At 51.2% G+C, this 55613-nt stretch carries 53 protein-coding genes, 3 tRNA genes and 5 pseudogenes (2 of these 61 running past the window's edge); 27 read left to right on the top strand and 34 right to left on the bottom strand.

Annotated features, from left to right (window positions below; genetic code table 11):
* The 3 genes in view from E3E29_RS10250 to pheT are tightly spaced (at most 5 nt apart) and all read left to right on the top strand, a layout consistent with a single transcriptional unit that may run on beyond the window.
* Window positions 1–212 carry the 3' portion of a DUF4258 domain-containing protein gene (locus E3E29_RS10250; protein ID WP_167910888.1) on the top strand. The gene continues 61 nt to the left of window position 1, outside the view, so 212 of the gene's 273 nt are visible here — the last part of the coding sequence; the start codon falls outside the window, past its left edge; it ends in the stop codon at window positions 210–212.
* Complete coding sequence (locus tag E3E29_RS10245; RefSeq protein WP_167910887.1) at window positions 209–445, top strand: DUF2283 domain-containing protein; 237 nt, start codon at window positions 209–211, stop codon at window positions 443–445. Before E3E29_RS10250 ends, E3E29_RS10245 begins: the two co-directional genes overlap by 4 nt.
* Before the next feature lie 5 nt (window positions 446–450).
* On the top strand, window positions 451–2175 hold the full coding sequence (pheT, locus tag E3E29_RS10240) for a phenylalanine--tRNA ligase subunit beta (protein WP_167910919.1): 1725 nt from the start codon (window positions 451–453) through the stop codon (window positions 2173–2175).
* A gap of 312 nt (window positions 2176–2487) precedes the next feature.
* Here the strand turns inward: pheT and E3E29_RS10235 are convergent, their stop codons facing one another.
* The 4 genes and pseudogenes from E3E29_RS10235 to E3E29_RS11895 all read right to left on the bottom strand — a co-directional run.
* Window positions 2488–3141: a DUF257 family protein gene (locus E3E29_RS10235; RefSeq protein ID WP_167910886.1), complete on the bottom strand. Its 654-nt coding sequence runs from the start codon at window positions 3139–3141 to the stop codon at window positions 2488–2490.
* Between the two features lie 104 nt (window positions 3142–3245).
* Window positions 3246–3680: pseudogene (thyX, locus tag E3E29_RS11905) on the bottom strand (FAD-dependent thymidylate synthase); the annotation flags it as partial.
* A gap of 198 nt (window positions 3681–3878) precedes the next feature.
* Window positions 3879–4295, bottom strand: a pseudogene (locus E3E29_RS11900) (LAGLIDADG family homing endonuclease); the annotation flags it as partial.
* 279 nt (window positions 4296–4574) lie between these two features.
* A pseudogene (locus E3E29_RS11895) lies at window positions 4575–4892 on the bottom strand (FAD-dependent thymidylate synthase); the annotation flags it as partial.
* Between the two features lie 255 nt (window positions 4893–5147).
* Here E3E29_RS11895 and argF point away from each other — a divergent pair.
* The 3 genes from argF to E3E29_RS10215 all read left to right on the top strand — a co-directional run bounded on the left by argF (window position 5148) and on the right by E3E29_RS10215 (window position 8115).
* On the top strand, window positions 5148–6095 hold the full coding sequence (gene argF / locus E3E29_RS10225; protein WP_167910918.1) for an ornithine carbamoyltransferase: 948 nt from the start codon (window positions 5148–5150) through the stop codon (window positions 6093–6095).
* 386 nt (window positions 6096–6481) lie between these two features.
* Window positions 6482–7102, top strand: coding sequence for a hypothetical protein (locus E3E29_RS10220; protein ID WP_167910884.1), 621 nt, complete (start codon window positions 6482–6484; stop codon window positions 7100–7102).
* 83 nt (window positions 7103–7185) lie between these two features.
* Window positions 7186–8115, top strand: coding sequence for an RsmB/NOP family class I SAM-dependent RNA methyltransferase (locus E3E29_RS10215; protein ID WP_167910883.1), 930 nt, complete (start codon window positions 7186–7188; stop codon window positions 8113–8115).
* Here E3E29_RS10215 and E3E29_RS10210 read toward each other — a convergent pair.
* Together E3E29_RS10210 and E3E29_RS10205 are read right to left on the bottom strand one after the other, a co-directional pair.
* A complete protein-coding gene (locus E3E29_RS10210) occupies window positions 8102–9094 on the bottom strand; it encodes a hypothetical protein (protein ID WP_167910882.1) in 993 nt (330 codons plus the stop codon). The two genes, E3E29_RS10215 and E3E29_RS10210, sit on opposite strands and share 14 nt — an antisense overlap.
* Window positions 9094–9657 (bottom strand): metallophosphoesterase, encoded by a 564-nt coding sequence (locus E3E29_RS10205; RefSeq protein WP_167910917.1) that lies wholly within the window; start codon window positions 9655–9657, stop codon window positions 9094–9096. The genes E3E29_RS10210 and E3E29_RS10205 overlap by 1 nt, the downstream gene beginning before the upstream one ends.
* Before the next feature lie 109 nt (window positions 9658–9766).
* Here E3E29_RS10205 and E3E29_RS10200 point away from each other — a divergent pair, with 109 nt between their 5' ends.
* Genes E3E29_RS10200 through E3E29_RS10190 form a run of 3 tightly spaced genes read left to right on the top strand, consistent with a single transcriptional unit; the run spans window position 9767 to window position 11981 of the window.
* Window positions 9767–10921 carry a tRNA (guanine(10)-N(2))-dimethyltransferase gene (locus tag E3E29_RS10200; protein ID WP_167910916.1) on the top strand — a complete coding sequence of 385 codons (1155 nt, stop codon included), beginning with the start codon at window positions 9767–9769 and terminating at the stop codon, window positions 10919–10921.
* A gap of 13 nt (window positions 10922–10934) precedes the next feature.
* Window positions 10935–11306, top strand: coding sequence for a hypothetical protein (locus E3E29_RS10195; protein ID WP_167910881.1), 372 nt, complete (start codon window positions 10935–10937; stop codon window positions 11304–11306).
* Between the two features lie 42 nt (window positions 11307–11348).
* The gene (locus E3E29_RS10190) at window positions 11349–11981 is read left to right on the top strand and encodes a hypothetical protein (protein WP_167910880.1); all 633 of its coding nucleotides are present in this window, start codon (window positions 11349–11351) and stop codon (window positions 11979–11981) included.
* 106 nt (window positions 11982–12087) lie between these two features.
* Here the strand turns inward: E3E29_RS10190 and E3E29_RS10185 are convergent, their stop codons facing one another.
* Both E3E29_RS10185 and E3E29_RS11980 read right to left on the bottom strand, forming a co-directional pair.
* Entirely contained in the window at window positions 12088–15081 is a 2994-nt protein-coding gene (locus E3E29_RS10185; RefSeq protein WP_167910879.1) for a PEGA domain-containing protein, read from the bottom strand.
* Window positions 15082–15118: 37 nt separating this feature from the next.
* Window positions 15119–15244 (bottom strand): hypothetical protein, encoded by a 126-nt coding sequence (locus E3E29_RS11980; protein WP_277346703.1) that lies wholly within the window; start codon window positions 15242–15244, stop codon window positions 15119–15121.
* Window positions 15245–15291: 47 nt separating this feature from the next.
* Between E3E29_RS11980 and E3E29_RS10180 the strand changes: the two genes are divergently transcribed.
* Window positions 15292–16485, top strand: coding sequence for a redox-regulated ATPase YchF (locus E3E29_RS10180; protein WP_167910878.1), 1194 nt, complete (start codon window positions 15292–15294; stop codon window positions 16483–16485).
* 65 nt (window positions 16486–16550) lie between these two features.
* Here E3E29_RS10180 and cyaB read toward each other — a convergent pair whose 3' ends face one another.
* From cyaB to E3E29_RS10165, 3 genes are read right to left on the bottom strand one after another with little or no spacing between them, the layout of a single operon-like run.
* A complete protein-coding gene (gene cyaB, locus E3E29_RS10175; protein ID WP_167910877.1) occupies window positions 16551–17066 on the bottom strand; it encodes a class IV adenylate cyclase in 516 nt (171 codons plus the stop codon).
* 11 nt (window positions 17067–17077) lie between these two features.
* On the bottom strand, window positions 17078–17560 hold the full coding sequence (locus E3E29_RS10170; RefSeq protein WP_167910876.1) for an Lrp/AsnC family transcriptional regulator: 483 nt from the start codon (window positions 17558–17560) through the stop codon (window positions 17078–17080).
* On the bottom strand, window positions 17544–18095 hold the full coding sequence (locus E3E29_RS10165; RefSeq protein ID WP_167910915.1) for a UbiX family flavin prenyltransferase: 552 nt from the start codon (window positions 18093–18095) through the stop codon (window positions 17544–17546). Before E3E29_RS10165 ends, E3E29_RS10170 begins: the two co-directional genes overlap by 17 nt.
* Before the next feature lie 130 nt (window positions 18096–18225).
* Here E3E29_RS10165 and E3E29_RS10160 point away from each other — a divergent pair, with 130 nt between their 5' ends.
* Window positions 18226–19029: a diadenylate cyclase gene (locus tag E3E29_RS10160; RefSeq protein ID WP_167910875.1), complete on the top strand. Its 804-nt coding sequence runs from the start codon at window positions 18226–18228 to the stop codon at window positions 19027–19029.
* A gap of 12 nt (window positions 19030–19041) precedes the next feature.
* Here E3E29_RS10160 and E3E29_RS10155 read toward each other — a convergent pair whose 3' ends face one another.
* From E3E29_RS10155 to E3E29_RS10115, 9 genes are all read right to left on the bottom strand, one after another.
* Window positions 19042–19704, bottom strand: a complete 663-nt coding sequence (locus E3E29_RS10155; RefSeq protein ID WP_167910874.1) for an ATP-binding cassette domain-containing protein — start codon at window positions 19702–19704, stop codon at window positions 19042–19044.
* A 4-nt stretch (window positions 19705–19708) separates the two neighbouring features.
* Entirely contained in the window at window positions 19709–21307 is a 1599-nt protein-coding gene (locus E3E29_RS10150) for a hypothetical protein (RefSeq protein WP_167910873.1), read from the bottom strand.
* A gap of 26 nt (window positions 21308–21333) precedes the next feature.
* Window positions 21334–21786 carry a hypothetical protein gene (locus tag E3E29_RS10145; protein ID WP_167910872.1) on the bottom strand — a complete coding sequence of 151 codons (453 nt, stop codon included), beginning with the start codon at window positions 21784–21786 and terminating at the stop codon, window positions 21334–21336.
* A gap of 1 nt (window position 21787) precedes the next feature.
* A complete protein-coding gene (locus tag E3E29_RS10140; RefSeq protein ID WP_167910871.1) occupies window positions 21788–22171 on the bottom strand; it encodes a hypothetical protein in 384 nt (127 codons plus the stop codon).
* Window positions 22171–23127, bottom strand: coding sequence for a hypothetical protein (locus E3E29_RS10135; RefSeq protein ID WP_167910870.1), 957 nt, complete (start codon window positions 23125–23127; stop codon window positions 22171–22173). The genes E3E29_RS10140 and E3E29_RS10135 overlap by 1 nt, the downstream gene beginning before the upstream one ends.
* 122 nt (window positions 23128–23249) lie before the next feature.
* Window positions 23250–24491: a sugar phosphate nucleotidyltransferase gene (locus E3E29_RS10130; RefSeq protein ID WP_167910914.1), complete on the bottom strand. Its 1242-nt coding sequence runs from the start codon at window positions 24489–24491 to the stop codon at window positions 23250–23252.
* An 82-nt stretch (window positions 24492–24573) separates the two neighbouring features.
* Window positions 24574–24849 (bottom strand): DNA-binding protein, encoded by a 276-nt coding sequence (locus tag E3E29_RS10125; protein ID WP_342764713.1) that lies wholly within the window; start codon window positions 24847–24849, stop codon window positions 24574–24576.
* Window positions 24846–26822 (bottom strand): ferrous iron transport protein B, encoded by a 1977-nt coding sequence (gene feoB, locus E3E29_RS10120; RefSeq protein WP_167910869.1) that lies wholly within the window; start codon window positions 26820–26822, stop codon window positions 24846–24848. Before feoB ends, E3E29_RS10125 begins: the two co-directional genes overlap by 4 nt.
* An 11-nt stretch (window positions 26823–26833) precedes the next feature.
* Window positions 26834–27067 carry a FeoA family protein gene (locus E3E29_RS10115; protein ID WP_342764712.1) on the bottom strand — a complete coding sequence of 78 codons (234 nt, stop codon included), beginning with the start codon at window positions 27065–27067 and terminating at the stop codon, window positions 26834–26836.
* A 173-nt stretch (window positions 27068–27240) separates the two neighbouring features.
* Between E3E29_RS10115 and E3E29_RS10110 the strand changes: the two genes are divergently transcribed.
* The 5 genes from E3E29_RS10110 (at window position 27241) to E3E29_RS10090 (ending at window position 30815) form a co-directional block, all read left to right on the top strand.
* Complete coding sequence (locus tag E3E29_RS10110; RefSeq protein ID WP_167910868.1) at window positions 27241–27603, top strand: DUF4870 domain-containing protein; 363 nt, start codon at window positions 27241–27243, stop codon at window positions 27601–27603.
* Between the two features lie 32 nt (window positions 27604–27635).
* Window positions 27636–28460, top strand: a complete 825-nt coding sequence (locus E3E29_RS10105; RefSeq protein WP_167910867.1) for a 7-cyano-7-deazaguanine synthase — start codon at window positions 27636–27638, stop codon at window positions 28458–28460.
* Window positions 28432–29421 (top strand): AIR synthase family protein, encoded by a 990-nt coding sequence (locus tag E3E29_RS10100; protein ID WP_167910911.1) that lies wholly within the window; start codon window positions 28432–28434, stop codon window positions 29419–29421. Before E3E29_RS10105 ends, E3E29_RS10100 begins: the two co-directional genes overlap by 29 nt.
* A 45-nt stretch (window positions 29422–29466) precedes the next feature.
* A tRNA-Lys gene (locus tag E3E29_RS10095) sits at window positions 29467–29544 on the top strand.
* Between the two features lie 71 nt (window positions 29545–29615).
* A complete protein-coding gene (locus tag E3E29_RS10090) occupies window positions 29616–30815 on the top strand; it encodes a DEAD/DEAH box helicase (protein WP_167910866.1) in 1200 nt (399 codons plus the stop codon).
* A gap of 176 nt (window positions 30816–30991) precedes the next feature.
* Here E3E29_RS10090 and E3E29_RS10085 read toward each other — a convergent pair.
* The 3 genes and pseudogenes from E3E29_RS10085 to E3E29_RS10075 all read right to left on the bottom strand — a co-directional run bounded on the left by E3E29_RS10085 (window position 30992) and on the right by E3E29_RS10075 (window position 31597).
* Window positions 30992–31066 (bottom strand) — tRNA-Cys (locus E3E29_RS10085).
* A 20-nt stretch (window positions 31067–31086) separates the two neighbouring features.
* Window positions 31087–31172: transfer RNA gene (locus tag E3E29_RS10080), tRNA-Ser, on the bottom strand.
* 54 nt (window positions 31173–31226) lie between these two features.
* Window positions 31227–31597: pseudogene (locus E3E29_RS10075) on the bottom strand (DOMON domain-containing protein).
* A gap of 549 nt (window positions 31598–32146) precedes the next feature.
* Here E3E29_RS10075 and gcvPA point away from each other — a divergent pair.
* Window positions 32147–33502 (top strand): aminomethyl-transferring glycine dehydrogenase subunit GcvPA, encoded by a 1356-nt coding sequence (gene gcvPA / locus E3E29_RS10070; RefSeq protein WP_167910864.1) that lies wholly within the window; start codon window positions 32147–32149, stop codon window positions 33500–33502.
* Window positions 33503–33512: 10 nt separating this feature from the next.
* The gene (gcvPB, locus tag E3E29_RS10065; protein ID WP_167910910.1) at window positions 33513–35021 is read left to right on the top strand and encodes an aminomethyl-transferring glycine dehydrogenase subunit GcvPB; all 1509 of its coding nucleotides are present in this window, start codon (window positions 33513–33515) and stop codon (window positions 35019–35021) included.
* Between the two features lie 227 nt (window positions 35022–35248).
* On the opposite strand, the gene E3E29_RS10060 is transcribed toward gcvPB, so the two are convergent.
* The 3 genes from E3E29_RS10060 to E3E29_RS10050 all read right to left on the bottom strand — a co-directional run bounded on the left by E3E29_RS10060 (window position 35249) and on the right by E3E29_RS10050 (window position 37912).
* Window positions 35249–35578, bottom strand: coding sequence for a hypothetical protein (locus tag E3E29_RS10060; RefSeq protein ID WP_167910863.1), 330 nt, complete (start codon window positions 35576–35578; stop codon window positions 35249–35251).
* A 118-nt stretch (window positions 35579–35696) separates the two neighbouring features.
* The gene (locus tag E3E29_RS10055; protein ID WP_167910862.1) at window positions 35697–36572 is read right to left on the bottom strand and encodes an alpha/beta hydrolase; all 876 of its coding nucleotides are present in this window, start codon (window positions 36570–36572) and stop codon (window positions 35697–35699) included.
* 2 nt (window positions 36573–36574) lie between these two features.
* Window positions 36575–37912 (bottom strand): MFS transporter, encoded by a 1338-nt coding sequence (locus E3E29_RS10050; protein ID WP_167910861.1) that lies wholly within the window; start codon window positions 37910–37912, stop codon window positions 36575–36577.
* Window positions 37913–38155: 243 nt separating this feature from the next.
* Here E3E29_RS10050 and E3E29_RS10045 point away from each other — a divergent pair, with 243 nt between their 5' ends.
* The 6 genes and pseudogenes from E3E29_RS10045 to E3E29_RS10020 all read left to right on the top strand — a co-directional run bounded on the left by E3E29_RS10045 (window position 38156) and on the right by E3E29_RS10020 (window position 44375).
* On the top strand, window positions 38156–38863 hold the full coding sequence (locus E3E29_RS10045; protein ID WP_167910860.1) for a glycerophosphodiester phosphodiesterase family protein: 708 nt from the start codon (window positions 38156–38158) through the stop codon (window positions 38861–38863).
* A complete protein-coding gene (locus E3E29_RS10040; protein ID WP_167910859.1) occupies window positions 38847–39590 on the top strand; it encodes a glycerophosphodiester phosphodiesterase family protein in 744 nt (247 codons plus the stop codon). The genes E3E29_RS10045 and E3E29_RS10040 overlap by 17 nt, the downstream gene beginning before the upstream one ends.
* Before the next feature lie 45 nt (window positions 39591–39635).
* A pseudogene (gene glpK, locus E3E29_RS10035) lies at window positions 39636–41124 on the top strand (glycerol kinase GlpK).
* A 151-nt stretch (window positions 41125–41275) separates the two neighbouring features.
* Window positions 41276–42766, top strand: a complete 1491-nt coding sequence (locus E3E29_RS10030; RefSeq protein WP_167910858.1) for an NAD(P)/FAD-dependent oxidoreductase — start codon at window positions 41276–41278, stop codon at window positions 42764–42766.
* Window positions 42766–44031 carry an NAD(P)/FAD-dependent oxidoreductase gene (locus tag E3E29_RS10025; RefSeq protein WP_240922852.1) on the top strand — a complete coding sequence of 422 codons (1266 nt, stop codon included), beginning with the start codon at window positions 42766–42768 and terminating at the stop codon, window positions 44029–44031. Before E3E29_RS10030 ends, E3E29_RS10025 begins: the two co-directional genes overlap by 1 nt.
* Entirely contained in the window at window positions 44028–44375 is a 348-nt protein-coding gene (locus E3E29_RS10020) for a DUF1667 domain-containing protein (RefSeq protein ID WP_167910857.1), read from the top strand. Before E3E29_RS10025 ends, E3E29_RS10020 begins: the two co-directional genes overlap by 4 nt.
* Before the next feature lie 105 nt (window positions 44376–44480).
* Here the strand turns inward: E3E29_RS10020 and E3E29_RS10015 are convergent, their stop codons facing one another.
* The 3 genes from E3E29_RS10015 to E3E29_RS10005 all read right to left on the bottom strand — a co-directional run bounded on the left by E3E29_RS10015 (window position 44481) and on the right by E3E29_RS10005 (window position 47809).
* On the bottom strand, window positions 44481–45332 hold the full coding sequence (locus E3E29_RS10015) for a hypothetical protein (protein ID WP_167910856.1): 852 nt from the start codon (window positions 45330–45332) through the stop codon (window positions 44481–44483).
* Window positions 45333–45588: 256 nt separating this feature from the next.
* Window positions 45589–47121 (bottom strand): hypothetical protein, encoded by a 1533-nt coding sequence (locus tag E3E29_RS10010; protein WP_167910855.1) that lies wholly within the window; start codon window positions 47119–47121, stop codon window positions 45589–45591.
* 124 nt (window positions 47122–47245) lie between these two features.
* Complete coding sequence (locus E3E29_RS10005; RefSeq protein WP_167910908.1) at window positions 47246–47809, bottom strand: hypothetical protein; 564 nt, start codon at window positions 47807–47809, stop codon at window positions 47246–47248.
* A gap of 99 nt (window positions 47810–47908) precedes the next feature.
* Here E3E29_RS10005 and E3E29_RS10000 point away from each other — a divergent pair, with 99 nt between their 5' ends.
* Entirely contained in the window at window positions 47909–50143 is a 2235-nt protein-coding gene (locus E3E29_RS10000; RefSeq protein ID WP_167910854.1) for a hypothetical protein, read from the top strand.
* Window positions 50133–52328, top strand: a complete 2196-nt coding sequence (locus E3E29_RS09995) for a glycosyltransferase family 39 protein (protein WP_206205878.1) — start codon at window positions 50133–50135, stop codon at window positions 52326–52328. Before E3E29_RS10000 ends, E3E29_RS09995 begins: the two co-directional genes overlap by 11 nt.
* Here E3E29_RS09995 and E3E29_RS12100 read toward each other — a convergent pair.
* Both E3E29_RS12100 and E3E29_RS09985 read right to left on the bottom strand, forming a co-directional pair.
* Entirely contained in the window at window positions 52318–52515 is a 198-nt protein-coding gene (locus E3E29_RS12100; RefSeq protein ID WP_167910852.1) for a class III signal peptide-containing protein, read from the bottom strand. The two genes, E3E29_RS09995 and E3E29_RS12100, sit on opposite strands and share 11 nt — an antisense overlap.
* 69 nt (window positions 52516–52584) lie before the next feature.
* On the bottom strand, window positions 52585–52782 hold the full coding sequence (locus E3E29_RS09985; RefSeq protein ID WP_167910851.1) for a class III signal peptide-containing protein: 198 nt from the start codon (window positions 52780–52782) through the stop codon (window positions 52585–52587).
* 273 nt (window positions 52783–53055) lie between these two features.
* On the opposite strand from E3E29_RS09985, the gene E3E29_RS09980 reads away from it, so the two are divergent.
* Window positions 53056–53634: an HTH domain-containing protein gene (locus E3E29_RS09980; protein WP_167910850.1), complete on the top strand. Its 579-nt coding sequence runs from the start codon at window positions 53056–53058 to the stop codon at window positions 53632–53634.
* Here E3E29_RS09980 and E3E29_RS09975 read toward each other — a convergent pair.
* The 3 genes in view from E3E29_RS09975 to E3E29_RS09965 are tightly spaced (at most 40 nt apart) and all read right to left on the bottom strand, a layout consistent with a single transcriptional unit that may run on beyond the window.
* The gene (locus tag E3E29_RS09975; protein WP_167910849.1) at window positions 53602–54870 is read right to left on the bottom strand and encodes a site-2 protease family protein; all 1269 of its coding nucleotides are present in this window, start codon (window positions 54868–54870) and stop codon (window positions 53602–53604) included. The genes E3E29_RS09980 and E3E29_RS09975 overlap by 33 nt on opposite strands.
* Before the next feature lie 40 nt (window positions 54871–54910).
* Window positions 54911–55309 carry a DUF126 domain-containing protein gene (locus E3E29_RS09970; protein WP_167910848.1) on the bottom strand — a complete coding sequence of 133 codons (399 nt, stop codon included), beginning with the start codon at window positions 55307–55309 and terminating at the stop codon, window positions 54911–54913.
* A 9-nt stretch (window positions 55310–55318) separates the two neighbouring features.
* A protein-coding gene (locus E3E29_RS09965; RefSeq protein ID WP_167910847.1) for an aconitase X catalytic domain-containing protein crosses the window boundary here: on the bottom strand, window positions 55319–55613 show its end. It continues 866 nt past the right edge of the window; 295 of the gene's 1161 nt are visible here — the last part of the coding sequence; its start codon lies off the right edge, out of view — the gene reads right to left on this strand; the stop codon is at window positions 55319–55321.

Below are 55613 nucleotides of genomic sequence, written 5' to 3'. Positions count from 1 at the left end.
AAGTGGAAAATACACTTCACAGCCCGTCCCATTTGTTTTTTGACCTGCAATCGGGTAGGTACGTGGCAGTAGGGAGTAAAAACGGCCATGATTTAGTAGTTGTCTACAAAAAAGTTGGTGATGGGAAGATAGTTGTGACCATTTATCACACGAGCAAATTTGATAAAATCCGAACTGCAAAACTAACTTCCGGAAGGTGGGTTGAGTTATGAGCGACGAGGTAATTGTGAAGTATGACCCAAACGTTGACATCCTATACATTCAGCTCTCGCCAAAGAAGCCCGTGGACGCGGACATGAAAGGGGACGTTGTTATAGACCTCAACGAGAACGGCGAGGTCGTTGGCATTGAGATATGGCGCGCGAGGGAGCTCGTTCTCCCGGAGTTCCTCAAGTTCATTGAAAGGGTCAAAGAAGAAGGAAAGGCTGTTGAAAGTCAGGGGTGATGCTCATGCCAAAGTTCGACGTTTCAAAGCGCGACCTTGAGAGGCTCGTCGGGAAAACCTTCAGCGTCGAGGAGTGGGAGGACCTCTTCCTCTACGCCAAATGTGAGCTTGATGATATGTGGGAAGAGGACGGTGAAATCTACTTCAAGGCCGACTCAAAGGACACCAACAGGCCCGACCTCTGGAGTGCTGAGGGAATAGCGAGGCAGGTACGCTTCGCCCTGGGCTTCCAGAAGGGTTTGCCAGAGTACAAGGTCGAGAAGAGCGACATTATCGTTTACGTTGACGAGAAGCTGAAGGACATCAGGCCCTACGGTGTTTATGCAATCGTTGAGGGCCTGAACATCGACGAAGAGGCCCTAAGGCAGATGATTAACCTGCAGGAGAAGGTAGCGCTCACCTTCGGAAGGAGGAGAAGGGAGGTAGCGATAGGCATCTTCGACTTCGACAGGGTTAGGCCGCCGATATATTACCGTGCCGCCGAGAAGACGGAAAAGTTCATCCCCCTCGGCTACGACGAGGAGATGACGCTGGAGGAAATCCTTGAGAAGCACGAGAAGGGCAGAGAATACGGGCACCTGATAAAGGACAAGCCGTTCTATCCTCTCCTCGTGGACAGCGAGGGCAAAGTTCTCTCTATGCCGCCGGTAATCAACTCCGAGATAACGGGGAGGGTGACCACCGGGACCAAGAACGTCTTCGTTGATATAACCGGCTGGGATCTAAACAAGATAATGCTCGCCCTCAACGTCGTTGTCACAGCTCTTGCGGAGCGCGGCGGAAGGATAAGGAGCGTCAAGGTGGTTTACCCAGATTTCGAGATAGAGACTCCCGACTTAACGCCGAAGGAGTTCGAGGTCGAGCTCGACTACATCAGAAAGTTAGCTGGCCTTGAGCTGAGTGACGAGAAAATCAAGGAGCTCCTTGAGAGGATGATGTACGAGGTCGAGCTTGAGGACGGAAGAGCAAAGCTCCGCTATCCAGCCTTCCGCGACGATATAATGCACGCGAGGGATGTTCTTGAAGATGTGCTCATCGCTTACGGCTACAACGAGATTGAACCCGAAGAGCCGAAGCTGGCAGTCCAGGGGAGAGGAGACAAGTTCGTCGAGTTCGAGGATGCCGTTAGGGAGCTTATGGTCGGCTTCGGTCTGCAGGAAGTCATGACCTTCAACCTGACGAACAGGGAGGCGCAGTACGAGAGGATGAACCTCCCCTGTGGGGAGCATCCTGAGGAGTGCGGGGACTACTTCAACCACCCGCCAGCTGAAATCGTCGAGATAGAAAACCCGATAAGCCCGAAGTGGTCGGCCCTTAGGAACTGGCTCATACCCAGCCTTCTCGACTTCCTGAGCCAGAACACCCATGAGGAGTACCCGCAGAGGCTCTTCGAGGTGGGGAAGGCGACCCTCATAGACGAGGGCAGGGAGACGAAGACCGTCAGCGAGAGCAAGCTGGCGGTGGCTCTGGCACACCCGCGCGTGACGTTTACAGAAGCAAAAGAAATCCTCGACTCAGTGAGGAGGCACCTCGGCTTCGAGTATGAGCTTGAAGAGGCGGAACACCCGAGCTTCATTCCGGGTAGGGTCGGTAGGATCATCGTCAACGGAGAAACAATTGGAGTCATAGGGGAGGTGCACCCGGCTGTCTTAGAGAACTGGGGCATCGAGATGCCCGTTGCAGCTTTCGAGCTCTTTCTGGCTCCGCTCTACACTGAGCCATACCTCTGATCTACTTCTTGTTTTTATCGTCTTCTCAACAATGGTCTTCATGATCTCGAAGTTTGTCAAGTTAATCGTGAGCTCAATGTCAAGTACCATCCCCATTCTGATCACCGTAACTATTAATTCCAGAGCTGGTTATCAAGTTTTTCGTTGAGAATTTGGATAAGTGTCAAATCATGCCAGTAAATCGAGAGAAATTTGAAAGACCGACAATTACCTATTCAGATTATTGAAGAAATGGACATCCTCTGGTCCTCTCGCACCTAATGGAATACATATCCATCAAGCTGAAAATTTTGAAAAAGGCAGTCGTGTGACTCACTCAACTTTATCTAGGTCATAGTTGAACGTCATTCCATCTATCTCTGGTGTTGTGGACTTAAGCACTTCGAAGGTGTACACCCTGCCCTTCTTCTTCACTTCAACGAGGGTTGTGCTCATGAATTCAATTATCGGAGTAGCTACGGGATTCACCTCGTTTAGGATGTCTTTGTTTATGAAGTATATCGCTATGCGCCGCTTATCTCCAAGTCTGAGGGATATCTGTGCCAGGGTTTCCATGAGCTCCACCTTGTCATCCGCAAAGATGAGAATCTTCTCCAGGCCCAACACAGGGTTTATAGTAACTTCCTCCTCAGTAATCACCTCGGAGTAAACCTTCTCGTACTCCTTGCGCAGTATCACCCCCCTTCTCGGACTCACTCTCCCCACGACGTTGCCGATATCGATTATGCCTCCGATTTTTATGACGGGTATCCGGTCGAAAATGGAAACGTCCAGTCCGGAGAGTTCGATGTGGGTCTTGTATACGTGAAGGGTGTCCAGAAAGTCATCTACGAGTATGTTGTTGCCCTTTTCGGTAGCATCTTTAAGTAGCCGATAGAGGGCGTAGGAGGGTACCGCCGCTGATTCATGCTCCAGAATAACAGTCTCACCTGGCCTGATTTTTGAAAAGAATTGGGTTATCTCCATCAGTCTCTCACCTGAATTTTAATACTACGCTGAGGCTATAAACGTTTTTGTTTTTAAATTAAATTTAAAGATGAACTTTACAAAAAGATACGTTTGTATAACAATCACTTCAAATAGCCCTCTAAAAGACTTTTCCACCTCTCCCTCGTCCTCTTCCAGCAGTTCGGGGGCATAAGCTCGCCCTCAGGACAGTAGCCGATCTGGATGCACCTCGGCCCAAGCTTCGCCCACTCTATTATCGGCCTCAGCTCGTCGTTCTTCGCTATCTCCTCGAGCATCTTCCAGGCCACTTCCCTTATCTCCCATTGGGCCCTCTCGCAGGCCCTCAATCCCAGGAAATGCTTCAGCTCGCGGAGGTTCATGGTGACAACTATCTTCGTCCTAACCGCCTGGGGGAGTATGAAGCGGGCATCCTCCTTTGGAATCCCGGCCTGGACGGATTTTATGTAAATCTCTCGCGCGTCTCTCATCAGGTCATACCACTGGTACGCTAAAAAGGGATCTTCCAGGACACTGTCTGGTATTGTGAACTCGTACTCTTCGAGCTTTTTCTTTATGGCGTTCCCAATATCCTTCCTTAACTCCGGGACAACGGCGAGGACTTTGAGTATGTTGGCCCTCCTGACGAGAAATGGGTCTGCCCCTTCATAGAGAAGCCTCAGCAACTCTTCGGATTTTTTGTTTTTGCCGTACTTGAGATATCCAATCCTCTGATCTTCGTAGCATTTCAGGGTCCCCTTGGGAAGCCCAAGCTCACTCAACATGAACATCGTGTCTTCCAGTGCCTTCTTGCTTGAGCTGACAAAAGTGACTTCCGCCCTCTGGAAGGCGCCGTCCTTGAAAACAACTTTAATGTATCCATCCCCATCAAGGTAGCCTCTGAGGAAATCGGGCCAGAGCTTTCTTGGAACTCCCTCGATAATCCTGTCAAAACTCAGGATTTTTGCCTTCCTCTCAGAGACACCCCATTTTTTAAGGTCTTCAATGAGTTTTTTGTTTCCAACCCATATTCTAAGCGTATCCCTTCCCTTCTGGGTTCTGACCCTTATTCCCTTTCCAATACGCTCCGCAATTTCTATGAGCAGGGTTTTTTCAAGGTTTTTCTGGTCTATGACGAGGGCATTTCTCTGATCGTTAATGCTGCCATCCGCCATTATACAACCTAAGATGTACGCCTTGTCGGGAGTGTCTATGGTTTCAAAGAATGTTTCATGGATAAACCTACCGTTGTACACCTCCCCGGCCTTCCGGGGGGTAACCCCATAGGCCTTGAGTATTGACAGCACAGAAGTCGGGTGAAGGCCCACTATTTTCCCTATTTGCCACGTGGATAGGCCATCCTCTAAGTACCATCTGACTATTTCTCTCTCCTGATTTATCGTGAGTTTACAGTGAGGATTCCTTTTCTCTCCCTCCGGTTCTGGAAGCCTGTGTTCTTTGATTTTCACTGAAGAAACAAACTGGTATCTCTGTGACTGTTGGGTATAGCTTGCCAATCTATGACGAACAAGCTGGTGCGAACAAACGCGAGAACAGCCCTCGATGGCAAAGGTGAGCGTCGCGTGCTCTAGGATGCTCTCGTGCCCGTAGCCGAGAACCCGTGGGAGATGCATTTCAACGTCGCTCCCATCCATACGCTCGAAGGCTTCGGTTTCCCATCCATCCCAGTAGCTTATGAGAGCCGCCCATGTGACAGTTTCGAGCGGTTTTTTTGTATAATTGACAAGCTTTACCCTTATTCCATTGTCCACTGTTCTCACCTGAGTTTCAATGGAGTTTCTCCTTATATTTTCTCCCCTGCCACACTTGGTAAGATCTTCGAAAGGAAGGGGATTTGATAAACATAAGCCCCAAGAATACCTGTCTATCCTGCCACACTGATAAACCAATGAACCTTGACATTAGTAAAGGCATTTGAGGTCCTTTCAAATTCCCTTCACTATATGGGGGGCTTTTCCGACGAAAGGGTTATTAAATTCGCTCCCCAGCTTTAGACGGTGATGCACATGGTGGTTAGCCTCGCAGGAAGGGATGTTCTCTGCCTCCAAGACTTCACGAGGGAGGAGATTGAGACTATTCTTAAGACGGCCGAGATGATGAAGATTTGGAACAAGATTGGAAATCCGCACCGCGTTCTCGAGGGAAAAACGCTTGGAATGATATTCCAGAAGCCCTCAACGAGGACCCGCGTCAGCTTTGAGGTTGGCATCTATCAGCTCGGCGGCTACGGCCTCTACCTCAATGCCAACGACCTCCAGCTCAGGAGGGGGGAGACCATATCAGATACCGCCCGCGTTCTCAGCAGGTACGTCGATGGGATAGTGGCGAGGGTTTACGGCCACAAGGACGTTGAGGATCTCGCCAAGTACGGCAGCGTCCCGGTGATAAACGCCCTCTCGGACTTCAGTCACCCGTGCCAGGCCCTCGCCGATTATCAGACCATCCTCGAGAAGAAGGGCAGGATTCAGGGCGTTAAGGTTGTATATGTCGGCGATGGAAACAACGTGGCTCATTCACTCATAATAGCCGGAACCAAGCTCGGTGCCAACGTGGTTGTGGCTACCCCCGAAGGCTACGAGCCTGATCCGAAGGTCGTTAAGTGGGCCGAGGAGAACGCCGCCGAGAGCGGTGGAAGCTTCGAGCTCCTCCACGACCCGGTCAAGGCCGTCAAGGACGCCGACGTCATCTACACCGACGTCTGGGCGAGCATGGGACAGGAGGCCGAGGCCGAGGAGAGGAGAAAGATATTCATGCCCTTCCAGGTCAACAAGGAGCTCGTCAAGCACGCCAAGAAGGACTACATCTTCATGCACTGCCTCCCGGCCCACAGGGGAGAAGAGGTCACCGACGACGTCGTTGATTCCCCGAACAGCGTCGTCTTCGACGAGGCCGAGAACAGGCTCCACGCCCAGAAGGCCGTTATGGCCCTCGTCATGGGCGGGATTAAGATCTGATTGTTTGATTATTTATTTTTTAGGTTAGACTTTTAGTCTTTAATACCCCTGCTATTATCTCAATAATGTTTTTAAGGAAATCTTTTAAAGTACTCTATGCACAAAGACAAGACTGATAACTTCCACGGAGGGATCATATGGCAAATAGTTTAGTAAAAAGAGGATTTTTACTTTTAGTTCTATCTTTAGTTGTAATAATATCTGGCTGTATAACCGGTTCAAGTAGTGGGGATACAGGTTATAGTAATACAAACATGTGGGGACAACAGCAGGGATACACTACAACAACCACTGAATCTCCGAGAGAGAAACTATTGTATACTTCAGTTATTTCTATTGAGCCATATTAGTATTTTGTAAGTTGCTGGGATTCATCAGATATCAAATTGAGGATAATAGCAGACAGCCTCAATGACAAACCTTTCTCTATATACACCTTGGGGTATAACGATCTCAGTGGGTTCAAACAACTAAACTTTTCCTATTACACTGCCCTAAGTGCAAAGGACGTGTTAACTGCTAATCTATCTAATGAGTACCCAATATTGGGTAGATTTTGTGTTGCAGTTGCTAATCACAACAGTGATAGTTCAATATCGGTTAAACTTTCTATTTACCATGTAATTGATAACACTTACAGTTACCATCCAGTTTCAAAGATCATAGAAACATCTGGATTCTTTACAATCCATATCTCTAAGACTGATCTGGTGATTCCTCCAGGATACTATAGAGCTATATGCCATTACTATCCATCAAAATGGCTTAACATTAAAATCACAAAACATTATGGGGATCAGTTAAAGATTTACATAGTCGATGAATACTATGAGTCATATTTTCATGATAACACCGGGGAACCTCCTAATTATGGGAGCTCCATTATATGGAAAAAGACTGACGAAATCTCTACCTCATTACCACATCCTGGAAACTACTGTGTTATCTTCCTCAACGATGGGGAGTCAGGTGTAAGTGTGGATGCAGACATAACTAACAGTGGCTAAAATCTTTTGACATTTTCCCACTTTTTGATTCAATATTATATCCTAAAGCTAAAACTCTTTAAACCCCTCCCCCAACTCCCAACATGCTCGAACGTCTCTTCAGCCTCGGCTACTCAAAGGCCTTCGCAGAACGCTATTACCAGCTCTGGGGGGAAAGGGCCTTAGCGATAGCCAATGCAATGGAAAAACCTCTGCCGAGGTGCTTCCGCATCAATACCCTCCGGATAGAGGTTCCAAGGCTCACAAAGCTCCTCAACAAGAAGGGCTTCCAGTTTAAGAGAGTCCCCTGGGCTAGGGAAGGTTTCTGCCTCATGAGGGAGCCCTTCTCGATAACCTCAACTCCTGAATACCTCTCCGGCCTCCTCTACATTCAGGAAGCGAGCTCGATGTATCCTCCAGTGGCCCTGGAACCGGAGCCCGGCGAGGTCGTTGCAGACATGGCCGCCGCCCCCGGAGGGAAAACCTCCTATATGGCCCAGCTGATGGAGAATGAAGGCATAATCTACGCCTTCGACGTCGGCGAGGAGAGGCTGAAGGAGACGAGGCTCAACCTGTCAAGGCTGGGCGTTACCAACACTATCCTCTTCCACAGCTCTTCCCTCCACATAGGCGAGCTCGGCGTTGAGTTCGACAAAATACTCCTCGATGCTCCCTGCACAGGCTCTGGGACGATACACAAGAACCCGGAGAGGAAGGCGAATAGGACGATGGATGATGTGAAGTTCTGCCAGGGTCTCCAGATGAAGCTCCTTGAGAAGGGGTTGGGGGCGCTGAAAAAGGGAGGAATTCTGGTTTACTCAACCTGCTCCCTTGAGCCGGAGGAGAATGAATTCGTTGTCCAGTGGGTTCTGGACAACTTTGAGGTTGAACTCCTACCGCTGAGATATGGTGAGCCGGCTTTAATAAAGCCCTTTGGAATTGAGCTTAGCCAGGAAATAAAGAAGGCAAGGCGCTTCTACCCGGACAAGCATGGGATGAGCGGCTTCTTTGTTGCAAAGCTCAGGAAGCTTTAGCTTTCTCCTCCTCGGTATCTTTCAAAAGCTTCTCCTCTATTTCGTGCAGTCTTTTCTTCACATCTTCACTTAGGTGCTTCTCCAGCTCTTCCCTCGCTGCCTTGGCCAGCTCGAACTTGGAATCAAACTTTCCCAGCTTGACCCAATCTATCTTCTTGCCCTCAACGAAGACGTCTATGTCGCAGAACCTGCTGTAGCCCCTGTACTCGAGTCCCTTCAGGAAGAACTTCACCCTAACCGGGTCTTCCCACGTCAGGAGCTTGAGCTTGTAGACGGGAACGCGCATGAACGGTCTTGGATAGTCCCAGTCCCAGCCTTCACCGACGACGAAACCAAGGTCAAGGTCCTCTAAGACGAGCATCAGCCTTTCGATGTTTTCATCGTATTGCTTTTCAGTGTCGTACATCTTAATCGTAATCTCCTTCCACTCAGGCATAAGCCTTAGGAGCAGAAGGGGAGCGTCTACGCTCAGCTCTCTGTAAACCCTGAGAAAGCGCTCCCTTACGAGGACTGTCCCTTCGACCTCCTCGGGCCCGATTGGGCTGGAGAGTCTCTTTTTTGTGATCGCTATTATTGTGTCGTGAACTTCTCCCTCGTCCAGCGCTTCCTCAAGGGAAGCTGCCTCCCCATTAAACTTCCCCGCCAATAGTTTCAGGGCGTCATCGACCTTCTCAGGAACCCTAAGGAAGATTATGGAGCTCTCGGCTTGGACCTTTTCAATCGGGAGTCCGCTATTTATCAGTGCCGCGAGAACCGCCCTTGCGGAGTCCGGTATCAGAAAACCCGAGTCCGGAGGTATCGTTTTCTCTTCTCCCATTGGAGTAACGAAAAGAACCGTCTCAAACTCGCGGCTCTCCTTTATCGCCTCGTCCGTTGGAATCGGTTGGGCTCCGAAAATCCCCTGTATCCAGTTTTTCACTTCCACCACTTGAGAAGTCCTCAGGAATAGTATCGAGGGACCAAAGCGCATGAACTTCATCACAAACTCCTCCACAGTTTGTATCCCCTATAGGTATCGGTCCCCGTTGGGTAACCTATTCTAACAACGCGGCCGCTTGGGAGAAACAGCACGTTTATGCTCTTCAGGCCGTTTAAGCCCCGCGGGATCGTCTTGAAGTTGTGGCCGTAGAGCCTGAAGTCCGCTTCCTTTTTGATGACGTCCTCCGGCTTATGCCCGAGGGCGAGTTTAATCCCTCCTATATCTACAATGCTCCCCGGCTGGAGGACGGATTCACCGAAAAACTCCTTCAGTAGCTCCCCGTCATCCTCGTTGCCCGGAATGATGTAAAGTTCCGCCCCGGAGCCCTTCAGGATTCTCGCGAGCTTTCTAAGGCCCCCCTCATAGAGGGGCTTTAGCTCCGGCCTCCTCTCAAGCTTCACGTTGTCAACGAGGTCACCGGTGTGGACTATGTACTCTGGCTTGAGCTCTTTTATCACCGTGACTATGAAGGGGTATGCGCTCTCTGGGGTATCACTGATATGTAGAAGGGCTTCCTCTTCCGCTTCTCTCCTGAGTTTCTTTCTCCTCATGAAACCTAACATCGGGGACACTGGTCTAATTTGGGTCTCCCCGTATATTAGGGTTTGGATGAATCGGGGAAGAGTCGAAACCCTTTAAACCTTGGAGTATACTCCTGCTTCGGTGAGAGTGGTGGAGATCGTGGAAGTAGCGGAGGGGCTTGCGAGGCTGAAGGTTCCCCTGGCGGGGAGGATATATGATTCACCCGTCTTTTACAATCCCCTTATGAGGTTAAACCGTGACATCAGCGTTTTCGCCGTAAAGACCCTCGCTCCCCGGAAAGTCCTGGATGCTTTTTCGGCCACGGGAGTTAGGGGAATAAGGTATGCCCTTGAAACCCCTGTCGAGGAGGTGTGGTTGAACGATCTCAGTGAGGAGGCCTTTGGTCTGATACTACAGAACATCGAGCTTAACTTTGGTGTGAGACCGGTTGTAGAGGGCGATTCTGCTGAGGTTAGTGTGGATAGAAGGAGAATCCTCGTGAGGAGGTCGGATGCCAACGCACTCATGTCAGCTATGTTCAGGTACTTTGACTTCGTTGACCTTGACCCGTTCGGCTCCCCCGCACCCTTTCTGGACTCCGCCCTCCGCACGGTCAGAAGGAAAGGGATCCTTGGGATAACCGCCACGGACACTGGCGTCCTCTGCGGTGCATACAGGAACGCCTGCAGGAGGAAGTACCTGGCTGAGCCTCTGAGGGGTGAGCTCTGCCACGAGGTGGGGCTTAGGATACTGATAGGAACCGTCGTCCGCTACGCTGCCAAATACGACATGGGGATTAAGGTTCTCTTGGCCTATTATCGTGATCACTACTTTAGGGTCTTTCTAAAAGTCGTGAACGGTGCCAGAAAAGCGGATGAAAGCCTTTCAACGCTGGGATACCTTTGGCAGGACGAATCTGGGAAGTTTGAGTACTCCATGGGTCTCCTTCCCACTACTCCTGGTGCGGCAGGACCACTCTGGCTGGGCCCGCTCGAGGACGATGCTTTTGTCCAATCTCTCCATGAGCTGAGTCTGGAACACCCCTTGGGGGATCTCAAGACAACCGAATTCCTGTCCCTTCTCAGCTCCGAGTTGGACGTTCCGTTCTATTATGACACCCATGCTCTGGCCAGACGTACCGGGGTTGGTATCCCAAAGCTCCAAGCTCTCATCGATGAACTCCTGAGCAGGGGGTATAGAACAACGAGGACCCACTTCTCGCCCACTTCCATCAAAACGGAGGCCCCCTTCGAAGAGGTTCTCTCGGCGTTAGAGAAAGTTAATAACCAGCGTCACCTAATATGAGTGGTGATGTAACATGCATGGTCTGGCTATTCCGGGTCTTGTTGGTCTCAGCATTAGTCTTGCTTTTGGAGTGCTCTTCATCTCGTTGCTTATTTCGGCTTACTTCCTATTCATCGGTGCAAAACTGGCGGGTATCAGGGATCCCACGCTGGGAAAAGCCTTCGTGGCGATGATCGGGGGAGGGGTGGTCTTTGTCGTTATTGCTGCGGTGTTCTTCTTCCTGCCGGGTATCAACGTGCTCCTCGCCCTGCTGGCAGCTCTCTGGGTTGTTAAGGTTGTGTTCAACACGGGATGGCTACGAGCACTTCTGGCGGGAATCCTTGCATGGGTAGTTTCGGCGGTGGTATTTTTCCTGCTTAAGGTACTCGTGGTTGCAGTCCTCTAAATCCGCAAGGTATAAATACCTTCACTGCTTCTTTATTCTTTGATGGGACTCATATTCCAGACCCCGGAGGAATCAGAGGTCGTTAAACCGTTTGAGGCTCTTCCCTTTGGAATCAACCTGGGGAGTAGTCTGGGTGTTCTTTTCTCCGACGAACACGCTGAGGCAGTCTTTCTCGCGTACACCGAGGCATCTCTCCTTGAGAGAGGAGCTGTTTATCACGTGAACGTTGGAGGTGGATTTTCCCCGTCTCTCCTCCGCAGGGTAAAGGACAATTTGGAGGGTTTTTACTTTGGGAAGGCATTCCGTCTTCAAACGGTGCTGGATGCCCTGAACTCTGTGGAGGGGGGGGCGTCGTTCGTTGTGGCAGGGTTTCCTCTTCTTAAGGGTATCTCCGCGGATGGAATTGTTGAGGCAGTCGAAACTGCTGGAGAAAAGGGCGTTACCCTGATTCTGACACATTCCCCACTGTCACTCAATGAACTCGACCTTCCATTGGAGTTCAGGAACTACTTCCTCTTACCTGAGCTCTTTGATTATCTCATAGTCGCTAGAACTGCTGCGTACAGGGGGCACTACCGCATGAACCTCTCTCTGTTGAGGGCTCCGGCGGATTTCCTGGGTTCTCTGGGTGAGCACACAATCCCTCTCGATGACGCAATAAAAGCTCTTCTTTGATGCGATGAATGCCACGAGCTTAGTTAGGCCTTGAGAACCGTTGTTCTTTGAAGCTATGCGAGATATCCAGAAAAATCGCAAAAGTAGAAGAAAAATGGAAAAGGTTTCACTTCCTCTTTCTGAGGAGGAGCGGCACGATGGCGAGGCCGACGATAGCCGCCGGACCGCAGATGCTCGTCCCCTTCTTACTGCTTGAGCTGCTGGTTGTCGTGGTAGTGGTTGTAGTTGTCGTGGTGCTTGAGGTTGTTGTCTGAATCTTCTCAAGGGTGACGCTCTGGTTGGTTTCTTTGCCGGGGTTGATGGTTACGGTCAGAGTCTTGTTCTGGTATCCCTCCTTTGTGAGGACAATTGTGTGGTCTCCTGGGGCGAGTTCGTACTTGTTGAGTGGGGTCGTTCCAACATTCTTTCCGTCGATAATGACTGTAGCACCGCTTGGATCGCTAGTGAGGGTGAGGTAACCGTTGAGTGGTGTGAGGGTGACGCTCTGGTTGGTTTCTTTGCCGGGGTTGATGGTTACGGTCAGAGTCTTGTTCTGGTATCCCTCCTTTGTGAGGACAATTGTGTGGTCTCCTGGGGCGAGTTCGTACTTGTTGAGTGGGGTCGTTCCAACATCCTTTCCATCAATTATGACGGTGGCGTTTGAGGGAGTGCTGGTGAGGGTCAGGTAGCCGTTCGGCTTCTCAAGGGTAACGCTCTTGGTGATCTCCTTCCCTGCGGTGATCTTGACTACGATAGTCTTGTTCTGGTACCCGCTCATCTTGAGGGTGATGAGGTGGGTTCCAGGTTCGAGCTCGTACTTGTTGAGCGGGGTTGTTCCAACCTGTTTTCCGTCGATGAAGACAGTAGCTCCACTTGGAGTGCTGGTGAGGGTCAGGTAACCAACGCTCTTCTCAAGAGTGGTGTTAACTACAGCCTCCTTCATCGGTTCAACAGTAATGGTAGTCTCGTAAGTGTTATAACCGCTCATTGAAAGCTTAACCGTGTGGTTCCCAGCAGGCACGAGGTAGTACTTGACCGGCGAGGTTCCAACGTTCTTACCGTCGATGCTGACGGTCGCTCCGGCAGGAGTTGAGTAAACGCTTATCATGCCGTAGTTCTCTGAAAGTGGAACCATGCGGACGGTGGCGAGCTTGCTGTTGTTGGCATCGTAGCTCTTGAGCTGTTCCTCCTGAGTCGGCTTGAACCAAGCGGGAGCGAGGAGATCCATGACGCGCGGGGCGACTCCAGCGATAACCGCGTTGGGATCAGCACCACCAATAACCCACTGTGACGCGTTAACACCAACAGCCCTCCACTGATCAACACCGTACCCATCCTGTGAACCAACAAGAACTGCGACGAAAGTGTCTGGGGTTATGTTGAGGTATTTCTTGGGGACTGTGACCAGTATTGTATTGGTTGAGAGGTCGCTTGACACGTTTATATCATTGAGGACTGTGCCGTTTGGGAGGACGAGGTACTTGCCCCAGCCGAAGACTCTGAAGGCAAGGTCCCACGGGTGGTTCGGGTCAAGCTGGACGTTGCTTCCTGGACCGTTAGCGGCGAGCTTGATGGCAGAAGTGTTCCCGCCCTTCTTGAAGTCGAGGTACACTTCTATGATCTGGAGGCTGAAACCGTTTGGAGCGTTCCACGGGTTACCACCAAGGTTCTTAAAGTGGAATCCAAAGACGTAGCTGTCGGGGGTTTCGTAAACGCTCATTCCCGTGAGGTCGAAGAGGCCGGTCTGATTAAATACCGGGTTGGTTGGGTAAGTGTAAGTTCCTGGCCCGTGATCGTCACCAACCGGGTCGCTAACTGAGAAGAGCTCCTTGATTGCCTTAAGCTGCTGGAACTGGGCTGAGGTCTCGACGAACTGGGCCGAGGTAGTTTTCTCAGTGGTGTTAACGTCCTCCGGAGTGAGGTCGGTCTTGACAACGGTGAGGTTGACGTCCTGTGGTGTTATGCTGACGTCCTTCACGAGTCCACAGACAGGTATCCTCAGGCTGTCGAGAGGAACTCCGAGGGCAAAGGCGTTGTCACCCATCCTTCCGCCGAGGAAGGCTTTGTTCCCACCGATGGAGAGTGCGCTGAAGCTTTCACTTCCCTCCTTGCCGTAAGTGACCGCGCCGAGGACATTACCATTGTAGTCGACCTTCATAACGAAGCCGTCGCCGTTCATCTCGCCGGCGGCTATAACATTGTCTCCAGTGTTGATGAGTCTGTTTATCTTAACTCCCGGATAGAACTTGGCCCAATTGAAGTAGCCATCGTAATGGAACTTGGCGAGGATGGTTCCATTGTCGGTGACTATCGAGACGAGTATTCCTCCAGGAATCATGGTGATGGAGGTTGCCTCTTCGTTGCCCGCGCTAGCGACCCTCTCCTGCCAGTAGAGTTTGCTTCCGTTCTCGTTGAACTTAAGGAGCCAGGCGTCTTTCTGGGAGATGCCAGCACCGTTGGCCCAACCAACGATGTAGTAGTACTTTCTTCCGTTGTATTCGTCAGTGTATATGCTGGTGAAGCCGTACTTGCCGTCGCCCTTGAGGACCTTCTCCCAGACTATGCTTCCGTTCTCGTTAAACGTAGCTATCCATGGCATTCCGTTGTAGTCTCCAACGAAGGCATTAACGGAGACCGCCTTGGCAACATCGGCACCGGCTCCTCCAACGGCCTTCTGCCAGAGCACGTTTCCATCGCCATCAAGTTTTACAATCCAGGCATCGCTTTGCGATATTCCAGCACCGTTGGCCCAGCCGACTGCTATGTATCCCCCGTCAGTAGCCTCGATGTCTGAAAGGCCGTAGTTCCCTTCAGCAGCCTTCTGCCAGGATATGCTGCCATCGTCGTTGAGTTTAACGAGCCACGCGTCCGAGTGGTTGACGCCGGCACCGTTGAGCCAGCCAGTGAATATGAGGCCCGAATCACCGTAAGCAGCTGAGACGAATCCGCTGAGCTCCGCACTGTATTTCCCTGCCCAGAAGAAGCCGTTTCCAGTAGAGCCACTGGCGGCGGCGTAACCGCCGAACCAGAGCAGACTTCCGAGCAACAGGAGTATCAGAGGAAGCGTTTGAAGCTTCCTGTTTTTCAACCTTTTAAATTCCCCTTTGGATTTCACAGTCATTCACCTCCCCATGGGGTTCATTAACTCTTAACAGCGTTCATGTTTTTAACTCTATTGCCTGTTGGCCGTTCCTGCAGCCGGTTATCCTATACCCTCCTAAGGTTAATAAGATTAGCGTCTTTAAACAAGTTTCCGACGGGTCCGTGAGTACCATCTCTTCCACCAAAACCCCTTAAAACCCTCCCGCCAATTTAGCCCGGTGGTGGGTATATGGAGATAGGCGTTGTGGGAAAACCAAACGTTGGAAAATCAACCTTTTTCTCAGCGGCTACCCTCGTTGACGTTGATATTGCTAACTATCCATTCACGACGATTGACGCCAACGTTGGAGTTACCTACGCGATAGTCGAGCACCCGTGTAAAGAACTTGGTTGCACACCGAACCCGCAGAACTACGAGTACAAAGACGGGAAGGCGCTCATTCCAATAAAGATAATAGACGTTGCCGGTCTCGTCCCCGGTGCCCATGAGGGCCGTGGTCTGGGCAACAAGTTCCTCGACGACCTGAGGATGGCTTCGGCGCTCATCCATGTCATAGACGCGACGGGGAAGACGGACGCGGAGGGGAACCCCACCGACCACCATGACCCCATTGAAGACATCGAGTTCCTCGAGAGGGAGATAGACTACTGGATCTACGGCATTCTCCACAAGAACTGGGACAAGTTCTCCAAGAGGATAAAGCTCCAGCACCTCAAGCTCGCCCAAGCCATAGCGGACCAGCTGACTGGCATTGGCATAACAGAGGAGGACGCTTTTGAGGCCATCCACCGGCTTGGACTCGATGAAGACCCTACCAAGTGGAGCGAGGAGGACATAATGGCCTTCGTCAGGGAGCTTCGAAAGGTCAACAAGCCGATAATCATCGCGGCCAACAAGGCAGATGCCGCCGCCGATGCACAGATAGAGCGTCTGATTAAGAAGGGCAAGAGCAGGGGCTACATCGTAATCCCCACGAGCGCCGCCGCCGAACTCACCCTCAGGAAGGCGGCAAAGGCGGGTTTCATAGACTACGTGTCTGGCAGATCTGACTTTAAAATCATAAAGAAGATGAGTCCCAAGCAGGAGAAGGCGTTGGGGCTCATAAAGGAGAAGGTTCTTAACCGCTTTGGCTCCACCGGCGTTCAGGACGTCATAAACACGGCTACGTTCGAGCTTCTGAAGCTCATTCCAGTCTACCCGGTTGAGGACGAGCACAAGCTCACCGACCAGTTCGGGAACGTTCTGCCCCACGTCCACCTGCTCCCGAAGACCTCAACGCCGAGAGACCTGGCATACAAGGTGCACACCGACCTCGGAAAGACGTTTCTCTATGCGGTCAACGCCAGAACCCACAGGCGCGTTGGTGAGGACTACGAGCTGGAGTTCAACGACATCATAAAGATAGTTGCCACGGCGCGCTGAGGGGAGAGCGGGTTTCTTTTTACTTTTTTCTTTTGAAAGCCTCGCCCTTTAGGGCGGGGAGGAGGTCAGCCCTGTCCCATTTTCTCCTGTATCAGCTCCTGGTAGAGCCTCGGCTCAACGTCTTCCTCACCAAGTCCAAGCTTTCCGGCTATCTCCCAGATTTTCCGTTTCGCGTACCCAACGTCGTCGCTGAGAACTTCGATGTCAAGGAAGTCGCCGAGCCCCTCAACTTCGCTCAGTTCGAAGGTGACATCTCCACGCTTGTAAACTAGGCGGCGCTTCTTCACCACGACGTCTTCCTCAAAGCCGAGGCGCTTAAGAATTTCAACTGTGATATCGAAATCCGAGACCTCGACCTCAAGCTCGTCGAACTCCTCATTCCTGCCGGGGTCTTCTATGCGCTTGTACGTTAGAAACGCCTTTCCGAGGTTGGCAATCCCTCTAACCCGCAGGAGATTGGGGAGGGGAATAGAAAAGTAAATATCCTCCTGGAGTTCCTCCCTTGCGAAGGACGCTCCGAGTGATTCTATCCTTTTCCTAATCTCGTCGAAGTCTACGCGGAACTTGACTTCTATTTCCATGGAATCACCGCTCAGATGTTGCTGAGGAAGCCGATTAAATCCTCTCCCTTCTTGATCTCGTCGATTTTGTACACGTAGACGCTCTTGAGGGTTGGCAGTGTTCTGATGTTTTCCTCTATAAATTCGCTGAGGTTTTCGTCGTCCTCTCCACCTATGAGGGCTATAACGGTATCTTTTCCGCTCTTTGCTACCCACAAGACGTTTGAAATCATAGATAGGGTTCTCATAATGTGGTTCACGTACCTCTCGAGGAAGTCCTCGATTATGGGAGTCTCAGCTTGGAGCACCACAAGGGCGGTTTTCTTAGGTCTGAGGTCTTCTCCGAGCAGGATTGTGTAGTGGTCTATGGCTCCCTTCTCGAGGAGCTTCTTTATCCTGAAGTGGATCGTAGACTCCGGTCTGTCCAGTTTCTCCGCGAGTTCTGATATTGTTAGCCGCGCGTCCTCCTTCAAAAGTCTGAGAATCGCCCTGTCCAGGTCATCCAGCTGAATCATTTGAACCACCCCACCTCTGGTACACGCTGTCTTTAATCCCAATCTGGTCAAGTACCCTTCCGGTTATAAAGTTTACGATATCTTCCAAGGTCTTGGGTTTTGTATAAAACCCTGGGGATGCTGGCATAATTATCCCTCCGGCGCGTGCCACCTTCAGCATGTTCTCAATGTGGATAACGTGAAGTGGAGTTTCTCTGATCAGAAGAACGAGTTTCCTCCTCTCCTTCAACGCCACGTCTGCTGCTCTTGTTATGAGGTTATCGGCCATTCCTGAGGCTATAGCTGCGAGGGTCTTCATCGAGCATGGTGCTATTATCATGGCATCAAAACTGTACGAACCGGATGCTATGGGGGCGAAGAGGTTTTCTTCATCATAGTCAGGAGTTATATCCACTCCAAGTTCGTGCTTCGCTACCTTAATGCCAGTCTTTGATGCCAGGAGGATGACCTCATGTCCCAGTTCCCTTAGTCTCTCCGCTATCCTGAGGCCGTAAACGCTTCCACTTGCACCTGTTAGTGCCACGACAACCCTCATCTTCTGTGCCATATGTATCCCTTAGGGTTATACCCCCATTCCTTTTTAAGCTTGCCTAATTTCGGACGGTTAGTAACAGGCGGCAAAATTTTTAATAGTTATCCGGGATAAATGGGGTGGGTTTGGAAAAATGACAATCCACGAAATCCTGGTGAAGGCGGCACTGACCTTAATAGACGGCGCTGATTCTAGGGTAGTTGTGTTCATAGACAGCCCTCCCGCGGGAGTTAAGGAAACCCTCTCTTCGTTAGGTATCACAGCCGTTTTTCTAGGTCCGGATTTTGAGGTTGGATCGGGAATCATACGGCTTCCCGTCCCACGCAACCTGGACCTTGAGAGCTCGCTCAACTTGGTTTCGGCTTTTTTAATTGAACATGAAATCTTAGTGGAAGGTGAAAACTTCGTCTACGTTACACCAACTTCTGTTGGGCTTAAATCTGCGGTCAGGGATGCCTTTACCGTGGGGGAATTTTTCTCCCAGCGAGGGAGGGTGATTCAGCGCCTTCTGGAGATATCCATAGAGCTCAGTGTGGAGGGAAGGGAAGGATATCCAGTTGGCACGATATTCGTCGTGGGTGATGTTAAGAACGTCCTCAGGCACTCCCACAGCATGCTTCCCAACCCATTCAGGGGGCACAGGATCAACGTCCTTGATGACAACAGCCGTGAGGTCATAAAGGAGTTCGCACAGCTGGACGGGGCCTTCATTATAAGTTCGACCGGCAGGATAAACTCCGCCGGCGTCTATCTGGATGTCGATCCAAAATCGCTCGATCTGAAACTCCCGCCGGGCCTCGGAAGCCGCCACATCGCAGCAGCGGGAATCACCAAACTCACAGAGGCGGTCTCAATAAGCCTCTCCGAGAGCGGAACGATAAGGATTTTTAAAAACGGAAAGAGCCTGCTGGAGTACAATCCAAGGCTGAGGTGTTGATAAAAGAAAGATTTAGTCCCTCCAGTCCTTTTTGAGCTCACCCCCGACTATTGCCAGCACTCTGTCGCTTATTCCCCTCAACCTCGGATCGTGGGATGTTATCAGCATCGGCACTTTTCCTTTGAGCTCGGAGAGGAGTTCGACTATTATCATTGAGTTCTCGGCGTCGAGCATTGAAGTGGGCTCGTCTAAGAGGAGTAGCTCCGGCCCGTCTGAGAGGACCATCAGGAGTTCTGCCCTTTTCAGTTCTCCCCCACTGAGCTGGTTGGGGTGCTTATCAAGAATTTCCCCGATGTTTAGCTTTTCAGCTAGCTCTCTGACCTTTTTTTCGTCCAGCTTTTTGCCCCGACCCTGGGCATAGAAAACTGTGTTCTCCCATACAGTGAGCTCGTTTATCATGGTGCCCTCTTGAGTGAGGTAACCAAGTCTTCTCCGTACTGAAAGGGCTTCCTTCTCATCTTTAGGTTCAACCCCGAACACCCTGACGAAGCCGTGCATCGGCTGAACCAGCCCTAGAATGGCTTTTAGAACCGTCGTCTTTCCACTTCCCGAAGGCCCCATGAGGACCACTGCCTCTTTTTCCCCAAGGGTAAACGTGACTCCCCTCAATGCCAAGACCCCGCCGGTGTACGTTTCGTATTTCACGAACACATCATCAAACTCCACGATGGCCATTTTATCACCCCCAGATGAATATGTGAGGCGGTTTGAAGAGGGACTTAACGACAAGCCTCCCGCCTTCCACTACTATTTTCCCCTCGGTGTAGTTGAAGCCGACGTATGCGTCGGTGAAGAGTGCTACCAGGAGTAGCATCACCGCCATGGACGCCGTTAGTATTAACACAAAAACGAAGAGGGATCTTATGGTCTGTTTTTTGAGCATTGCCTCATCGATCCCGCGAAGTTTTGAATATCTCTTGGCTTCTTTGTATTTGGATAGCATTACTGAGATGAGGATAAACCCCACAACGAGACCTGTCAGTCCAAAAATCAATGCCAGTTCTTTTAAATACTCATTCAAGAGGCCTAAGATTGAGACGTTGCTGTACCCAACGAGATTGAAATAGTCGCTGGAGCCGGCTATCCTGTCAGTGACTTTTTCAAGGGATATAAGCTTGGGCAGAAGCCCTATAGCCAGAGGATAAGCGGAGAAAGCTAATACCAGGGTGTATTCTTTAAGAATCCTCTCATAGTACGGCAGTGGGTTCCTGCTTTGGAACAGCCCTACGAGTTTTCTTACCACCTGCTCTGAGAGCACCCCATAGTACACGCCCATGAGGGGAGTTAGTGCATAGAGAAAGGCCAGGAATATAACAAGAAAACCCCAACCCCTGGCCATTAAAACTTCATTGTTAATCCTTAGATAGCCGAGGAGTATAAAGGATGCAGTCAGTAATGGCAGGATACAGTTTTTTAGTCCTCTTCCGTTGATCTTCTTGGAAAGGAGTACTATCGAGTATGAAACAAGAATCACAGCACCAGCTACCAAAGCCGAGGGGGCTTTGCTATACAGTGCGATGACCAGCTCGTAAGAAGCAAGAACTGCCAGTGTGCAGGCTACAAAGATGGCCAAATCCACAACCCGATAATAATTTCTTCTTATTCCCCGGAGGGAGAGGATGTCGAGGTCTTTCATCAATTGCTGGTAGAATCTTGATGAAGCGTAGATGAGGAGCATGAACAGCGGGAGATAGAGCGTCATCAAAAGCCCGCTGTATCCAACGAAGAACTTGAGCACGTACTCTCCTGAATCTTTTAGGAGGTCCACTATGTCCTTCTGTTCCACTGACACGGTCGTTGGGATTACAATGGACCCGTTATCAGCGAGCGTCCATAGCTCTGAGGTGCTGTAATTGTGGTATGTGCCGTTGGAATAGAACATCCTTCTATTGCTGGTTGGACTCCGTATGTCGAGGTAAACGGTTCTGTTGCGGTAGAGCTGGACCCCGCGATATGCGTTCCAGAGGGCCTTAGGGAAGATACGGTCTGGTATTGTCTCCTTAACCATTGGCTCAAGCTTTGAGACGTTGTTTATTGGATGCTCAAAGTTGACGGCAGTGTACACCAGCAACTCAAGTCCACTGCTCTCAACGAGTGATTTTCGTATATGGTTCAGGCAGGCGTTCACTGCCCAATCCTTCAGTGGAGCGGCAACTTGGATGTACAGAACCCCATAATCCCTGGAGGATAGGAGAGGGTAGCTCAGAGCAGTTCTCGTTGCGTTCAGGACGCTGACGTTCCTGTCAAAGAACCGCGAGAGAATGGTTTTGGAATCCATTCCAGGCGTGAGGTTTGAGTCCAGAACTACGACCGCATTTTCAGGGAAATATCCTTGGTTGTTCTCAACATTGAACCCAAATTCTTTGAGGGATGAAAAATTATCTGTGAGGTATACAACCATATGTTAACCTGCTTTCCTCCAACTCTGATTGGATTAATGTAGCTCCATGAGAATCCAACGAGAGTGTGGGCACTGAAATTTTCATTATCCAAGGTTTTTTCAAGAGAATCTTCAAATGCCCCGATATCATTGGTTAGCGGGTAGTCCTGGGAGGTGGCCGCCTTTGGCAGAGTAAAGCGGGTGAAGTAAACGACATGTGGTCTATACTCCCTGAATTGATACTCCACGTTCTTATCGACGAGAACGCCAACCTGAAGTACAAGATGAAATATGATGAGGGAGACCAGGATAAGAGATAAGAAAACTAAAACAAACCCCTTCTTCTTTGCAATGATTCTTAGCAAGGAACCTATCATCTCAGCACCTCCGGAGGTTGTACATGGTTGCCATTCCTCCGATGTAGATTATGACTGAACCAATTAGGCTTCCTAACGTTATTTTTGTAATATTCCCTAATAATGGGACGTTTGAGAGCAGTCTGAGGGCAACGAAGAGAAAGGCCAGTAAAGCTAGTGTTTTTCTACTGTTACAAGAGCCTGCGAAGCACATAACAATGTAAGCAAGGGCAGCACTCATTTCTCCCACTTTAATAGCCCAGTATTCCACAGGGAAAGCTTTGAGAAGGAGAACCTTCCCAGGATTATTTGTTCGATAAAGGATGATAAGAGACAGAAAATCAGCTAGTGCTATGACCCCAAAAAACACCCCGAAGAATTTACCCCACAGATCTTTCATTTTCATCACACGCACCGTGGATGGAATATATGATACCACGCCCAGAATACCTCTAGATAGTGTTCATCAATTTCACTGGGGGAGTCGTTGCTCCCTGTGGACATTAGATAGCTGTCCCTGTGGTAGACCAGGTAATTCAGTGATGACCCCCAAAGGGTATTCATGTAGGGGTCGCCTTTAACCTGTCTGGTAAATTTCTCCAGCAATTGTGCTGCCTTTTGAGGGGAATAATCATCGTCCAGGTATCTGTTGAGGACTGTCCCGTTGGTGGCGAGGATTTCAACCGATTTCTGGAGGAAAGGTCTGGCCTCTATCTCCCAGGTTCTGTTTTTGTTTCTAAGCTGGTATAAGGTTGTGATAAAGCTCTTTACCTTAATGGATAGATTTTGGTAGTAATCGTAGGAAAAGCAGGGCTCCCCGTATAGGGCTACCGCCTTTGACCTGTATTTATCAAAGTTTTCCAGACGATGCAGCAGTACGCAGGACTCGACCTCAACATCAGGGCTGTAATAGTTTGATTGCACCAGATATGAAATCTTCCCTAGTGTGGTTGAAACGTCCATTTTCAAGTCGGTGAGTAGAATCAGCCCTACGAGGTTCTTCTTTCCAGTTACCTCGCGGGAGATGTTTTTGTACAGGGCGTAAATTTTATCCCCCCTCACCTTCAACACGGTTAGGTTCTTCGTTATGGTGCAGTTGTGGGGAGTGTTATCGAGCGAATCCCAGAGGTATGGTCCGTAGATGAGCTTGTCGGTGTCTCCGTAAATAGCCTCGCTTTCGTTCAGAATTTCCGTGAAGACATGAGAATATTGTGAATCTTTCTGGAATTGAGTGACATCATCGTCCTTTGATTTTGAAGTTTGGGGTTTATGCCCTCCGAAATTTAAGGCTATATATGTACTACTTGCGATGATTAGAATAAAAATGGACATTACGGCAACGGTGCTTTTTTTCACTTTCATGGTTCTACCTATTCACAGTTTTAAATATAAGTTTTGTGGCAATAATAAACGTAAATTTGATTGAAATCCCATTTGAGCGTTACAAAAACTCAAAAATTTGTTAAAAATTAGAAAATACGGGCTCAGAACAGCCACTGGTTCTCTATGCACTCGTCGCAGGGCGGCTTCTCACCCGCTATCGACTTGAACTTCTTGTAAATGCACTCCGGCAGGCCGAGCGGGCAGTGATCTGGATACTCTCCAGGCCTTACCTTTGTCGGGTCGAGCTTTATCTTGATGTACGCCTCGTACTCCTCCACCTTCTTCCAGGGCAGGATCTTAGCGCCGTAGATGACGAGGTCGTCCCTTATCTTGGCGTAGTCGCCGACTACGGCATTTTCTTTCAGGATAACCCTCTTTCCGACGACAACGCCCTCTCCGAGGATGCTGTCCTTTATCTCTGCCTCACTCTTTATTATGTTGCTGCCCACGAGGATTGCACGCTTGAAGTAGGCCCTGTCCTCAACGATGCTGTTGGGTCCTATGTATGTGTAGGACTTTATTTTGACGCCATGGCCTATTTTCGCGCCCTCATCTATGTAAACCGGTCCCTCTATTTCTACGTCTTCTGGAACCTCTGCGCCCTCCTTTATGACGAAATAGCCGTTGTCCTTTGAGATTTCGTCCATTGCTATCTGGTGGGCATAGAAGAGGTCCTCTGGGGTTCCGAGGTCGACCCAGTAGTACTCGCGCGGCATCTTGTACGCGTACACCTGGCCTTCACTGACGAACTTCGGGAGAACCTCCCTCTCGAAGTAGACTTCCTTGCCTTCGGATATGTCCTGAAGAACTTTCTTGTTTACGATGTATATTCCGGCGTTGATGAGGTTCGTGGGCGGCCGGTGAGGCTTCTCCTCAAAGTGGAGGACTTTTCCGTCTCCGTCCGTCTGAACGACACCGTATTTCTCCGGGTTGTAGACCTTGGTAACTGCAACCGTTATAAGACCGTCGTTTTCCTGGTGGGCCTTTATGAGTTCCCCGTAGTTGAAGTTCGTGAAAACGTCGCCGTAGATAACCAGGAAGTCATCATCGACGTATTTTTCCACGTTTTTGAGTGCTCCGCCAGTTTCGAGGGGCATCGGATCGTTCACGAAGCGTATGTCCTTCGGATAGTCGGCCATTTTCTCGTCTATGAACTCCCTTATCTCACCGCGCATGTAGTGAACCGAGAGTATGATTTCGTCGATATCCCCAACCTTCTCAAGGTTCTCCAGTATATACTGGAGGTTTGGCTTTCCGAGGACCGGAACCATTGGCTTTGGCCTCGTTGAGGATATTGGCCTCAGCCTCGTTCCAAAACCCCCTGCAAGAATCACCGCTTTCATACTTACCACCGGTTTAACCTTCGCGATGGAACTTATATATTTTACGGCTGTAAAATATATCCCTGCCAGTGAGTACAGCGGCTCACTTTTTGAGGGTGAACGCCTTCTCCGTTAGGCTGAAAGCCTTGTTGCCCGTTGGCCTCAGACATGAGCCGTGGCATATCTTCTTCAGGGGACAGGTCTCACAGGCGGGGGAGGAATCCTTCTGAACCTCCTCAATGTAGCCAAGGCTCTTTAGTATCTCTATCGCGGCCTTAACATCTTCTTTTTTCATGTTCAGCTCACGTGCTATTTCCTCCGGTGTTTTCTTGCCCTCCTTTATGAGCTCTAGTACCCGTTCAAGCGTGTTCAACTTCACCACCCCAGGACAATCCCCACGTGCCATACCAGGATTCCCACTATGGAGGCGACAGTTATCATGTAGGCCGTTGCCAGTGTCGCCCACTTCCAGTTGCTCTCTCCCTTTATGGCACCGATGGTGGCTATGCAGGGGATGTAGAGCGTCGTCACTACTAGGAGCACATAAGCCTGAAGGGGAGTCATCGCGTTCCTTATGGCCGCCTCGCTGCCGTAAAGTACCCCGTAGGTTGATATGACGTTCTCCTTGGCTATGATTCCAAAGAGCAGGCTAACGGCAGCTTTCCAGTCGAGACCCATCAACCTCATGTAAGGCGCGAAGAAGTGCCCTATCTGCTCGGCGTAGCTCCTCCCGGTTCCAACGGGGGCGGGGTAGTTGCTGAGATACCAGATGAATATTGCTCCGAGCAGAATAACCGTTCCAGCTTTCCGGACGAACTCCTTGCTCCTCTCCCATGAGTGAATGAGCAGACTCCTCCAGTTGGGTATGAGGTATTCGGGGAGCTCAATGACGAAGGGATTGCTCTCGCCGGGGATGAAACGGCTAACGAGCCATGCTGAAGTGAGGGCAACCGCAAAGGCCAGCACGTAGATGCTCGCCGCAACAAGGGCCTTTTCCCTGCCGAAGAATATGGCGGTTATGAAGCTTATAACGCTAAGCCTCGCGGAGCAGGGGACAAAGGGATTAACGAACATGGTGACAAGCCTGCTCCTTTCATCGTCTAAGTTCCTTGCAGACATTACCGCCGGAACGTTGCACCCAAGGCCAAGGATGAGGGGAATTACTGCCTTCCCCGGAAGGCCGAACCTCCTGAGTATCCCTTCCATCAAAACGGCCACTCTCGCCATATACCCTAAGTCCTCAAGGAAGGTGAGGACGAGGAAGAGGAGGAAGACGAGCGGGAAGAAGCTGAGTACCATTCCAACGCCGCCGATTATACCATCGACGAGAAGGCCCCGAAGTGCCTCGTTCGTTATATGCGGTGCCAGCCAGCTGCCGAAGAGCGTGAATGCATTGGCCAGCCAGTTCTGAATTGGCAAGCCGAAGGCAAAGGTGAACTTGAAGACACCGTAGAACACCAGGGCAAGTGTGATAAAACCGTAAACTGGGTGGATGAGGAGCCTATCAAGACGGTCGGTAAAGTTCTCCCCAGAAGCCTGACCGTAGCGCATAAACTCGTGGATTAAGCCATCGATAAACTCGTACTTCTGGCCGGCTATGATGAGATCCATCGCCTTTCCGTAGCGCTCTTCCACCTCGTTTATGTGCGTCATGACGCTCTCAAGCCCTTCCTTCCCAAGGTAGCGTTCGACAAGCTTTATTACCTCATCATCGCGCTGGAGGAGCTTTATCGCCAGCCAGCGGAGCGGGTACTTTGCGGCCAGCTTCGTGCCCTTCAGAACCCCCGAGATGTGCTCTATCTCTCTCTCTACCTCAGGGTCGTAGTGAGGGGTTATTGGGTTTTCCTTGATTTCACCATGGGCCACTTTCTGCACCATTTTCTTGAGTTTATCTAGTCCCCTGCCATCTTTGGCGTCGAGCGGGACAACTGGAACACCTAGAATCTTGGACATCTCTTCAATGTCTATCGTAATGCCCTTTTTCTCCGCCAGGTCGATCTTGTTGAGGGCAATGACTATATTCTTGAGTCCCATCTCGGATATTTCCATCGTAAAGTAGAGATTCCTCAAAATAGAAGTCGAGTCCACGACGTTCACAACGACGTCGGGGTTTCCATTGAGAAGGAAGTTCCTCGCGACGAGCTCGTCTACAGAATGGGCGGTTAAGGAGTAGGTTCCGGGGAGGTCAACGACGAGAAAGCGCTCGCCTTTGTAGTCAAAGGTTCCCTCCTTCTTCTCAACGGTGACGCCAGGCCAGTTGCCAACGTGCTGGTGCATCCCGGTTAGGGCGTTGAATATTGTTGTTTTGCCGACGTTGGGGTTTCCGGCGAGGGCGATTACTTTCATGACCATGTTATCTCACCTCAAACCTTTCTGACGAGTACCTTACCTGCCATTCCCCTACCTACCGCCAGCCTCGTGGTACCCGCCTCCACAACGACGGGGCCAAACTGGTGCTTCTCAAGAACCCTTATGATAACCCCTGGAGCAATGCCCATAGCGTAGAGCCTGCTCCTCAGTCCTGAACCACCGGCTATGTTAACCACGACTCCTCTTTCCCCAGGCTCTAGTCCAATTAGTGGTACAACCATGTTCATCACCGTTAGGCTTCCCTAATCCAAATCCAAGTCCATAGATAATCTTAAAAAGCTTTGGTTAGCCTAACAAATCTCAGCGGTTCGAAGTTCTAAATCTGTGGGTTTCAAAGCCTCCCTTGGAAACTTATTTAACCCTTGACGCTTACACAATAGAGAAATTTGGAGCTAATACCATGGAGAAGACTCCGTCCTCTGGGTCCGGGAAGACTTCCCTCTGCATTGACGAGAACGTTGAAGGATTGTTAGCGTACCTCGGTTGGTGGATTACAGGGATAATATTCCTCGTCCTTGAGAAGGACAGCTATTTCGTCCGTTTCCACGCTATGCAATCCACCGTAACCTTTTTGGGAATTACCGTCCTCGGCTGGATTTTTGGGATTATCCCGTTTGTTGGCTGGGTGCTTGCGAACCTGACGTGGCTCCTTGGGATAATCCTGTGGATTCTGGAGATGTTGGAGGCATACCAGGGGAAGCTCTACAAGTTTCCCTACGTCGGCGACCTCTCGGGGCAGTGGCTTGAGAAGGTGAACATCTGAAGGTTTTTAAGTCCCATTCCCCTTCCCGTTCCATGCTGCATCTTGAGGAAGCGGTGGGCGCACTGCGAGAGTTCTCGGAGAAGAGCGGACTCTCTAGGTGGAGGATCCTCCTCATGTTCTCCGGAGGGAAGGACTCAAGTCTGGCGCTGTACCTTCTTAAAGAGGCCGGTCTCAACGTTTCAGCCCTAACCTTCTTCCACCGCTGGAGCTGGAGGGAAACGCTCAGCTGGTCTATGCAGTTCACGAAAGAACTCGGCGTTGAGCACTACCTCGTTGATATAACCAAAGGCCTCCTCCGGGAGGCAACGGGGAGGAAGGGACCGGTGTGCATCAACTGCAAGAAGGTGATGCTCTGGAACGCCAAGTGGTTCGTCCTCAACAACGGCTTCGACGTTTTAGCCAAGGGGGACAACGCGAACGACAAGATAATAGGGGCTCTCCTCGACCAGTGCCAGGGGGATATACGGCTCTGTCCCCTTCCGCGGATTGGGGTTCCCATCTTCCGGCCGCTGATAAAATACACCGCGGAGGAGGTCGAGGCCCTGGCGGACGAAGTGGGAATAAAGCCCTACCGCATGTACGAGCACGCGAGACGGAGACAGTGGCGCGAGGGTTGCCCGCTCCAGTATATTGACCGCGAGGAGATTGTAACCCTGGAGCTCATGGAGCTGGCTTATAAGGTGAACTACGAGGTGAGCAGGGTGGCGAGGAGGAGGAAGGTTCGCGTCAGCGTCCGCGTCCCGAGCTTTGAGGTGATGTGCTGGAACTGCGACGAAGAAACCTTAAACGAGATAAATAGAATAATCGAAAAGTTCAGGGGCGGTGGAAGTGCTTCAACCCGGAAAGCTCAGGAATGAAGTCCTGCGCGAGGTTGTCTTCCCAAATCTGGGTGTTGAAGACACCAAGGTAATCTACGGGCCGAGAGAGGGCTTTGATTCGGTGGTTCTGGAATACGATGCGGATCACTACCTAATCGCGGCAACAGACCCCACCCTTGGCGTTCCCTCCGAGACCTTCGGCTTCTTTACCTATCACTTCACGGCGAGCGACGTTGCCGTCTTTGGGGCAAAGCCGAGATGGCTCATTGTTGACCTGCTCTTCCCGGAGGGCACTCCCAAAGAGTTCCTGGCGAATATTATGGGCGACCTAAACGACGAGTGCCGCAAATACGGTTCAGCTATCATCGGAGGCCACACCGGGGTTTATCCCTCCATAGGAGAGCCAACAGCAACCACAACTGCTATAGGACTTGTTAAGAAGGATGAACTTAAACTCCCGCTGGCGAAACCGGGGGATAAAATAGTCGTCACCGCCAAGGTCGGTCTTGAGTTCGCGGTTTCCGCCGCTTACTTTAAATCCGAGGAGCTCTCGGAAATCCTCACCAAGAAGGAGCTGATGAGGTTAAAGCGCTCGTTTTACTTTGAGACTGCCGTTCCAGACGCTTTGATAGCTAAACCATTTGTAAGGGGCATGCACGATGCTACTGAGGGTGGTTTAACGGCTCTCCATGAGATAGCGGACAATTCGGGCATTGGCTTCAGGGTTTACTCCGAGAAGCTTCATCTCGATCCGCTGGTGAGGAAGGTGCTCGACTTCTACAACGTGAGTCCATGGAGCGTCTCCTCAACCGGGACTCTGATAGCGATAACTCCGCCAGAGAACGTTGATTTACTGATTATTGAATTAATTAGAAATGGAATTCTGGCCTTTGAGCTGGGGGAGTTCACGGGGGATGGAGAGAGGGTTCTTGTTGATGGGGAAGGGGAGGTGCCTTTCCCGGAGTTTGAGGTGGATCCATACCTGACCTTCTACATGTAACCAAAAAATTTATAAATGGGCTCCCCGTCTATGACTTCGGGTTGAGGGCCGGTAGCTCAGCATGGTTAGAGCGCGGGACTCTTAATCCCGTGGTCGGGGGTTCGAATCCCCCTCGGCCCGCCAAATCGCGGTTCTTCTCGACGCGTTCTGGCTTGAGAAGGGGCGCGTTTGAGTAAACTTGAGGAGTTAAGAAAATGAGTTTTGAAAACCTTGGCTTATCCGAGGCCACCCTAGTGGCCGTTAGAGAGAAGGGATTCTCAAATCCCACAGACATCCAGAGGGAGGTCATACCGCTTCTTCTCTCTGGTGAGAGGGACGTTATCGGTCAGTCTCAGACAGGGACTGGAAAGACTGCCGCCTTTGCACTTCCAATCATTGAGGCCGTTGACCCACATGAAAAGAGCGTTCAGGCCATAATCCTCACCCCCACGAGGGAACTAGCCCTCCAGGTGGCGGATGAAATCAAGAGCCTGCGCGGAAGGAAGAGGGCCTACGTTTACGCCGTATACGGCGGTCAGCCCATCGGCCCCCAGATAAGGGCACTTGAGCGGGGCGTTCACGTCGTTGTGGGCACACCGGGCAGGATCCTCGACCATATAAGGCGTGGTACGATGGATCTCAGCTCGGTACGCTTCTTCGTTCTGGACGAGGCGGACAGGATGCTCGACATGGGCTTTCAGGAGGACATAGAGGCGATATTCAGGGCAACCCCTTCAGAAAAGAGGACTCTCATGTTCTCGGCCACGATGCCGAGGGACGTTCTTCTGCTGGCAAAGAAGTATATGCGTGATCCAGAGGTCGTAATCGTCAGCAGGGACGAACTCGTTCCTGGCGAGGTGGAACAGGAGTACATAGAGGTTCCGAGAGGGGCAAGGTACAGGACTCTCAAGAAGATAATCGAGGATGACTTCTACGGCATAGTCTTCTGTCAGACAAAGAGGGAGACGCGCGAGCTCGCTGAGAACCTTCGGAGCGACGGATACCGTGCCGAAGCTTTAAACGGGGACATGAGCCAGGCAGCCCGCGAGAGAACTTTCGGGCGCTTTAAATCTAGAAGGACACGTGTCCTCGTGGCCACAGACGTTGCTGCCAGGGGCCTCGACATCCGGAACATCAGTCATGTTGTCAACTACTCCATCCCCATGAACGCGGAGCAGTACATCCACAGGATTGGGAGGACGGGTAGAATGGGCGAGAAGGGGAAAGCTTTGACCTTTATCCAGCCCGGTGAGCTCAGGCGCTTCCGTTACATAGCCAGGCAGGCGGGAGTTGAGGTTGAGAAGTCAGAGCTCAGTGAATCGCTCCCTGCCAGCTACAAGAAGTCCTACAGGAACGAGGAGCTGGAGCAGGAGTACAGGCAAAGGTGGGGCAGGAGACAGAGGAGAAGCTGGTGAACGGCCGCTTTTCTCCTTTTCCGTGTTTTATCTTGTTTTCTCTTAATGATGTTTTTTTGTAGATTTCAACGTTTTATCGGTGCTTTTATAAAATGTCCTTTGGCTTTATCATATTCTCATAGTTTTACTGTTCAATCGCTTGCATAAACAGCTCGAGTAGAATTAAGACAAGAACTTGGAGCCGGGAGGGGGATTTGAACCCCCGTAAAGCGGATCTGCAGTCCACCGCCTCGCCTCTAGGCTATCCCGGCTTTTGAACCCAAGAAGATTATGGCGCCGCGGAGGGGATTTGAACCCCTGTGGCCAACGGCCACCGGCTTAGCAGGCCGGCGCCCTACCAGGCTAGGCTACCGCGGCACTCCAGTGCTCAGGTTATATGAGCCGGGGAGGGTTTTTAAGTTTTTTGGAGGGCTAACCCTCCACAACAACCGTCCCCGAGCCAGCTTCAACGTGGTCCGAGAGGAAGTCGTCCATCGCTCCGTATGCCCAGATGACGCGTATTCTCTCGCCTGAAACCACTTTGTAATCGTATCTGTCCCCTGTGTCCATCTTCCTTGAGAACTCCACTATGGTGTACTCCTCGTTATCGCTTCCTCCATAGGTGATTATGTCGTTTCTTCCCCCGTAGAGCTCGTCCGGGTTGTGGGGCCCGGCAAATCCCGTTGAGTACGAGTCACTTATCTCGCCGTGCCGTTGGGGGAGACGTATACTATCACTATGTCGGTATCTTTCATTCCTCTGCTCCTGCCGAAGCCGATGGCGACCCATCCGCTGGTAGGCATCCCCACCATGAGCGTATCGTTCTCAACCCTGAGAAAGAGGCTGAAATCTCCGAATGTGACGTTCTCTGAGTACTCTCCGGGTTAGATGGCTCCATCTGGCTTCCACGGAGTTCTGCTTTCAGCTGTGGAGCTGGATGATTCTTGAGTGATTGGGGTAAAGGCCGTTGTGGTATTCAATATCTTAGTGGTGGCTGTGGTAGTGCTCGTGGTCTCATGGGAGGTTTCGGTGGTTTGGGACGTCTTCTCGGAGGTAGCGTGGGCTGTAATCTGTGTGGGACTCTCTTTGTGCTGCCCCCCAGTGCAACCCGAGACGAGCACAACGGCAAGCAGAATCACCGTCAGAAATGCTGCCCCCTTTCTCATCTTAATCCCCTGAAACCGTGGGTGGGATAGCTTAAAGATCTTACCCATCTTGGGGGTACGGCGTGGTAACACCCTCTTAACGTTCATACATGTTCATCATGCTATTCAGGTTCATCGAGCCACAAAGCATATATTATTCCCTGCCAACTCCCCCATGAGCATCTTAAAGTTTAGAAGGTGATCAGGATGGGCAAACACTACATCCCAAACTCGGCCCATAAAGAGGAGATGGTTAGGGAGATTGGCTTCTCCTCGATTGAAGACCTCTTCTCTGACGTCCCGGAGGGAATGGCCAAAGAGTTCAACCTCCCCGGGAGAAAAAGTGAGTATGAAGTATTCACGGAACTCAACGAGACATTAAGCAAAAACAAGACTGCCCTTGAAATGGCCAGCTTCCTTGGGGCGGGAACATACTTCCACTACGTCCCGGCCCACGTCAAATACCTCGTCGAGAGGAGTGAGTTCCTCACCGCTTACACCCCCTACCAGCCGGAGGTAAGCCAGGGCATGCTCCAGGCCCTTTTCGAGTACCAGAGCCTCATTGCGGAACTCGTTGGCCTCCCGATAGTTAACTCCTCAATGTACGACTGGGGAACGGCCATGGCGGAAGCCGCCCTGATGTCAGCTCGCGTGACGAAGAGGAATAAGTTCGTCGTTCCGAAGGCTCTAAGCCCGGAAAAGAAGCTAGTCCTCAAGACGTACACCGCCGGTCCGGGGCTTGAGATATCCGAGGTTCCCTGGAACGAGCGGGGTCAGATGGACATCGAGAAGCTCAAGGGAGCGGTTGAAGGCGCCGCCGGCGTTTACGTTGAGATACCGAACTTCTTCGGCCTTCTTGAGGAGAACGTAAGGGAAATCGGAGAGATTGCCCACGATGCAGGAGCCCTTTTCGTGGTTGGCGTTGACCCGACAATTCTTGGTATTGTGGAGGCTCCGGGGGAGCTTGGGGCGGACATCGTTGTCGGTGAAGCCGCCTACTTCGGCAACCCAATGAACTTCGGCGGTCCGAGGGCAGGAATCTTCGCGGTCAGAAACGACAGGAAGCTGATTAGGCAGATGCCCGGAAGGATAATAGGCATGACAAAGGACGCTGACGGAAAGAGGGGCTTCGTGATGACGCTCCAGACGAGGGAGCAGCACATAAGGCGCGCCAAGGCGACCTCAAACATCTGCTCCAACGAGGCCCTTGTGGCTGTCGCAGCGGCCATTCATCTCGCTACCCTCGGACCGAGGGGCCTTAAGGAACTCGGTGAGATTATCTTGAAGAACACCGCCTACCTCAAGAAGCGCCTCCATGAGGTCGGCGAGATAGCCTTCGACGGCGTGAACTTCAAGGATGTGCCAGTAAAGTTTGAGGTGTCCTACGATGTAATCCACGAACGCCTCCTCGAAAGGAACGTCCATGGCGGGTATTACCTTGGAAAGCACTTCCCTGAGCTGGGAGAGACGGCCCTCTTCGCGGCAACCGAGACAACGAGGAGAGAGTGGGTTGATGCCCTTGTTGAAGCAGTTGAAGAGATAATCAGTGACGCGGAGCTATGAGGTGGTGAAGATGTTCAGACAAACAAAATGGGATGAACCAACTATTTTTGAACTATCACGTCCGGGAAGGATAGGCTACACCCTACCCAAGCCGATCGAGGACGTGGAGGTTGAGATACCCGAAAAGCTCAGGAGGAAGAGCCCGCTCAACCTTCCTGAGTTAAGCGAGCCGGAGGTTGTCAAACACTACACAAGACTGAGCGAGATGAACTACGGCGTTGACAGTGGCATCTACCCCCTTGGCTCGTGCACTATGAAGTACAACCCCAAAATCAACGAGGAAATAGCCTCCCACCCAGGTGTTGCCTACATTCATCCATATCAGGATGAGAGAACCGTTCAGGGAGCACTTAGGATAATGTGGGAGCTTGAGGGATGGCTGAAGGAGATCACTGGAATGGACCGCTTCACGCTCCAGCCGGCCGCCGGGGCCAACGGGGAGTTCACCGGCGTTTCCATAATCCGAGCTTACCACCTCGACCACGGCGACACCCAGAGGACGGAGGTGATAGTCCCGGATTCCGCCCATGGAACCAACCCGGCTTCCTCCGCCATGGCTGGATTCAAAGTCATAGAGATACCCTCCAACGAGAACGGAACGGTTGACCTTGAAGCCCTTGAGAACGCGGTGAGCGAGAGGACGGCTGGTCTGATGCTCACGAACCCTAACACCCTCGGCATCTTCGAGGACGAGATACTTGAGATAGCGGAGATCGTTCACAAAGCCGGCGGCCTGCTCTACTACGACGGTGCAAACCTCAACGCGGTCCTTGGCAAAGTGCGGCCGGGCGATATGGGCTTTGACGTTGTCCACCTCAACCTCCACAAGACGTTCTCAACCCCGCACGGTGGCGGCGGCCCTGGAAGCGGACCCGTTGGAGTGAAGGACTTCCTCAAGGACTACCTCCCGGTCCCGCTTGTGGGCTATGACGAGGAGAACGACCGCTACTACCTCGACTACAACGTGCCGAAGAGTATAGGCAAGGTCAAGGAACTCTACGGCAACTTCGCGGTCATGGTGAGGGCTCTAACTTACCTCAAGATAATGGGAAGGGAAGGCCTAAGAGAGGCCAGTGAGGTCGCGGTTCTCAACGCCAACTACATAACCCAGAAGCTCAGGGGGACAAGGGGATACGAGCTTCCGGGCAAAGAGCTGAGGAAGCACGAGACGGTATTCTCGGCCGAGCCAATGAAGAAGGAGACCGGCGTTAGGGCTCTCGACGTGGCGAAGAGGCTCCTTGACTTCGGAATACATGCACCGACCATCTACTTCCCGCTGATCGTCCATGAGGCCCTGATGATTGAGCCCACTGAGACCGTTAGCAAGGAGGAGCTCGACGCCTACGTTGAGGCACTCAAAAAGATCAGCGAGGAAGCTTACACAAATCCGGAGGTTGTTACGAGCGCACCACACAACACCACCGTGAAGAGGGTTGACGACGTCTTGGCAGTGAAGAAGCCGATAATCACCTGGAAAATGTATAGAGAGCTGAAGGAAAAGGGCGAAATCGACTACTGAGCCCTCTTTTCTTCTATTTTGATGGGGTCGGCCAGTGCCAGTCTCTTCATCCGGTAGCAATCAGACCGGTAAACGCTCTTCATCCCCCGTTAGGGTTTCCGGTTGCTTTTTAAAAGGGTTCTCCAAAATAGGAGAGGCCGATGACGAGCGTTAGCCACACTGAACGGTGAGGAGAAGGGGGTTAGCCGAGGCCGTGTGTCCTTCTGCCTTGCTGGGAAAGTGATTTATCAGTAGAGCTTCCCGCCCTCTTCCCTGAGCTTCTCGCGCTCTTTCTCAAGCTTTTTCTTTCCCTCAAAGAGCTTTGCCCTGTTGTGATAGCCTACTCTACTGAGTAACGTAGTCGCTGTGTTCATAAAACGGCCGGCGAATGCTGCAATTAGCGATGCAACGACCAACAACGCCACGAAGAAGCCCGCTTCGCTTTTGGTGTATCCTACGAGTATCATGCTGTAGATTATTCCACCGAAGATGAACAGGAAAACGCCCCCAATGACCCCAACAATTAGGAGCTTGTACCCGTATCTCTCCATGAACAATGCGAAGTCCATACCTCTCACCGTGGTTAGGTGTGGTTAGGTTGTATTTATGCTTTTTGGGCAAAAATGGGTTAAACGTTGTTAGCCTTCACTGGGGTTGTCACAATTAGAAAACAAAAGGGATGGAAAACCTCAGGCTTCAGAGGTACTTCCTCAGGAACTCCCCAACCTTCGCCTTCCACTCCTCTGGGTGGAACTTGAGGGTTCTGACGTGTGCCGCGTCCGTGATCCAGAGCTCGACGTCCGGGTTAACCTTCCTGTTCCTCTCGTAGAACTCCCTAACCTCCTTAACCTTGATAAGGGGGTCTTTGTCTCCCTGTATCAAGAGAAGGGGCTTTCTAACTTTCTCCGCATAAGATATGGTGTCCCTTGGAATACCTCCGAAGAGCCCGCTGAACGGCTTGACGAGGGAGTAGAGCCACTGAGGCAGGTTGGCGAAGTAGGTTAAGCTTCTCGCGCTCGTCTTGTCCATGTAGATCGGCGGGGAATCTGCAACGCCGCAGCAGGCCCCTGGAACATCGACCAGCGAGCGTATCGTGACGATTGCGCCCATGGAGAAGCCGATAATGGCCACCTTCTCGGCCTTCTCGGGCTGGTTCTTTTTCAGCCATGCGATTGCCGCCTTGACGTCCTTTATCTCGTCCTCTCCCACTCCAGTGTACTTGCCCTCGCTCTTTCCGTGGGCACGGAAGTCGAAGGTGAGGACGTTATAACCCTCTTTGAGGAGAAACTCCGTGAGGGGCTTCATGTAAACGTCGTCCCATCTGCTCCTCGTATAGCCGTGGAGGGGGATGACCGTCTTATCGCTACCGTTGTCAATCCACCAGCCGCTCAGCTTAAGGCCGTCCTCCGTTTTGAATGTTATATCTTCGTAGTCGAAGCCAAAATCCTTAGGCGTCCAGTCCCCGATGAACCTGGGGGGTTTGGCCATCTTATATGCAATGAAGACGAGGAAGCCTAGAAGCAGAAAACCAAGGATGATCAAAATATAAATCAAAAGAAAGAGCCAGTGCATGGTCATACCTCCATCGTCTCCGTTTCGCCCTCTTTGGCTTTAGAGGAGATGTCTAGGTGCTTCATTTCCCAGACCAGGGGCAGGGAGATTATAATAAAGAGAGCCCCCACTGGGAAGAGGACGCGGTAGTTGTTGCCTGCGAGGTGAACTACGGCTCCGCCCAAAAGGCCCGCTATCATTACTGGGAACGACTTGGTAGCCTCGAAGACACCGTAGTAGCGGCCGTTGAAGGCTTCCTTCTGGTACTTTGTCAGCAGGTCACCGATGACCGGCCAGGAGGTTGCCATGAGCATTCCCCATCCGATTCCAGCGAATGCAATGAGGGCAGTTATCTGCATCTGCGTGTGGACGAACCACCCGAAGATGAAGGGTACCTCGAAGATTATTCCACTTATAAGGATTGACTTTCTCCTTCCTATCTTGTCATAGAGCGGGCCGCCGACTATCGCTCCCACGAGAACCACGAGGTTAAACAGTGCCATTATCGCGTTTCCGAGGGCGGTGACGTCGCTCGTCCCGAGGACGGACTCTAGGATTCCGAACATGAAGACCGCAATGAACTCAAAGCTCAACCACCAGAGCATCTGAGCAATGTAGAAGTTAAGAAAGTCCCTGTCGCCGATGATGTTCCTGAGGTACTCTCCAAGTCCCTCTTCGGGGGTTCCTTCAGGCACGGGCGGCTCTTTGATTCTGAGGAAAACGTAGACTCCTGATACTACCATGAAGAAAATGACGATTGCAAACGGTATCCAGAAGTTCCCGGCCTGTATCATGGCCTTTATTCCATCCTTGATGCCAGTCTCTTTAGTGGCACTGGCGGCGAGGAACGCTATGGTTCCGAAGAGTAGAAGGTTGGCCATCCACTCAAAAAGGGTGATTATTCCGCTGGCCTTGCCGCGTTCGCCGCTTCCAATAACGTCGGGCATGAGGGAGCGGTACTGTGCCACAAAGGAGTACATGAAGAGGTAGTACAGTGCTAGGAGCACCGCAAAGACGCCGAGTGATACCCCTCCAACGTAGAGCAGGTATATAAGCGCGGTCGTCACGGCAACGAGCATTGAACCTGCGAAGATGAAGGGAACCCTCCTACCCCTCTTGGAGCGGTGTATATCGCTGTAATAACCGAGTATTGGGGGTATGAGAAGGCCCATGAGACCTTGAATGGACAGAATCGCTCCGATTATAGTCGGTGCGTTGGTGTATTTGACCTCGAGTAATTTGAATGTGAGCCCTTTGTTCAGGGCCCAGCCGGTACTCATACTGAAACCAACGAGCGCTATACTCAGGATAACGCCCCAATTGAACTTTTTCCCCTTTCCTTCCTCTATCCTCGATTCCATTATTGATACCTCCCGTATCTTCTAATCCATCAATGCCCCTATATAGACTATTTGGAATATACACCGCTTAATGCAAAATGGCCTTTTTACTTTTTCGGTTGCAATCTAGGGCTGAGTAAAGCTCCTTTAGATTTATGCGTGTATAAATGAGGTCGTTTATATAATGAACGTTTTGGGTCATCCATTATTAGAGAGGCATGGAAGAACAGAAACGGGTTTAAACACCTCCTCCTAGCTTTTCTTATGGTGCTCTTAATTGGTCACCGCGGTTTCAGAGGAAGACTTGAGAACACGGTTCCGGCGTTTCGAAGGGCGCTGAGGTACGCCGACGGGATAGAATTCGACGTCTGGGAAACGGGTGATGGGAAAATAGTCATCACCCATGACGGAGAGGTGGGAGGAATCCCCGTTAAGTCGCTCACCCTCCGGGAGGTTCTCCGGACGGATAGAGCAATCCCCACACTCACGCGGGTTCTCCGGGAGTTTAGATCTGCTTTCATGGACGTCGACGTGAAGGATATCGATGCCGTCGAGGGGTCGGTAAGGCTGGTCGAGCGCTTTGGAGTGGACGCGGTTTTCTCGGCCGACAAACCGGGACTGGTCCGCTCCCTCCAGAAGGAGTGCCCCGACTGCAGGGTTGGCTTCTCAATAACCGGGTACTGGGGAGCGCTGGTATTACCATCCCTAAGGGGTATCTACTCCCTCCACGTTCCAATAGACGCCGTTTCATACGTTGGCTTCAGGAACATGGTGGCAATTCTCAGGATTGCCTGGAAAAGGGGACTCAAGATTTTTCTCTGGAACTACAGAATGGACGAGCTCACGTGGGTTCCAAGGTTCCTTCCCTTCGTCGATGGGGTAATCGCGGATAATCCCGCCAGGATGAGGAAAGTTTTATTAGAAGCCCCTACAAAGGACCGGGGAGGTGAAGCATGTGGTGAACTGGAATAAAACCCTGGTTCTTGGACATAGGGGCTACTCCGCGAAGTACCCCGAGAACACCCTTCTGGCGTTTAGAAAGGCCATTGAAGCCGGTGCCGACGGTGTTGAGCTTGACGTCTGGCTGACAAAGGACGGGGAAGTGGTGGTTATCCACGACGATTCCGTTGACAGGGTGAGCAGCGGAACCGGCAAGGTCAAGGAGATGACGCTTGAGGAGCTCAAGTCCCTCGACTTCGGAAACGGGGAGAAAATCCTCACTCTTGAGGAGGTCTTCAAGGCCCTTCCCGATGCCATCATCAACGTCGAGCTCAAGGACATCGATGCAGTGAAGAAGACTGCGGAGCTGATAAAGGCGAACAACCCTGAGAGGATACTCGTTTCGTCCTTCAACATCGATGCCCTGAGGGAGTACAGAAAGTACGACGCGGAGACCAAGCTGGGAATCCTCATCGAGAAGGAGGAGACGCTGGCGCAGCTTCCTCAGCTCATAGCGGAGCTCAAGCCGTGGTCGCTCAACCCCCCGATTGATGCGATGGCCATCCTCGGCGTTGAGAAAACCGTTGGAGCCCTCCAAATGGCAAAGGGAGCCGGCCTCAGGATAGTTCTCTGGCCGCTCAACGAGGAGCTCTACTACGCCAACGACAACCTTGTTAGGCTTGGCGGTCTCTTTGACGTTCTCATTGTTAATGACGTTGAGAGGATGATCAGTTATCTCCGGGGTCTTGGCCTCAAGTGAGCAAGTCTAATAAGTGTTTCTTCTTATTTTCCTTTAGGTGGTATCATGGAGCGCTTCATACTTTCCCTTGACGAGGGGACTACATCGGCGAGGGCCATACTATTCGACAGGGAGAGCAACATCCACGGGGTAGGTCAGTATGAGTTTCCCCAGCACTATCCTAAAACCCGGATGGGTCGAGCACAACCCAGAGGAGATATGGGATGCCCAGTTCAGGGCGATAAAAACTGCCATTGAAAGGGCCAGGATCAAGCCGAGTCAGATAGCCGCGATAGGAATAACCAACCAGCGTGAAACAACGCTCGTCTGGGATAGGGAGGGCAAACCGCTCTACAACGCCATAGTCTGGCAGTGCAGGAGAACGGCCGAGATGGTCGAGGAGATAAAGCGCGAGTATGGGAACATGATAAAGGAAAAGACCGGCCTCGTTCCCGATGCCTACTTCTCGGCCTCAAAACTCAGGTGGCTCCTCGACAACGTCCCGGGTTTAAGAGAGAAGGCCGAGAAAGGCGATGTCATGTTTGGGACCGTTGATACCTTCCTCATCTACCGCCTCACGGGGGAGCACGTTACCGATTACTCCAACGCCTCAAGGACGATGCTCTTCAACATAAAGAAGCTCGACTGGGACGATGAGCTCCTTGAGCTCTTCGGGGTTCCGGAGAGCGTTCTCCCGGAGGTTAAAGGATCGAGTGAGGTCTATGGCTACACTAAGAAAGAACTCCTTGGCGCTGAAATCCCTGTCAGTGGTGATGCCGGCGACCAGCAGGCTGCCCTCTTCGGTCAGGCGGCTTTTGAGACTGGAATGGTCAAGGCAACCTACGGAACGGGGAGCTTCATCCTCGCGAACACGGGCAAGATGGTGCGCTACTCTGACAACCTGCTCACAACGATTGCGTGGGGTCTCGAGAGGAAGGTTTCCTACGCCCTTGAGGGAAGTGTCTTCATAACCGGTGCAGCTGTCCAGTGGCTCCGCGATGGAATAAAAATCATCAAGCATGCTTCTGAGACGGAAGAACTCGCTAGAAAGCTTGAGAGCAACGAGGGAGTTTATTTTGTCCCGGCCTTTGTGGGTCTCGGTGCACCTTACTGGGATCAGTTCGCCCGCGGGATGATAATCGGAATAACGCGTGGCACCGGCAGGGAGCACCTGGCAAGGGCGACGCTCGAAGCCATAGCCTACCTCACAAGAGATGTCGTTGAGGAGATGGAGAAGCTCGTTCAGATCAGGGATCTCCGTGTCGACGGAGGAGCCACCGCAAACAACTTCCTCATGCAGTTCCAGGCGGATATCTTGAACAGGAGGGTCATCAGACCCGTCGTGAAGGAGACCACTGCCCTTGGAGCGGCTTACCTCGCGGGACTGGCGGTTGGCTATTGGGATAGTGTTGATGAGATATCCGAGCTCTGGAAGGCTGAGAAGGTCTTCGAGCCGGGGATGGGCGAGGAGACTAGGGGGAGGCTCTACAACGGCTGGAAGGAGGCAGTAAAAAGGGCGAGGGGCTGGACGAAGGTCGTTGGGGCCGAAGGCTGATGAACATAACTGTCCATTTTTCTGGTGTCCACCCCTGTCTTTCCTTTTCATGCCTGAAAACGTTCTTTGGTTTCTTTTAAGCTAAACTAAAGGTTAGAGAAAGCTTTAAAACCCGAAAATCAGTTTTTCGTTTTAGTTTGGAGGTGTGAGTATGAAGACAAAAGTGGCTATTATAGGCGCCGGAATAAGCGGCGCGAGTATAGCGCGCGTCCTAAGCAAATACGAGAACCTTGAGGTTCATCTCATAGAGAAAGCCCCCGACGTCGGCTGGGGTGTCAGTAAAGCCAACACTGCCCTGATACACGGCGGCTACGACGACGACCCGGAAAGGTATCCAGTGCGCGCAAAGCTCTGCATAAGGGGAAACCGCCTGTGGCACCAGTGGGTCAAGGAACTCCAGATAGCCCACGTCTGGAACGGTGCTTTGATAGTCGCGACGCAGGAGGAGGACTTCGACGAGCTTGAGAAGCTTTTGGAGCGCGGCCATAGGAACGGCGTCCCCGAGATGAGGATTATTGATAGTGAAGAGCTCTTCCCCCTCGAGCCGGGCCTTACGAAAGATGCAATAGGCGCTCTGTGGGTTCCCATCGTCGGCCAGATAGCTCCCATTCCAGCAGTTATAGCCCTCGTTGAGAACGCCGTCGCAAACGGAGTTAAGACCCATCTCGAGACGGAGGTTAGGGGCATAAAGGTCAAGAACGGTGAAGTTAAGGGTGTTGAGACAAACAGCGGCTTCATCGAGGCGGACATCGTCATCAATGCGGCGGGTCTCTACGCGGACAAAATTGCCCGGATGGCCGGGATAGACTACTTCGAGATACACCCGAGGAAGGGAGAGTACTTCCTCTTCGACGACACCGTTCCGGGACCGAACCACGTTCTTTTCCCGACTCCAACGCCGATAAGCAAGGGAATAGTGGTTACCACAGAGGTCAGCGGTCACCTGATGATAGGACCAAACGCACAGGACCTTCCGCCTGAGGAGAAAGAGAACTTTGCCACAACAGCGGAGGGCCTTGAAAAGGTTTGGGAAGGTTCGAAGAAGCTGTGGCCTCAGCTGCCTCCGAAGAGCAAGGTGATAAGGACCTTCGCAGGGTTAAGGCCCGAGCCAACAGGAGGGGACTTCATAATCACAGCTGAGGAAGAAGTTGGTGGATTCATCAATGTCGCGGGAATACGCTCTCCGGGACTAACAAGCGCTCCTGCCATAGCCTACGAGGTCAGGGACATAATCCAGCGCGACCTTGGAGTAAATCTTGTGGAGAAGGAGAAGTGGAACCCCTATAGGAAGGAGATAACGCACTTCTTCATGCTCCCGCCGGAGAAGGCGAACGAGCTGATAAAGGGGAACCCCTCCTATGGAAAGATAGTCTGCAGGTGCAACCACGTGAGCGAGGGAGACATCCTTGAGGCCATCGAGAGGATGAAATTCATAGGCGTTAAAACGCCGAGCGTCGATTCCGTCAAGTTCAGAACTAAAGCGACAACTGGAACCTGTCAGGGGAGCTTTTGCAGGCCCAAGATTGTCCAGCTTCTTGCCAGGGAGTACGGCGTCGAGCCCTGGAAGATCACTCTGAAAGGAAGGGGAAGTGAGATTGGAATTGGAGACGTTAAGGCCATTCTCAGGGGGGAGGAAGCATGATGGAGCCGATGCCTCAGATTCCGATGCTCAGCTACGACGTTGTCGTCATCGGCGGCGGTCCGGCCGGAATGGCAGCCGCGGCAAAAACCAAGGAGCTCGGGCTCAACGTGCTCCTCCTCGACGAGAACGATTATCTGGGCGGAATCCTTCCGCAGTGCATCCACCCAGGCTTCGGCCTCCACTACTTTAAGGAAGAGCTGACCGGGCCAGAGTTCGCGGCGAGGCTGGCGAAGCGCCTGGTGGAGCTTGGCGTGGAGTACAGAACCTCTGCTAGGGTGCTTGAGATAAAGAACTACTCCGATTTGGAAAAAGTTGTGATATTTACCTCTCCAAGCGGGGTCTATCAGGTCTGGGCGAAGGCAATTATCTACGCCGCCGGAGCGAGGGAGAGGCACGCCTTTGAGATTGGCATAGTCGGAGACCGTGTCGCTGGGATTTACACGGCGGGAGAGGCTCAAACGCTCATGGACATCTACGGAGTCCTCCCAGGCAAAGAAGTCGTAATAGTCGGCTCTGGAGACGTCGGCCTGATAATGGCTCGCAGGTTTGCCCTCGAAGGCGCGAAGGTTAAGGCCGTCATTGAACTCATGCCCTACCCCGGAGGTCTTGCTAGGAACGTCATGATACTGCGGGATTTCAACATCCCGCTCTACCTGGGCCACAAGGTAGTTGAAGTCCGGGGGAAGGGTAGAGTTCAGAGGGTGAAGGTCGTTAAGGTGGACGAGAACCTCAGTGAAGTCCCGGGGAGCGAGTTCTGGATCGAGGCTGACACTCTGGTTATCTCCGCCGGCTTGGTTCCGAGCGTCAAGAAGCTCAGGAAGATTGGTGTAGAGATAGACTCCTCAACAGGCGGGCCGATCGTGAACGACCGCATTGAGACGAGCGTTCCTGGGATATTCGTGGCCGGAAACGCCCTTCTCATAAACGACCTCGTTGATTACGTGGCCGATCAGGGGGAGCTTGCTGCTGAGAGTGCCGAGGAGTTCATCAAGAACGGAGGAATAGAGAGCAGGAAATGGGTAAAGGTTGAGAAGGGTCAGAACGTGCGCCTGATTGCCCCGCACTATCTCAGTGGTGACAGGGATGTTTACCTCTACCTCCGTGTCGCCAGACCGATGGAGAACGTCGAACTCAGGATTCCGGAAATTGAGAAAAAGCTCAGGCTTTCAGTTGTTAATCCCGCCGAGATGGTAAGGCTCAAACTGAAAGCCGAGGAGATTCAAAAGGCCGGCGAAAAGCTCACCGTTGAGGTGGTGAGGGTATGAAAGTTTACCGCTTTACCTGCATCGTCTGCCCCCTCGGATGCTCCATTGAAGTTGGGGTCGAAAACGGCGAGGTCAAAGACGTCAAGGGCTGTAGATGTCCGCGAGGTCAGGAATGGGCGGTAGAGGAAGTCACCAGTCCAAAGAGGGTCGTCATGAGCGTCGTTCCGGTTGAGGGGGGAGCCCTCCCAACGGTGAGCGTCAAGACGGCCGGGCCAGTTCCAAAGGAGGGGATACCCGAGCTGATGAAGTTCCTGGCTGGGCTGAAGCTCAAGGCACCGGTCGAGATCGGTCAGGTCGTCGCCGAGTGGGAAGGGATAAAGATAGTGGCCACGAGGGGCGCTTAGCCGGGTATACCCCTACTTTTTTGTTTGTTCTTTTCCATTGGCCAAAATTCTAAGCGATTTTAGAAGAGGTCGGTGAAAGAATAGAAAGAGGAAAGTTCTTATCTATCATCCTTCAAACGGTGATCTGAGTAATGGCCTTGCCTCGTCAACTCCCTGCGGCTTCGTTATGTTCAGCGGCTTGTTGATGCTGAATATCCTCTCGCTGTCCTGTATTATCAATTCCATGCTTGGATTGCTGGAGCTCCTGTTAACTGTAGAGTTCACTATCATCGGCTGTGAAACGTGGAACGTCATCGTCAGGTTGAGGTAGTCCTTGAGGTAAACGGGAGTGCCGTCTTCTTTGAGACCCACCTCGATCCATCCCTCGTTTGTCTTGATGCTCATGTTCGCTTCCCCAGTCAGCTTGTGGAGGATACTGCTCCTGTTCAGGGCCTTCAGGAGCTCATTGAAGGTGATGTTTGTCCTGAACACGTAAAGGTCCCCCCTCTGCTCTATCTTTATGTCCTTCTCTTGTATGAGTTTTTCCAGGTATTTAATGTCGGCCTCCCCCTGATAGAGATCTTCATATTCCCGTGTTATGTTCCCGACGTCATACCAGGTTCCGTTAAAGCCCATAAACGCGCGTGTACCATTGACATATACCGCGAGGGGCACATGGAAGGTCTTATTTTGGGATTTAGATTTAGATTGTAATGTAATGTTTCCGTGGGCGAGGGAGACGTTCTTCGTGCCATCGATGAGGGCGCGGAGGGTTATATTTTCCCTAACGTCAAGAGTTTCGTTGGTCATCGGATCTTTCGCGTGCATGCTCACGGTGATGTTCTCTCCGTAGTCCATGCTGTTTATAGACTCCAGCGCGTTGAGGACTTTATCCTTCGTGAGTCCGGTTTTCTCTTCCACGCATCCACTTGCAAAGAGTACGAATCCAACCAGGAACAGTGCCAGTATCTTCTTCATATTACCACCTTACTATCCTAAGATGTTCAAATGAATATCGAGAAGAGCCCTTTAAATACTTTTCCTATCCAAATTTTGTAAACTATAGGAAATAGTGTGCAAAAATGGTAAGGACTTAAGGTTCATTTTGAATCTCCTTAACCAACCGATCATTTGAGGTAGAACCCTTAATGCTCGACATTCTAGACAAACGCTGAACCTGCTGATCATAAATCAGGCTTCTGATAGGGAAATCTCAATAAAAAGTAGAAGATAATCAAGTTTTGATTTCCGGAATTTCCACGTTTTCATTGACGTCATAGAATCTTGCTTTTACCCTGTACTTTATGGGGAGCAAAGTGGTCCCTGATCTAACAGTGTAAGAGACCTGGATGTCGTAGAATACAGGTGTGAAGTTTCTGGTAAAGTTGGCGCTGATGTAACCGCTTATATTTGATATTTCCATGTTTCCCGTCAGCGTCTCAGACTTTCCCACCTGGTATGAAAGACTTAATCCCAGAAGTTTCCTGCCTGAAAAAGGCGCGAGGGGAAGCATCTTTATGCTGGAAATGTTGGAATGAACCCAATAACCGTTCGGATTTTTCTGCACCGTGAAGTTGGAATGGAGAAGAACATCCATGAGGATTCTTTGGCTGAGCGTTGGGAACTGCCGGTATATCATACCCATTAAGGTGGTGTTTCCGATGCTATGGGGGCTAATAGGTAGGTTTGTGTTTCCTTCTAGAATATGAACTGTGCCGTTTTTTATGTAGACGGTACTGTTCATCAGGGTCATCTTCCCCATCAGGAGGGGATTAATGACGACTGAGGTAACGTTTGCGAGGGACTCATCGGTCTCTTTGTTAACCATGCTAGCAATGTGCATGAGATAAACATCCCAGATGGTTATGTTTGTTGTTTCTACTGTGTTGCCACTTAGGACGAAGGTTCCGGGCTGGAGGGCATAATAAACGCCGATGTAGAGGTCAGAGCGATAAGAACTCATGTTTTCAACGGGGGAGAGCATCTTTTCTTTGGCTAGAAAATTCAAGAGGCCCTTTGGGATCACTACCTTAACAGGCTGGTTTATCCTCTTTAAGTTGACTGTCTCATTGACCCTCATGTTAACCTCTGAATTCTTCCCTTGCTTTGTGATCTGGAGGTGGATCTCTATCCAGTAGGGGGTTCCATCCTCACGCAACTTTGCCTCTATCCAGCCACTTCCCGTCATGTTTTCAGTTTTAAGCAGATCCCCATTACCAGTCATCTTGAGAATGTCTCCGGGCGTAATGTTAGCACGGAAATAGTAACTTCCGTTGAGCTTTCTTATCCTGATGTTCTTCTCCTCTAAAAGCTTTTTGAGGTACTCAAGCTGTCCCGATGCGTTGGTTGCTCCAGTGAGGTTTACTCCCAGAGAGGCCTCCCCCTCAGAGAACTTTAGGTGTATACCGTTCTCTATCCACTCCCCAGAGACTTTGAGATAAGCTCTGCTTCCGTTGGTAAAGTACGGTATCTCAAGTGTTTTGCTAACCATTGGGTGGTTTGATCTGAGTCTAAATGAGATATTGCCATAGCTGATTTTCTTCACCCTATCCGCTACACCTCTGACGAGTATGAATTCGCTTGAGTTCCCCGTCATGTTAAGGAGGCGATAGGATGTAGTGGATGAGAGGTTGGCAGTGTACTCCAGTGTCTTGATGTTCTCAATCGCGTTTACAACTTTACTGGGGGTGAGTTCATCCTGGGTTCCTACACAGCCACTGGCAAAGAGAACGAGTCCTACAAGAAACATCGCAAGGACTCCCTTCATGGTATCACCTCGTAGTATTGTGAGGTTTGTGATATGCTCAGAGGTGGATTTTAAATATCTTTCTATCCATATTTTAGTAACTATCTACGTTAGTATGCAAAAAACGGAAAGAACAACTTCCCCACTACGAAAGTTTTTCCAGGGTCTCGCTGGCGATGTCGCCGAGTTTTACCCACTTCTTGCCCTCGAAGGGCAGTATCACCTTGTCTTCGACACCGACGAGGGACTTGACATCAGGTTCGAGCTCCTTGAGGCCCAGTTCCCCTATGATAACCAAGACGAAGCCTTTCTGATTTTTGTCTCCTTCTCTCAGGCTGCGAGCAACTTCTTCCACTATCCACGAGCGGTACTTCTTCATGAGCTCTGGATAGGCTTTGATTACTGAATAAGCCAATACCATTGCGTTTTCGCGCACGTAGGGGTTTTTTGATTCTACAAGGGCTAGAAGCTTCTTGAAGTTTTCCTCTTTGAGGTATTCCTTTAACAACTTGCTATCGCGCTCCAAAAGGTTCGTTATCGTCAGGAGAGCATCTCCAATCACTCCGGGGTTGTTTGAAGACAGCAGCTCAAAGAGCGCCTCCCTCACCTTCTTGTCCTTCAGCGCCTCCTCGATTAGAACCTCGAACTGTCCCTCCTCCAGCATCTTCTGGACTTTACCTTTTTTCAAGCCGAATGAGAGGAAACCCATTACAATCACCTGTTTCTGATTTGTCATTGAAGTTAAAATCCTTTTGGCTTCACCATCTAAGTTTATAAAATACTCGCGCTTTCATTCTGATGGGATGCAATGAAAGTTGATGCCATTGCGATAATCGGGATTATCACGATGTTGTTGTCCCTTGCGATACCCGGATCAGCCGGGGCTTTGCTTTTCACGCTTATTTTGGGGTACGGCCTCTCCCGTCTGATTTTTCTGGAGAACGAGAAGGCGCTTTTGAGTGCCCCCGTTTTTGGAATGGCCACCGTGGTGTTTTCTTCTTATCTCCTCAGTCTTGTGGGGGTGTCTCTTAATTACTTAGGTTTGTCCCTAGTGGTTATTGGAGTTATTCTATTTCTCCTAACACCACAAAGCACCGAATGGGAATTTGATCCACCGATGTGGGGAGTTCTATCTCTCTCCGTCTTTTTGCAGTTCCTGATCCGCCGTTTTTACTTCCTTCTCCCGGATTACAGGGCCGCGGATACGTGGTTCCATGCCTCCAAGGTTCGTATGATACTGGATTCTCACAGTTTGTATTTCTCAAACGTTCCCCAGTACTTTCCTAGGAGTATAGTCTCATACCCCTCAGGATACCATGCTTTTATCGCCTGGCTCTCTAGGGGAGATCCCTGGAACATCATATTCGCGATGAATGACCTCCGCCTCTTTGAGATTGCGTATCTTCCATTGGGCACATACCTTCTTGCCCGTTCTCTTGCTGGTAAGAGGGCGGCAGTTTTTGCGGCTCTCGTGGTCCCGTTTTCTGCCTTATACTATTACTTTGTCCAGTATGCACTTCTGCCAGCTTTCACCAACTATATGCTCTTCCTCGTGGCTTCGTTTGTATACGTCGAGGCGTTTCTGAAAAAAGAACGCCGTTTAATATGGGCCAGCGCCTTCCTTGCTTCCTTGGTTTTGCTGGTCCACCCATATCAATACATGGTATTTGAGGCCTTCGCCTTCTTTCTCCTTCTCAGGGAGGGATTCACCAGGGATAACCTCAGAATCTTCACTATCCAGCTCGCTGTTAGTGCTTTGCTCTACTACATTCTTACACCTGGAGCATCATCTTACGCCTCACGGGGGGCAGTTATGAACCCCGTTTATCCCAACAAGGACAATCTGAACTTTTTGCGCTTCATTCTTACATATACATTTGTGAATCACGGCCAGTTCTTCCTGGCGGCGGGATTCGTGCTTGCCCTTATTCTATCCCTCGCTCGGTGGAACCGGTCAGCTCCACTTTCCTTGACTTTCCTCTTTATGATTTTGGTTATCCTCGACAAAATCTTTCTGAGAATACCCATACCCTACTACTCCGCCATCTGGAACTCGGAGCGCGCGTTCCTGCTACTTACTCCTATCATACCTATCTTGGAGGGGATTGGAATCTATGAAATTGTATCATGGGTATCCTCAGCAGTGTCAAGGTATCCCATAAAGTTCGCTGGTAGGGTGAAGGTTTTGGTAGCCTTCTCCCTTGTTCTTATCTTCGTGGCTCCGGCGGTAGTACCCCTCTCAATCGAGCATATGGCGAGTGAGTCTTCCTACCTCCTGGATAGCGATGTGCTTTCTTCCATTCATTGGATTAGTTCCCATCTTGGAAACCAGACCGTGGCAACGGCCTGCGTCTTTGATTCCGGAAGATGGTTGCCCATCTTAACGGACACTCCAATAGTATGCGTAGCCAACAACAAGGGTTTGAAGGCCTCGGAGTACCGCGCCCTCCTCAACGGCACTCTAACGAGGTGGGCGTACCTCGATACGCGTGGGGCCGCCGAAATCGAACCCTATCCCCTTAATGTGGAGGACTTTTACAACCGCTTCCGTTTGGTATACTTTAAGGATGGAATCTGGCTTTTTGATGTCCGGAATCACAACACGAGCGGGAACATAAACCTTGTAAAAAGCTATTTTATGGTCAACGACTCAATCGACATTTCTAGGGGGCGGGGTGCCCTCCGCTATTTCGTTTACGGCTGGGTAATAAAAAATAGTGCCGCTCAAAGGATTCTTCTGGAAGGCGTTCCCTACGTGGCAACAGTAACGGGCAATGCTACGATAGCTTTTGTTCCGAAAAGAGATTATAGTGCATTGAAAGTCCTCCTCTCCGCTCCTGCTTCGGGAGTGGACTTCTACATAAACGGAGAGTATGCTGGCAGCTTTAAGCCGGTGAAAGACTATGTCCCTCAGTGGGTGACGGTAAACGGGAGGGTGCTTGGTGGGAAGCTTAACTTTTTAACCATCAGGACTCACCTTGAAGGTGGGGAAGCGTTGGGGGTCTGTTGCGTTAAACTGGAGGGAACTGGCGATGGATCGTAGGGATATTGTGTTTCTGTTTCCTGTTGCAGTGTACTTCCTCCTCAGGCTCCCCCTCCTCCATCCGATGAACGCCTACATGGACTACGATGAGGGAACGTACCTCCTAATGGCGAGGATGATAAACCACGGTCACCTACTCTACCGCGACATCTACGCCGTTCATCCCCCACTTTTTTATTACCTACTCGCCCTCTGGCTTCGGATTTTTGGGGACACGTACGTCATTGGAAGGCTCCTCTCCCTGACGTTTGGGCTTTTCTCCATCCTCGTTGCTTATTTCACGGGGAGGGAACTTAGGGACTGGAAACTTGGAACGGCTTTCTCCGTCCTGCTGGCATTTGATCCCCTCATGGTTCACATGAACACCGTGGTCTATCACGAGTCCTCCATTGAGTTCTTTACCCTGCTGTCCCTCTACTTCTTCATCCGCTATTTCAAAGAAAAAAGACCCCCCTTCGCATACTTATCACTCTTTGTGGCGGGAATTGGAAGCACCTCGAAGTTCACGATACTTCCATACCTGGCGGCTTTATATCTGGTTCTCCTCCTGGCGACCGATGAGCGGCTCTGGGATTATACCTCCCGTGTTTCGTCGGTTCTCTTCAGCCCCCGCCAGGGTGCGGTTATAGTCCTTTCATATCTGCTCATGGTGGCCCTGGTTGTTGTGACGGTGGTTATTCTTCCCTCAAACGTCGTTCGGAATATCCTTATTGTTCCGGGGATTCATTCAATCACCTTCCTGAACCAGAGAGTTTCTGTGGGAATCCTGCTGGCAATATGGGGTGTCCTCCTGATTTACGCCTTCAGGCTGAGCTACGTCCGGAAACTCTACACTTCGATTGTCCTCCTCCTAAAACGCTGGAGGGAGGCCTTCCTCCTTGCATCGTTCGTCATCCTGGGCAAGGCCATCATTGAGCTCCCCCTGGGTCTTCTCATAAGTGGTTCATACCTGAACCAGACGTATTTTGAACAGGGAAGCAGGTATTCTCCCATAATAAATCTTTTCAACCTCTTCGCGGGCTTTTTATCCAACCTGCAGAGTTCCTCTCCTGAGTTTTTGTACTCATACGTTCCTCTCCTTCTGCTTCTCGCGATCTATGCGTTTCTACGGCTTCACCACAGAACATCCTTAAACACTCCGCTGGCGAACCTTGGCGCTGCAAACCTTCTCTTCTACTTCTTTGTGGCCCCGGTTCTGCCAAACATGCGCTTTCTCTACCCAATGACGCTGGTTTTCTACCTGCTGCTCCTTGACTCGATAATGGCCTTTAACGTCCCAAAGAGGAAGCTCATGGCTTCTTTCACTGTCTTCCTTTTGGCCCTCTCCATTCTTGACATCGGGCTTGTGGCCAACATGCCAGCTGGAAAGCTGTCCCTTGCGTGGGAACCCCACACAAAGTCCCTCCGCGACGATCTTGGCGTTTATTTAATCTCACACAACATCAGCCGCTCGGATTTTTACTCCATAAATCCAATGACCGCCTACTATCTGCATCTGAGCGAACCGCCATATTACGTCGACAACTTTGGTCTCCTGTACCTCCAGAGAAACAGCGGGGTGGATTTCCTGAACACGCTTAGGGAGAAGAACGTTTCCAGGGTAGTGGTAGGCACGTGGGCTTATGCGATAGAAAAGGGGGACGCCACGCTTATGCGGAACTATGGGGGGCTTATCTCGGCGCTCCGGAATACCTCGACCCTTGAATTCGCCGAGTCGTACTCCGACGGTGGGGTCATAGAGCTGTATCATCTCCAAAATCTAAGCAGGAACCTGACGTTCTCCACGTTTAAGGGAAAGCTCTCCGTAATTGTCGGAGGAGTTCAGATAGGGCTGCTTTACCCCATTGTGGACAACAGAAGCTTTGATGAGAGGACCGTTATATCGGATGAAAGCAATACCTACAGGGTTGCCTTCTACTCAGATAATGATGGTGTTTCCTGCACTCTACTGGCTCTGGATGGGGGCGGCTTTTCTTTGAAATGCCCGAATGTGGACGAATTCTCAATCGAGTTCAAAAAAGAGCCAGTCCTGATTTCAAATGGACGACCTGCAAAGGAGGCTGTGGATGAGGCAATAATAGCCCTTCCCAACGCTGCGTTTAATATCTCCGGTGAAAAAATTGAAATGAAGGGGAGTTCTCTCCATGTACGGGGTGATACCATTAAAATAAAGGCTACCCGTTGATTTCGCCACTTGAAATGTTTCGGACCTTACTCATGACGCTGTTTACGTTGTCATTGTTCCTTTCAGTCTGGGTTTGAGCTGCGTTATGAGAAAACTTGGCGATATATCCTACCACAAGGACAACAATTGCTATAGTAGCTCCCAACACGAAAAGATACTCAACGCTGCCTTGGGCTTTTCTTTGCATTTAGCTCACCCGCTTAAAAATGGGAAAATATAGGTAATCAAATTCATTCTAACTTAAAACTCACTATTCTCAGGACTTGCTAGCATTATTAACTTCGCTGCTTATGGCGTTTGAGATCTGGCTGCCTATGCCGCCTATGGTTTTGTTGGCCTGGCTACCTGCGGTGCTGCCGGTGCTCCTGAGGTATCTGATAACCACTGCAACAATGATAAGCGCTGCCGCAATCATAAACAGATACTCAATTGCACCCTGGGCCTTCCTCTTCATTTCAAACCACCTCCAAGAGTTGCTTCATAACAACTGCGAAAATCGGGTTTAAATAGGTTTCTCTTCAATCCTGCTGGATATCCTAGCAAAAGTGAGCATACGTGGCTCTTCTTTAACCTATCAGTAAAGCCTTTGTAGAAATTACAAAATAGCCCGACTAATATCGTATTCTATCCATTTGCTTCAGCTGGCTTCATGAGATGATTATACCTACCATCCCTGGAACCTACAACCTTTATATATCTTTTGCACGAAGATGAGTCGTGATAAAATATGAAGGTGTCGTACCTCTCCTGTGAGTCGGCCAGTGTGGAGGAGTGCGTTGAATCGTTCACAAAAAAAGCAGAGAGGATTTTTGGTGGAACTGGATGTTACGTATCTTCCGCTGAATTGAAACTGACGTTCGGTGCCTTCATGCATCTCTCAGCCTCTCTCGTTCTTGACCCCTACCGCGTGGGGGGTGGCGTTGTTGTGGAATATTCAAGCGGGAGGGATAGGGAGTCTACCGTTGAGGAGGTTCTTGGGGTAATCAATGCGAGGCTGAAGAGGGCAGATGTCGTGGCGTTTAAGATTGGGACGTACACCACTCCCGTCACTAGGAGAACGTACGCGGTGGGGGTTGCCGTCTACAACCGGGGGGGCATTCATTCTGACGAAGTCCAGGAAACCCCCGAGCGGAGGAAGCTCCTGGCCCACGTCCTCAGCCTCTTCAACTACAACCCAAAGGTTCTCAACATCTCGGAGCTGGCCAGGACCTTTGATGTTTCCAGGGACACCATATACTACGACATCCAGCAGATATTAAAGGAGAAAGCGGAGTCAGCCGGTGTAGAAGGGGGCAGGCGTGGCTGAGACTACGAAGAGCAGGAGCGCCAGCAGTGCCAGGAGTTTTCTGCTCGTTGGGATCGGTGAGACCTCATCAAGGGCCCCCGGATTTCCGGCTTTTCCAATGAACAGGACGAGTATCCCCCAGAGGAGCCACCCAACCCAGAAATAGCTCAGAAACATGAGGCCGAACCCAAGGGCCAGGGTTAAGTACTCGTGGTTTCTGGCATTCATGAATGCCCTCGCAACGTGACCACCGTCAAGCTGGGCAGCGGGGATTAAGTTGAGGAATGTGACGAGTATTCCAACCCATCCTGCCATGGCCACGGGGTGCAGGAACACCATGACGTCCCCGCTGGCCGCGCTTCCGAGTGCCAGCTTTTCCAGGAACATGAAGAGAAGGTTGGAGCCCATGTAGAACTCGTTGCCAGTGTGAGGGACGATACTCATGGGGACCACAACTGAGAGTCGAAGGCCTATTACAGTCACAGGAATCGCCACCAGGATGCCCGCTATTGGCCCGCTAACGCCGAGGTCTATCGCAGCTTTTCTGGTTGGAATGGGGGACTTAACGCGTATCACTGCCCCCAGTGTTCCAAGTATGTTTGGAAACGGTATAAAGTAGGGATATGTGGATTTCACGCCGTGAAGGGTGGCCGCTATCTTGTGGCCCATCTCGTGGGTTCCAAGTATCCCAAGGATGCTCAGGGAAAAGGCGAGCGCTATGACGTAGGGGTTCCTATACCCCGGGAGGCCGAACTCGTCCAGCGATGCAATGTAGCTGCGGGCCAGAACGTAGCCTGCCCAGAGGGTTGAGAGCACCGTGAGAAGGAAGAGGGCTATCCCTATCTTGGGGTTGTCGGGCTTGACTTCCGCCGCGGGGAAGATATAGAGCAAAACCCTCTCTCCATCCCTCTTCAGTGCCGCCCAGTAGCCCTTTTCCTCAAGTTCGTGGAGAACCTTCTCGAAGTCTTTCTCATGGATCTCCAACACGGAGAAGACGAAGGTTCCCCCCTCCTCTCCCAGGGGCTGAAGGGAGTAGAACTTTTTGAGGAGCGATTCTACCTCCTGAGGGAGAACCTGGGGGACGTTTGAAGGAGCTTTCATCGGCTGCTTTTTTGCCCCTGGTCCCTCTTCGTCGACGTATCCGATGAGTATCATGTCTCCGCCGCACTTCGGGCAGGCTCCCTCAAGTAGCGGCTCCGTCGAGTCCATGACCTCCCTGTGGCCACATCTGAGGCACTCGTATACTCCCCGTCTCATCTCAACTCACTGTATGTCTTTTGAACGGGGCCTTAAAAGTCTACTCTTCCCCTTTGATTTCGACCTCTCCGGTTTCTGCGTCAACCATAACCCTCATTCCACTCCTCAGCTTTGAAACGTCTATCCCCTGTACCATTGGAATTCCCGCTATTATGGCACCGGTTGCCACTATCGTCTCGGCTTCACCAACGATTATCGCCTTCGGGGCCTTTCCGTTCTTTTTGAGCGCGTAGATGACGTAGGAGCCAACCGTCGAGCCTTTGCCGCGAGGGAAGGCCAGTATCTTCTCTGCTATGCTCTCCCCTCTGATGTCGCTCTCTGCATCGGTAACGATTCCCGTCTCCGGGTCGACGCCACCGAGGAAGGAGAGGGGCTTTTGAGAGACTATGAGCTCTCCCTCAGCTTTTCCACCCACAACCTTCTTCCCCTTGAGCTTCATTTTCTCACCTCACGGAGCCTCCTTTATCAGGTTCTCCGCGTCGTCGAGCCGCACGTTGAAGCCGAACGAGCGGAAGTAAAAGGCACTCTTACCACTGTTGGTCGCTATCCCGCTGTACCAGCCCTTTATCGGAGATACCACGAAGCAGGAATCGGGTATGATCCTGCCGTTGTAGCGCTCTATGGTTTCAGTGTAACCAAGGGCATCTGCTAAAGCCTTCACGGCCCTGCTCGCCGTTATGAAGAGCGGTATCTTGAGCGGCCTCCCGCGCACCCTCAGGAGTTCCGCTATCTCCTTGATCTCT

This window comes from Thermococcus sp. Bubb.Bath, assembly GCF_012027595.1.
Lineage (GTDB): Archaea > Methanobacteriota_B > Thermococci > Thermococcales > Thermococcaceae > Thermococcus.
This window is presented reverse-complemented; position numbering and strand designations above follow the sequence as displayed.

Excerpts from the sequence above, each read along its gene's own strand:
- E3E29_RS09995 (WP_206205878.1), top strand. The coding sequence starts at position 50,133 with ATGGATCGTAGGGATATTGTGTTTCTGTTTCCTGTTGCAGTGTACTTC.
- E3E29_RS10030 (WP_167910858.1), top strand. The coding sequence starts at position 41,276 with ATGAAGACAAAAGTGGCTATTATAGGCGCCGGAATAAGCGGCGCGAGT.
- E3E29_RS10180 (WP_167910878.1), top strand. The coding sequence starts at position 15,292 with ATGGAGATAGGCGTTGTGGGAAAACCAAACGTTGGAAAATCAACCTTT.
- pheT (WP_167910919.1), top strand. The coding sequence starts at position 451 with ATGCCAAAGTTCGACGTTTCAAAGCGCGACCTTGAGAGGCTCGTCGGG.
- E3E29_RS09980 (WP_167910850.1), top strand. The coding sequence starts at position 53,056 with ATGAAGGTGTCGTACCTCTCCTGTGAGTCGGCCAGTGTGGAGGAGTGC.
- E3E29_RS10055 (WP_167910862.1), bottom strand. The coding sequence starts at position 36,572 with ATGCACTGGCTCTTTCTTTTGATTTATATTTTGATCATCCTTGGTTTT.
- E3E29_RS10050 (WP_167910861.1), bottom strand. The coding sequence starts at position 37,912 with ATGGAATCGAGGATAGAGGAAGGAAAGGGGAAAAAGTTCAATTGGGGC.
- E3E29_RS10195 (WP_167910881.1), top strand. The coding sequence starts at position 10,935 with ATGCATGGTCTGGCTATTCCGGGTCTTGTTGGTCTCAGCATTAGTCTT.
- E3E29_RS10155 (WP_167910874.1), bottom strand. The coding sequence starts at position 19,704 with ATGGCCATCGTGGAGTTTGATGATGTGTTCGTGAAATACGAAACGTAC.
- E3E29_RS10210 (WP_167910882.1), bottom strand. The coding sequence starts at position 9,094 with ATGAAGTTCATGCGCTTTGGTCCCTCGATACTATTCCTGAGGACTTCT.
- E3E29_RS12100 (WP_167910852.1), bottom strand. The coding sequence starts at position 52,515 with ATGCAAAGAAAAGCCCAAGGCAGCGTTGAGTATCTTTTCGTGTTGGGA.
- E3E29_RS10170 (WP_167910876.1), bottom strand. The coding sequence starts at position 17,560 with ATGATTCAGCTGGATGACCTGGACAGGGCGATTCTCAGACTTTTGAAG.
- E3E29_RS09975 (WP_167910849.1), bottom strand. The coding sequence starts at position 54,870 with ATGAGACGGGGAGTATACGAGTGCCTCAGATGTGGCCACAGGGAGGTC.
- E3E29_RS10235 (WP_167910886.1), bottom strand. The coding sequence starts at position 3,141 with ATGGAGATAACCCAATTCTTTTCAAAAATCAGGCCAGGTGAGACTGTT.
- E3E29_RS10000 (WP_167910854.1), top strand. The coding sequence starts at position 47,909 with ATGAAAGTTGATGCCATTGCGATAATCGGGATTATCACGATGTTGTTG.
- E3E29_RS10090 (WP_167910866.1), top strand. The coding sequence starts at position 29,616 with ATGAGTTTTGAAAACCTTGGCTTATCCGAGGCCACCCTAGTGGCCGTT.
- E3E29_RS10150 (WP_167910873.1), bottom strand. The coding sequence starts at position 21,307 with ATGGATTCCAAAACCATTCTCTCGCGGTTCTTTGACAGGAACGTCAGC.
- argF (WP_167910918.1), top strand. The coding sequence starts at position 5,148 with ATGGTGGTTAGCCTCGCAGGAAGGGATGTTCTCTGCCTCCAAGACTTC.
- gcvPB (WP_167910910.1), top strand. The coding sequence starts at position 33,513 with ATGTTCAGACAAACAAAATGGGATGAACCAACTATTTTTGAACTATCA.
- E3E29_RS10190 (WP_167910880.1), top strand. The coding sequence starts at position 11,349 with ATGGGACTCATATTCCAGACCCCGGAGGAATCAGAGGTCGTTAAACCG.
- E3E29_RS10205 (WP_167910917.1), bottom strand. The coding sequence starts at position 9,657 with ATGTTAGGTTTCATGAGGAGAAAGAAACTCAGGAGAGAAGCGGAAGAG.
- E3E29_RS10025 (WP_240922852.1), top strand. The coding sequence starts at position 42,766 with ATGGAGCCGATGCCTCAGATTCCGATGCTCAGCTACGACGTTGTCGTC.
- feoB (WP_167910869.1), bottom strand. The coding sequence starts at position 26,822 with ATGGTCATGAAAGTAATCGCCCTCGCCGGAAACCCCAACGTCGGCAAA.
- E3E29_RS09985 (WP_167910851.1), bottom strand. The coding sequence starts at position 52,782 with ATGAAGAGGAAGGCCCAGGGTGCAATTGAGTATCTGTTTATGATTGCG.
- E3E29_RS10015 (WP_167910856.1), bottom strand. The coding sequence starts at position 45,332 with ATGAAGAAGATACTGGCACTGTTCCTGGTTGGATTCGTACTCTTTGCA.
- E3E29_RS10020 (WP_167910857.1), top strand. The coding sequence starts at position 44,028 with ATGAAAGTTTACCGCTTTACCTGCATCGTCTGCCCCCTCGGATGCTCC.
- E3E29_RS10185 (WP_167910879.1), bottom strand. The coding sequence starts at position 15,081 with ATGACTGTGAAATCCAAAGGGGAATTTAAAAGGTTGAAAAACAGGAAG.
- E3E29_RS10045 (WP_167910860.1), top strand. The coding sequence starts at position 38,156 with ATGGTGCTCTTAATTGGTCACCGCGGTTTCAGAGGAAGACTTGAGAAC.
- E3E29_RS10140 (WP_167910871.1), bottom strand. The coding sequence starts at position 22,171 with ATGAAAATGAAAGATCTGTGGGGTAAATTCTTCGGGGTGTTTTTTGGG.
- E3E29_RS10115 (WP_342764712.1), bottom strand. The coding sequence starts at position 27,067 with ATGAACATGGTTGTACCACTAATTGGACTAGAGCCTGGGGAAAGAGGA.
- gcvPA (WP_167910864.1), top strand. The coding sequence starts at position 32,147 with ATGGGCAAACACTACATCCCAAACTCGGCCCATAAAGAGGAGATGGTT.
- E3E29_RS10010 (WP_167910855.1), bottom strand. The coding sequence starts at position 47,121 with ATGAAGGGAGTCCTTGCGATGTTTCTTGTAGGACTCGTTCTCTTTGCC.
- E3E29_RS10165 (WP_167910915.1), bottom strand. The coding sequence starts at position 18,095 with ATGAGGGTTGTCGTGGCACTAACAGGTGCAAGTGGAAGCGTTTACGGC.
- E3E29_RS10135 (WP_167910870.1), bottom strand. The coding sequence starts at position 23,127 with ATGAAAGTGAAAAAAAGCACCGTTGCCGTAATGTCCATTTTTATTCTA.
- E3E29_RS09970 (WP_167910848.1), bottom strand. The coding sequence starts at position 55,309 with ATGAAGCTCAAGGGGAAGAAGGTTGTGGGTGGAAAAGCTGAGGGAGAG.
- E3E29_RS10160 (WP_167910875.1), top strand. The coding sequence starts at position 18,226 with ATGACAATCCACGAAATCCTGGTGAAGGCGGCACTGACCTTAATAGAC.
- E3E29_RS10005 (WP_167910908.1), bottom strand. The coding sequence starts at position 47,809 with ATGGGTTTCCTCTCATTCGGCTTGAAAAAAGGTAAAGTCCAGAAGATG.
- E3E29_RS10215 (WP_167910883.1), top strand. The coding sequence starts at position 7,186 with ATGCTCGAACGTCTCTTCAGCCTCGGCTACTCAAAGGCCTTCGCAGAA.
- E3E29_RS10130 (WP_167910914.1), bottom strand. The coding sequence starts at position 24,491 with ATGAAAGCGGTGATTCTTGCAGGGGGTTTTGGAACGAGGCTGAGGCCA.
- cyaB (WP_167910877.1), bottom strand. The coding sequence starts at position 17,066 with ATGGAAATAGAAGTCAAGTTCCGCGTAGACTTCGACGAGATTAGGAAA.
- E3E29_RS10145 (WP_167910872.1), bottom strand. The coding sequence starts at position 21,786 with ATGATAGGTTCCTTGCTAAGAATCATTGCAAAGAAGAAGGGGTTTGTT.
- E3E29_RS10110 (WP_167910868.1), top strand. The coding sequence starts at position 27,241 with ATGGAGAAGACTCCGTCCTCTGGGTCCGGGAAGACTTCCCTCTGCATT.
- E3E29_RS10105 (WP_167910867.1), top strand. The coding sequence starts at position 27,636 with ATGCTGCATCTTGAGGAAGCGGTGGGCGCACTGCGAGAGTTCTCGGAG.
- E3E29_RS10245 (WP_167910887.1), top strand. The coding sequence starts at position 209 with ATGAGCGACGAGGTAATTGTGAAGTATGACCCAAACGTTGACATCCTA.